Genomic DNA, 56,534 nt, shown 5'->3' with positions numbered 1-56,534 from the left:
TGGTGGACCTGGATCATATTGGTGTTGCCAGCGATTCCCGGCGGGGTGCCGGCGATGACGACGACGAGGTCGCCCTCCTTGTACTGCTCCATGCCCATGAGAGCGTGATCGATGGCCTCCATCATGTCATCGGTGGACTTCACCTCGGGGCTGAGGAAGGTCTGCGCACCCCAGGTCAGCGCCAGCTGCGAGCGCACGGCCACGTTCGGGGTGAAGGCCAGCAGCGGCAGCGGCGAGTGCAGGCGAGCCACACGCTTGGCGGTGTCACCGGAGGTGGTGAACGCCACGATGGCCTTGGCGTTGAGGCGCTCGGCGATGTCACGCGCGGAGTAGGACACCACGCCGCGCTTGGTGCGCGGCACGTGGGACAGCGGCGGCACGGCGCCGCCCTGCTCGGCGTTCTTCACGATGCGCGACATGGTGCGCACCACGTTGTGCGGGTCGATGCCCACAGAGGTCTCACCGGAGAGCATGACGGCGTCAGCACCGTCGAGCACGGCGTTGGCCACGTCGGAGGCCTCGGCACGGGTCGGGCGCAGGTTAGAAATCATCGAGTCGAGCATCTGGGTGGCCACGATCACCGGCTTGGCGTTCTCGCGGGCGATCTGGATGGCGCGCTTCTGGAACAGCGGCACCTGCTCCAGCGGAACCTCCACGCCGAGGTCGCCACGGGCAATCATGATGGCGTCGAAGGCCAGGACGATGGACTCGAGGGCGTCGACTGCCTCTGGCTTCTCCAGCTTGGCGATGACCGGAACACGGCGGCCTTCCTCGTCCATGATGGCGTGCACGAGCTCGACGTCCGCCGGCGAGCGCACGAAGGACAGTGCGATGAGGTCAACGCCCAGGCGCAGGGCGAAGCGGAGATCGGCGATGTCCTTTTCAGACAGCGCCGGCACGGAGATGTCCATGCCCGGCAGGGAAACACCCTTGTTGTTGGACACCGGGCCACCCTCGGTGACCTCGCAGACGACGTCGTTGCCGTCTACTTCCTTGCACACAACGGCCACCTTGCCGTCATCAATGAGCAGGCGGTCACCCGGCTTGGCGTCCTGGGCCAGGTTCTTGTAGGTGGTGGACACGCGGTCGTGGGTGCCCTCGACATCGTCGACAGTGATGCGGACGATCTCGCCTTCTTCCCACATTTCCTCGGTGTTGATGAAGCGGCCCAGGCGGATCTTCGGGCCTTGGAGGTCAGCCAAAACGCCGACGGCGCGGCCGGTCTCATCGGTGGCCTCGCGCACCCAGCGGTAGTTCGCTTCGTGGTCCGCGTGCTCACCGTGGGACATGTTTAAACGGGCAACGTCCATGCCCTCTTGAACAAGACGCAGGATGCCATCCTTGCTAGCGACGGCGGGACCCAGCGTACATACGATCTTGGTTCTTCTATCCAACATATAAACGCCTCTTCACCTCGGGAACTTCTAACGAGTACAAACGTACCCCGGTTACTGGAGCGCGGCCACTGTGCTGTGGGGCAGCCCACGCTGGCGCGATGTAGCGCGGTGGGAGGAAGGGGCGTCGCAAAGCAAAGCAATACGGTCATAAACGGGAATGACCGGGCACATCGCGGAAAAAGAAAAGACACGAGGCGAATGCACAGCGTGTGCGCCTCGTGTCAAAAAATCTTCTGTGATCCTGCTGACTACTGGGCCGACTACGAGCCTAACTACGACGTCGACGGCCGGGTCTCGGGTTTCTCAGCGCCGTCGCGGGAGGCGTTAAACTCCGGATCCACTTCTTCCGGGGTCTCCTGACCCTTGGGCAGGCGGAAGAACACGATGAGCGCGCCGATGAAGCACACCACGGAAACAATCACGTTGATGCGCACGCCGAAGACCAGCGTGGCTTCGTCGGCGCGCATGTTCTCCACGAAGAAGCGGCCCAGGGTGTAACCCGCCACGTAGAGGGCGAAGACGCGGCCGTGCCCCAGCTTCCATGCCTTCTGCGCCCACAGCAGGAACAGGCACACGAGCACGTTCCAGATGAGCTCGTAGAGGAAAGTGGGGTGCACCGAGGTGATGACCTCGCCCGTCGAGTGCCCGGAGACCGGAGCGTACTCTCCAAGCTCATTGACGCGGTAATAGATGTCCAGTGCCCACGGCACGGTGGTCTCGCGCCCGTAGAGCTCCTGGTTGAACCAGTTGCCCAGGCGCCCGATGCCCTGGGCCAGGACGAGGCCGGGGGCCACGGCGTCAGCAAAAGGCGCCATGGGGATCTTCTTGACCTTGAACATCACCCACACGGCAAAGACACCGAGAGCCACCGCACCCCAGATCCCCAAGCCGCCATTGGTGATTTTCAGCGCGTCCACCGGGTTGCAGTCCGCGCAGAAGTACTTCTGGTGATCCGTAATCACGTGGTAGAGGCGCCCGCCGATGATACCGGCGGGAATGATGACAATCGCGGCGTCCCAGACCACGTCGGGGTTTCCGCCGCGTGCGGTGTAGCGGCGCATCGTCATCCACAGGGCAACGAGGATGCCGGTGATGATGCACAATGCGTAGGCGCGCAGCGGGATGGGGCCGAGATGCCACACCCCCTGCGGCGGGGACGGGATGTTCGCGAGGTTATAAGTCAGCACGTCCAACAGTGTGCCTTATGACACCCGCGGCGCGCACATGACCCTCCCTAGGAGCCGGGCGCGAGGAAGGAAACGGTAGGAGAAAACTTAATGTTGAGCACGACTAAGAAAAACTTAGGCCTTGCGCGCAGGGCAGGCGGGATGCTGGCCGGCGGCCACGAGCGAGCGGGTCATCGCCAGCGGATCCTGCGCGGCCATGATGGACTCACCCACCACGATGGCGTCCGCGCCGTGGGACGCATAAGTAAGCACGTCGCGCGGGCTGGTCACGCCGCCCACGGCGATGCGGATCATGGACTCCGGCAGCCCCGGGGCTATATCGGAAAAAGCCTCGCGGTACATCGAATCTGAGGCCACCGACCACGCGTTGATGGCCACCACCGAGCCCTCAGCCTTGATGACGCGATCCGCCTCCGCGCAGTTGCGCACCTCCAAAATGGCGGTCATGCCGAGGGATTCAATCCGGTCCAGCAGCGCTTCCAAACGGGCCTGCTCCAACAGGGCCACCTGCAGTGGGACGGCGTCCGCGCCGTAGCAGCGCGCCTCGTGGATCTGATAGGGATCGACGATGATGTCGCGGCAGACCATCGGGATGTCGATGGCCGAGCGGGCCGCACACATATCCTCCAGGGAGCCCAAGAAACGGCGACGGTCCGTCTGGCAGGCCATGAGCTGCACCCCCGCCCCGCTCAGCCGATGCGCCAGCCCGGCGACGGACTGGGGGCTTTCCAGATCCGCAATCCTGCCGGTGTATGGAACAGCGCGCTTGATCTCCGGAATGATGCAACAGCCCTGTCCAAGCAGTGCCGCGCGGGCGTCGCGCGGGGCCTCCATGTCGCGGGAGCGGGCCTTGACCTCCTGGAAGGACACGCGCGCTTCGCGGGCGGCGACGTCTTCCAGCACGCCTGCAAGCAAGCGGTCAACGGTGATTGAGGTAGGCAACAGTACCTCCCTTCGGCCAAGCACTAAGCGCGATTAAGATCACATTTAGGCTATCGCTTTTGCCCCACCAACAACAATTTTCGTGCTAGTGGCAACCCCCGAGGAGGTGTGCCCGCCCCGCGCTCTACCTAGCTACCGCGGTTCTTGGGCTGGCCTTCTTCCTGCTCGGCGGCGCGCTTTGCGGCTGGAAGCTCGGTGGGATCAATATCGGCATCGAGGGCGTCCCACAGCACGCGGCCGGAGTCGTGGGAGGTCTTCAGCTCCTCCTCTAGCTTCTCTTGGCGCGCAGCCGGGGTCTCGTACTTGGATGAGCGGGCCTTCTCCGCTCCTGGGTTGCTGGCCACCATCACGGCACCAAAAAGCCCCAGCGCACAAGCCAGGATGGCCAACAGCGGCCCGGCCTTCTCCACCTCGACGCTCACCACGGTGGCCCACTCGGCGATGCGCGCACTGCCCACCGCGGTATCGCTGCTGCCGCCCTGCAGGAGGTTCTGCGCGCGCAGCGGATCCGCGCCGTAGGTCAGCAGGGAAACCGGGCGCCACGCGGCCGCCGCCGCGGCCAGCGCCGTCACGATGGCCACCACGCGGCGCGCAGTGCGGCGCAGGCCCAGCATGGCTACGCAGCCCACCAGGAGCACCAAGGAAAGCGCCACGAGCTCCAGGGACCACAGTGAGCCGTCAATATCGACCACGCTGGCTCCAGACTTATCGTCCTCCACCGCAGCCTTAGCCCAGGTCAAGCGCGAAGACAGCCAGAGCCCCACCGCTGCGATAAACACCAACAGCGCGCCCAGGCCTCTCGCCCCACGGCGTTTAGCCATCGAATTCATCTCCCAACAAATCAGTCGCGTCAAAGCAGGTACGGTCCCCCGTGTGGCAGGCACCGCCGCGCTGGCGCACGGTGAGCAGGATGGTGTCACCATCGCAGTCCAGGCGCGCGCCCAACACCTCCTGGGTGTTGCCGGAGGTCGCGCCCTTGATCCAGTACTCCTGGCGCGAGCGCGAGTAATAGGTGCCCTTGCGAGTGGCCAGAGTATAGGCCAGCGCGTGGTCATCCATCCAGGCCAGCATGAGGACCTCGCCCTGCTCGGATTGCACCACGGCGGGCACTAGGCCCTGCTCGTTGCGCTTGAGCAGCCGAGCGATGGACTCAGCAAGTTGTGTGTTCTCTACGCTCTCGGTGCTCACTGGCGCACCTCGTAACCGGCCTCGGCCAGGGCCTTCTTCACCTCGGGTATCTCCACCTCGCCGAAGTGGAAGATCGAGGCCGCCAACACGGCATCGGCGCCGGCCGCAACCGCGGGAGGAAAACCGGCGGCCTTGCCCGCGCCGCCGGAGGCAATGACCGGGATGGACACCGCCGCGCGTACGGCCGTGAGCATCTCCACATCGAAGCCCTCCTTCACGCCGTCACAGTCCATGGAGTTGAGCAGGATCTCCCCCACGCCAAGCTCTTGGCCGCGGCGCGCCCACTCAATGGCATCGATTTCAGCGGACTTGGTGCCGCCGTGGGTGGTGATCTCAAAACCGCTCGGGCAGTTTGCCGCGGCCTCGCTGCCGGGGGCCACGCGGCGGGCGTCGACAGACAGCACAATGCACTGGGAGCCAAAAACCTCAGCAAGCTCGCGCAGCAACTCCGGGCGGGCAATCGCCGCGGAATTCACCGAGACCTTGTCAGCACCCGCGCGCAGCAGCTCGCGGACATCCTCCACGGAGCGCACTCCCCCGCCCACGGTCAGCGGGATGAAGACTTGATCGGCGGTGCGGCGCACCACATCGAGCATGGTGCCGCGGCCATCCTTGGACGCGGTGACGTCAAGGAAGGTCAGCTCGTCGGCGCCGAGGGCGTCGTAACGCGCGGCCAGCTCGACGGGATCGCCTGCATCGCGCAGGTTGGCAAAGTTCACGCCTTTGACCACGCGTCCGTTGTCAACGTCCAGGCACGGGATCACGCGCACTGCCAGTGTCATGGGGAATTCCTCCTAGGATTCACTGTGAGCCGAGCCTGCCGAGGCAGGCCCGGTGTTGGTGTGGGCAATGGCATCGAGAATTGTCGCGTGCACCTGCGGCGTGCCGCCGACGAAGCCGCACGAGGTCACTGTCCACTCGTTGCCCTCGGGGTCACTGACCCGGCCACCCGCTGCCTTGATGAGCATGGCGCCGGCCGCGTTATCCCACGGGTGCGGCGAAAAGTTCACTGCGCCGTCGAAGACTCCCTGGGCCACGAAGGCGTTATCCAGCCCCACAGAGCCGGTCATACGCGGGCGCAGCCCGGTCTCCCGCAGCTCGTGGAAGAGCGCGGAGGGAAGGTGCGAGGAGCACCCGATGTGCCCGCGGCCCTCGTCGAAACCAATGGCATCGTCCCCACCGCCAAAGCCGGTGGCCGGGCCACCCACAGAGCGCAGCGGCACGCCCTCCGCCACTGCCAAGCGACGGCCCAAGAGCGGGAAATCGGACACGGCCACCACCGGCTTGGCCTCGTGCACGAGGGCGACGAGGATGCCGCAGCAGGGGTTGCCCGCGGAGTAGTTCGCGGTGCCGTCGATGGGATCCACCACCCAGACGGTCTCCTCCAGGCTGCCGCCGGATTCCTCGCCGTAGACGGGGATGCCAGTCATCTGCGTCAGCGTCGCGCGCAGTTGGTGCTCAATGTGCAGGTCGACTTCAGTGGCGAAATCCCCCTCGCCCTTGAAACGCGCTGGGGAGGCGCCAAGGCCTTGGCTAAAGAGGGCTTCTGCCTGGTCGACGGCTGCTTCCGCGAGCGCCAGAAACTCGCGCGGCTGCATCATGACTTAAAGCTCCTCAATCGGGTCGATGGTCTCTTCCGCCGGCAGCGGGGTGACCTCCGCTACCGCCGCGAATGCTTCTTCGAGGGTGAAGCGCTCCTCGTAGAGGGCCTTGCCGATGATCGCGGAGTCAATGCCCTCGTTCTCATAGAGAGCAAGCTGGCGCAGATCATCGAGGGTGGAGATGCCACCGGAGGCGGTGATTGTGGCGTCGGTGGCCGCGGCGACCTCACGCAGCAGCTCGATGTTGGGGCCCTCCAGCGTGCCGTCCTTGGACACATCGGTGACCACGAAGCGGGTGCAGCCGGCAGCGTCTAGGCGCTCAAGGACCTCCCACAGGTCGCCGCCGTCGGAGACCCAGCCGTTGCCGCGGGCGCGCCACTCGCCGTCGATCTCCTTGACAGCCAGGTCCACCGCGATCTTCTCGCCGTGCTCCGCCAGCGCCTTCGCAATCCACTCGGGCTTGGTCAGCGCCGCGGTGCCGATGTTGACTCGCTGCGCACCGGTGGCCAGGGCGCGGGCCAGCGACTCATCATCGCGAATACCACCGGTGAGCTCAACATTGAGGTCAAGATCCGCGGTGATCTCCGCCATCAGCTCGTGGTTCGAGCCGCGGCCAAAGGCGGCGTCTAGGTCCACGAAGTGCAGCCACTGTGCGCCCTGGGCCTGCCAGCGCAGGGCGGATTCGCGCGGCGTGCCATAGGTCTTTTCGGTACCGGCCTCACCTTGGTCGAGGCGAACCGCGGCGCCGTCCACGACGTCGACGGCGGGCAAGAGGGTAAAGCTCATGCTGGTTATCCTACCTATCGTTGAAAGAGAGCTAGAGGGGGCTTAGTCATTCCCTAGAGGGTACTGATCCAATTTTTGAGTAGGCGCGCGCCCACATCGCCGGACTTTTCCGGGTGGAACTGGGTGGCCCACAGTGCGCCGTTATCCACTGCGGCCACGAACTCGTCGCCGCCGTGCTCGGACCAGGCCACCTTCGGCGGCTCGGTGATCTCCGTTTCCAGCTCCCAGCGGCGCACACCGTAGGAGTGCACAAAGTAGAAGCGATCCTCCGGGCCGATGCCCTCAAACATGGGGCTTTTCTCCGGGAGGCGCAGGGTGTTCCAACCCATGTGCGGGAGGACGTCCGCCTGCAGCTTCTCGACGCGCCCCGGCCACTCCCCGCAGCCAGTGCTCTCCACGCCGTGCTCGTTGCCGGATTCGAAGAGAATCTGCATGCCCACGCAAATGCCCAGCACCGGGCGCTCGCCGGCCAGGCGTTGGCCGATGATGCGCGGGCCCTGGGCCTTGCGCAGGCCCTCCATGCAGGCGGCAAAGGCACCCACGCCGGGCACGAGCAGGCCATCGGCCTCCACCGCCACGTGTGGATCAGCAGTGACGGTGACCTCCGCGCCGGCACGTTCCAGGGCGCGCTGGGCGGAGCGGAGGTTGCCGGCACCGTAGTCCAGCACCACTACATTCTTTGTTGTCATGGGCTATACCTTACGCAAGCGGCGCAGACGCGTACGAATATCGTTGGTTTCGCTCACGCGGGTGCGCCCGAGCACGTGATCCAGGGTGGTCATGGCCAAGCCCACCACGATGATGGCGGTGCCGACGGCGAAGGCGCCACTGTAGCCGGAGGAGGCCACAACCATGCCCAGCAGCGTCGAGCCCAGGCCGGTCCCGCCGTCGTAGAAGATGTTCCAGATGGCCGAGCCCTCGGAGAGGCGCTCGCGCGGCAGGCGGTCAAACATGGACAGCAGTGCCTCGTTTTGCACCACGCCGAAGGCCGCGCCATACATCACAGTGCCCAGCACCAGCCACCACACGGACCACTCCTGGGCCAGCGCGAGGGCGATGAGGCCCACGCCGAAGGCGCAGAAGATCTGCGAGGGGATCATCAGCGTGCCGGGCCGGCCGATGCGGTCAGCCACCACGCCCGCGCCGAAGCGGGTCACCATGGCCGTACCGCCGATGATGGAGAGCATGAGACCGCCGAGCACCGCGCCTCGCACCGGGTCGAGCTCGCGCACCGCCGGGGAGAGGAAGTTCGAGGCCAGGCCGTAGGTGATGGAGAAGCTGGTCAGCGCCAGCGCCGGGACCACGAAGAGCTTCCACATGGGAACGCGCGGGCCCTGCGAGGTCTCCTCCGTGCCCACCGGCGCCGCCTTGAGCGAGGGCACACGCAGGCACATCACGAAGCCGAGGATACCCAGCGCCGCGGCAGAAATATAGGTGGTGTTGTAGCCCGCAGCGCCGGCCAGCCACAGGCCAAAGGGCAGGAAGGCCATCTGCGCGGCACCGACGAAGAGACCGATGTAGCCGGTGGCCTTGCCCAGCAGGCGGGTCGGGGTGATTTCAGCCACCAGGGCACTCTCAGCCACCGTCAAGGCACCGAAGCCCACGCCGCGCAGGGCGGAGAAGGTGAGGGCGACCACGGCGTCGTCGCCAAGCATGTGCCCCAGCGCCGGAACACCCAGCATGAGGGCGGAGCCGGCCATGACCGGACGGTAGCCCACCTTGCGCAGGAGATTTGGGGTGAGGATCTGGGTGATCACAGTGGCTACCATGAACACGCCGGTGGTAGCACCAGCCACAGTGGGTGAGCCGCCCGCATCCAGCACCGCGAGCGGCACAACGGGCAGCAGGATTGACCACGCACCGAAGGACGCGGCTACCGCCACCATCGTTTCTGTAAAACCAGGTACCTTCCAGACGCTGTTCTTGTTAGCCATTGTTGCTTAAAGCCTCCCTTCCCACAGTCCAAAAATCCACGCGACTCCGGCGGCGATGCCAATCACCGCCAACACTCCCGCCACGATGGTGAAAAATCGCGAACCCTCGCGGTGCGCGGCAATGGCGCCGCCGACGCAGAGCCCAGAAAACAAAAAGATAACCAGCACCAGTATCTGGGCCGACATTACAGGCTTCCCTTAGTCGAGGGGATGCCCGTCACCCGCGGATCCGACTCCACCGCCTGGCGCAGGGCGCGGGCCACCGCCTTGAACTCGGCCTCCGTAATGTGGTGCGGATCCCGGCCGTAGCGCACGTTGATGTGCAACGTGGCCGCAGCGTGCACCGCCAGGGTTTCAAAGAAGTGGCGGTTGATCACAGTGGCGTAGTGGCCGCCAATGACCTGCCACTGCATGTTCTCCGGCTCGCCGTTCATGACAAAGTAGGCGCGCCCGGAGAGATCCACCACGGCCTCCACCAGGGTCTCATCCATGGGCAGCAGCTGGGAGCCAAAGCGGCGGATGCCGCTCTTATCCCCCACTGCCTCCCGCAGCGCGGTGCCCAGCACGATGGCGGTGTCCTCGACGGTGTGGTGGGCGTCGATGTGGGTATCTCCCTGCGCATCGATGCTGAGGTCGAAGCTGCCGTGGGTGCACAGGGCGGTGAGCATGTGGTCAAAGAACGGCAGCCCGGTGGAAATGCTGGCCTGCCCGGTTCCGTCGAGGTTGATCTCCACGGAGATCTGTGACTCCTTGGTCACTCGTTGCGCGCGTCCGATGCGCTGGCTCATAGTCTCGCTCCTTCACGTTGCGCCGAGTGCGGCAAGCACGCGCAGCTCATCCGCCGCGCGCTCAGCCGAAGGGTTCATCCCGCACGGCATTCCCCGCCTCTATGGCCCGGGGCCTCCACACACTACTCCGCGTCTACTACTCTGCTTCTGTTACTTGATTTCTGCTTCTACTGCTTGGTTTCTACTGTATCCGCTAGCTCTTCGGCAGCGGCGAGCAAGGCATCATTTTCTGCAGGTAAGCCAATCGTGGCGCGCAGCAGGCCGGGCACGCCATTGTCACGGATGAGAACCTCGCGCTCAAGGAACTTCTCCCACACCGCGTGCTGGTCCGCAAAGCGGCCGAAGCTGACAAAGTTGGACTCGCTGGGCACCACGTAGTAGCCCAGCTCCCGCAGGCGTTCCACCACACGGTCACGCTCGGCGGAGAGCTTGGCCACCGTGCCCAGGGTCTCTTCGCTATGGCGCAGCGCCACCAGGGCCGCGGCCTGCGAGAGCGTGGAGAGGTGATACGGCAAGCGCACGAGCATGACGGCTTCCACGAAGGCAGGATCCGCCACGAAGTAGCCCAGACGGCCGCCGGCAAAGTCGAAGGCCTTGGACATGGTGCGTGAGACCACCAGCTTCGTGGGGTAGGCAGACAAGAGGGTCGTTGCCGAGGCCGAGGGAGAAAACTCCATGTAGGCCTCGTCCACAATCACGATGCCCGGTGCGGCCTTGATGATCTCCTCAATGATCTCGAGCGGGGTGACGTCACCGGTGGGGTTATTGGGGGTGGTGACAAAGATGACGTCGGGCTGGTGCGTGGCGATGGCCTCCAGTGCCGCGTCCTTATCGATGCGGAAATCCTCGCCGCGCGGGCACTCGATGAACTCCGTGAAGGTGCCCGCGCACAGGATGGGGTGCATGGAGTAGCTCGGGCTAAAGCCCAGCGCGCTGCGCCCCGGGCCGCCGAAAGCCTGCAGCAGCTGCTGCAGCACCTCGTTGGAGCCGTTGGCCGCCCACACGTTCTCCGCGCTGACCTCCACGCTGGTCTGGCGGGAAACATAGGCGGCGAGCTCCGTGCGCAGCTCCATGGCGTCGCGTTCCGGGTAGCGGTTGAGGGTGGCCGCCTGCTTCTCGACGGCGCGCACCAAGTCCTCCACCAGCGCCGGCGAGGGCGGATAGGGGTTTTCGTTGGTGTTGAGCTGGTTGGCCACGTGCAGCTGCGGCGCGCCGTAGGCGGACTTGCCGCGCAGTTCTTCGCGCAGCGGAAGATCGTTGAGCTGAGCCATGATTAGTCCTCCTGTGCTGGGATGTTGAAACGCGCGGCAATGGCCTCGCCGTGGGCGGGCAAGTTTTCCGCGGTGGCAAAGGCGATGACGCCCTCGGCCACCTCGCGCAGGGCCGTGCGGTTGTAGTCAATGATGTTGACCGGGCGCAGGAAGGTGTGCGTGGACAGACCAGCGCTAAAGCGCGCGGTGCCCGAGGTGGGCAGCACGTGGTTGGAGCCCGCGGTGTAGTCACCCAACGGCACCGGGGAGTAATCGCCCACAAAGATGGCGCCGGCGTGCTTGATGCGCTCGGCCACCTCCCGCGCGTTGGCGGTGTGGATCTCCAAGTGCTCGGCGGCATAGGCATCGGCCACGGCCACGGCGGCGTCGAGGTCATCCACCAGCACCACGCCGGACTGCTCGCCGCGCAGGGCCTCGGCCGCGCGCTCGGCGTTGGCGGTGGCGGTGTAGCGCGCCTCGACCTCCTTCTTCACGGCCTCGGCCAGCTCGGGGGAATCAGTGATGAGCACCGAGGCCGCCATGGGATCGTGCTCCGCCTGAGAGATAAGGTCATAGACCACAAAGACCGGGTTGGCGGTGGAATCGGCCACGATGGCGATCTCGGTGGGACCCGCCTCGGCGTCGGTGCCGGCCACGCCGCGCACCAGACGCTTAGCGGCGGTGACAAAGATGTTGCCGGGGCCGGTGATCATATCCACCGGTTCCAGGGCCTCTTCCCCGGTGGCCGGGGTGTCGTCGCCGTAAGCCAGCAGCGCAATGGCCTGCCCGCCGCCGACGGCCCAGACCTCGTCGACGCCCAGGATGTGGCAGGTGGCCAGCACCGTAGGGTGCGGCAGGCCATCGAACTCCGCTTGCGGCGGGGAGGCCACCACCATGGTGGAGGCTCCAGCCTCCTGGGCGGGCACCACGTTCATGATGACGGACGAGGGGTACACCGCCTTGCCGCCGGGCACATAGAGGCCCACGCGCTCGATGGGACGGAATACCTCCGTCACCGTGGCGCCTGGGGCCAGCTCCGTGGTGTGGGGCTGCGGCAGCTGCTCGGCATGCACGGTGCGCACGCGACGGATGGATTCCTCGATGGCGGCGCGCACCTTCGGGTCCAGCTCGGCAACTGCGCGCTCGATAGCCTCGGCCGGCACGCGCACGGTCTGCGGGCGCACGCGGTCGAACTGCTCGCCAAAGTCTAGTGCTACGGCAGCGCCTCCCTCACGCACCGCATGGACCATCGGTGCTACCTTGTCGGTAACGGAGGCAACGTCCGTCCCGCCGCGGGGCAACACTCGGCGCAGTTGGGACACGCTAAGCCGCGAACCGCGCAGATCGATGGTCTGAAGCATGAGGATTCTCTCCTATCCTTAAAAGAGCAAAAAGCCTATAGTCCAACCAATATACTATAGCCAATTTGGCCACAATCCAGCGGGTAAGGCCATAGAATGAGGCACTAACGCCGGTCCCTGTTCGGCGAGTTGCACGAACACGGGCACGCAGCGGAGTCACATCACTGTTGGCCCCACACCCCGGGCCAGGAAGGCGCAACGCAATGGAGGCACAGGACGCGAGCAGCCGCTCTCACTCTACTGTGCTGAGCAGAGTGGCGGCGCTGGCCCAGGAGGCAGGGATGGATTACGCGCGCTTCGGCCCGCACGATCTGCTCTTTCCCCATCCCCCGCTGGGTGAAACCCGCGTGAGCATGGATCCCAAGGGCGAGCCAGTCCTCCGCTTCTACACCACCCACCATGGGCTGCTCGGTTTTGGGGAGATCCCTGATCTCAGCGAGTTTGTCAACGACTGGAACCATGATTGCCTCTCGCCGCGACTGGTGCTCAACTACGCCAGCCCCGAGGAGGTCGAGGTCTGGGGCCACACCTTCCTCGTGGTGCACCACACCCCCACCGCCGCGCAGCTCGAGGCCTCCGTGCTGCCCGCACTGTCTAACGCGCAAGCCTTCCTCGAGGCGCTAGTGGATTACTTCCCGCTGCTCACCCAGGTCAAGCGGGGCTCAGCGCTGCTCGCCGCGGAGGAGGAATCCGCCGAGGATACCGCCAGCACCGTCCTGCCCGTGGATGTGCCCCGCCTGGAAAAGCTCCTGCCCGCCTTGGGCATCATCCGTTTCCAGAGCGATTCCGACGAAGTCGTCTACGCCTGGATCAACGACGTCCTCTTCGCCTTCGTCATCGAGTCCGGCCCTAGCTTGCTCATCAAGGGCCACTGGGACCCCGATTTCCCCGGCAGCGAGTTCTCCAAGATCTTCCTCATCTGCAATGACTGGAACCGCAAGAACCACTCGGCCTCCGCGTTTTGCCATTCCAACATGGACGGGCTGCAGGTGCGCCTGGACTATCCGGTCATTACCGCCGCCGGGCTTTCCGACGCCCAACTGGTCACCGCCCTGGGCCGCTCCATCAAGCACATCCTCCACGGCATCGATGACATCGCCACCGAGGCCGTGGGCTCCTCCCCCGTGCAGTGGCCCTAATCCGACTCATTCCCGACCCCAGCGTCGAACCTAGCGCTGTGATGGGTGAGGGAAAGCAGCTGGTTCCCCCGCAGCTGAATTCTGATGTCTTCTTAATGATTGATGTCGCTGCTATGCCGTTTCTCTTTGCCCTCGTGTGGTCCTGCCACTGACACGATAAGGAGAATGACAGACGCCACGGCCAGAGTTCCCGCGGCCCAGAGGAAACTCGTTAGGCTGATGACATTGAGGGCAAGTAGCACCGCGAAGGCGGCGATGATTGCGACAGGGATCAGGGCTCTTGTTACCGGGACATTCATCTCATTTACCTCCACAACGCCCCCAGCTCAAAGAGCCGGAGGTCAAGTCATAATTATTCCTTTCTGTTGCCCGCCGTTGAGAGTATGCGCCCCTCCCTAGGACGCAAGGAAAAGCAGCGAGGAGTAGACGTTCGTCTACTCCGATAGGAAAATCCCGGTGAATACACGGAAAATGTGCTACCCCGGTCAAACACTGACACCTACGCACATTTTTTACGGAACACGCCAGCCCTAGCGCACATGCGCTGCGACCGGCTCGAGCCGCTCAAGAATCTCGTAGCTCCCCGCCTTGGCCAGCGCTTCATTCATCGCAGGAATGGAGGGGTCTACGTCCTCTTTGTGCTTGACCACAAGGCGTGCATGCTCGTCGTCAGTGATTTCGAAGGTCGCCTGGCCGAGCCCATGGGCAGCGAAAATATCGTAAAGAGCTTGCAAGCTCTTGCGCACGTCGCGGTCATTCTTGACCCCGCTGACACGGTAGTAAGTGGAAACGATGATCGACATAGGGCAAATTGTACGATCTTCTCCGTGGTAATTGTTCAACGGGGTCATTTTTCCCGCTCAGGAACTTAGGGGCGGCTAATAACCACCCCTAAATGCGGTTCCTGAGCAGATCTTAGATACGTCCGTTGAAAGCCTGCAGCGCAGAGTCCTCACGGGTGCCGCCGCGGCCGTCGCCGTAGTCGGCATAATCGTGAATCCAGGCAATCCTCGAGACCCACTTCACCGCCTTGTAGCCGTGGTTGGATTCCACGCGTGCACGCACCGGCGCGCCCAGGTGAATCTCGAGCGGCTCACCATTGCGGGAGATGGCCAGGATGGACTGATCCTCCGCGGCGGTCTCCGCGTCGAAGCAGGCGTAGAACGGCTCGCGCGGACGGTTGTCATACATCTTCTGCGCCAGGCCGTAGGACTCCACCATGACGTAGCGAGCGCCCTCCGGCTTGGGCCCCAGCAGCCCCATAACGTCCGTCATGCTGGGCCCCTCCCAGCGCGAAGTCGCCGACCAGCCCTGCATGCACGTATGAGTGGCTACGTAGGATTTCTGCGGCAGCGCCCGCAGCTCGTCGAGGGTGACCACCCGCTCGGTGCCGTTGACGTCATCAGCCACGGTGATGGTGTAATCCGCCCAGTCATTGTCGCGGAACTGCGTCCACTCCGGGGATTCCTCTGCAGTCGGCGGCAGGCCGTTGGTCCAGTGAAATTCGGAAATATCCTTGTCCGTAAATACCTCTTGAGTCTTAGGCACCGGGCGCATCCAGTTGAGGAAGATCTTGCGGCCAATCTCCGTGAAGCCTGCAGTAAGTCTTTGCGCGCGGGCGCGATCTGCTAGCGACCAGTAGGACACCGCAATCCACAAGATAATCACTACGCCGATGGTGATCACCATGGTGGTAAACGCCTGTGCGTAGCGCTCAGGCGTGACGTCACCGAAGACCATGTGCACCATGTTGTATTCGCGGTGCACAAAGAAAACCAGGAAGACGTGGATGATGATGAAGATGCACATGAGCACCATGCCAATGAAGTGCAGCGAGCGCGCGCCCTGGTGCCCGCCCCAGAACTTCACATAGCGTGGGAAGCGCACGCGCACGGCCGGCGCCATGGCCACGCCGGTGAGCATCATGAACGGCGCCAGGATGAAGATCACGCCAAAGTAGGCGAGCTGCTGCAGCGCATCATAGGGGTCGAAGTGCTCCAGCGCGGGAGTCTTGAAACTGAGGTAGGTCAGCAGGCTGTCCCAGGCTTCCGGGATGATGTCCCAGGAGGTGGGCACAATACGCCGCCACAGGCCAGTGCCAAAGAGCAGCCCCACGTAGACCACACCGTTGAGCACCCACAGCATGACAGCCACGCCGTGCCAGTGGCGCCCCAGGCCAACGTTCTCACGGCCGGGCAGGGTGAGCAGCGGCGAGGCAGAAAGCTCATCCATGAGGGAGGTGTAGACACCCTCCTCCTTGGGCAACTCGCGCTTGGTGAACTTCAGCCACTCCTTGCCGGGTGCGCAGTCATTGCGCCACCACAAGCGTGGCAATGACGAGAGGATTTCCCATCCGGAGCGCAAGAGCAGCCCCATGAGAATGAAATTGATTAGGTGCGTGGCTCGCAGCCACATTGGGTAGTCGGGATTATCGCCAAGTGCCAGGACGATATCCATCGCGGCCTCCTAGAGTTTTGAGGGAGTAAAGGGAGAGAGAAAAATCAGAAAACGCCTACATCACAGCCGGCATAAACCAAGGCCCTACCCGCTATGATGCACACCACACTACAACGCTGCGAAAATTTCGCATCACTTTTTAATACTGATTTTCCCGTATTAATTAGCCGCGCACAAGGCCTACGCTGCACATACCCCCAAACGGGCGCGGGCCCTATGCCCTTACTCCCCCGCTTCGCGCACCCTATCCGGCCGCTCACCTGAGTCCACGCCTGCCGCCGCCTCGACGTCGTCTTCAGCCTCCGCCTCGGCCTCCTCACCCGTGCCGAAGGCAGAATCCACGTCAACGAAGGCCGCGGACCAATACGCAAACATGGCCATGAAGGGCGCCACTAGCCACGCGATCTGCGGAGTGAACTTCGGGGCGAATTCCACAACCTCCCCGAGTTCTTCTGGCACGGAGGTTGCCGTTACCCCGCCCACCACATAGAAGGCAGCTGCACCTGCCAGGCACACCACACCGGCCCACAGCAGGGTGAGCAGCCCGCGGTAGCGCACGTTGCGCTGATACATTACGGCGCCGAACACCATGCCGATGAGCCCCGTGATCACCGCGAAAGTAATGAAGGCGGTGAACTCCACATTGTCGAGGCTTTCAAACTGGTAGGCGCCGGCCTCGTTGACACGCGTGCCGCTCAGTGTTGGCCGAAATACTCCCCACAAGGCCCCCGCCAGGGAGTAGACAATGAGCGAAACGGCAAGCGACCCCGCGCCGAAGCCGATGGCGCGAGGTACACGAAACTGTGTCTTAATCACCAGTGAAAGTTACATCACCGCATCCAACGAGCCAACACGGCGGACGATCCGACCATCCAACACAGCGGATGCGGTGAATTGTTCCTTAGAAATTGCAGAAATTACTCGAGAAGAATCCCGACTGCTTACTCGTTACCGCAGAAGGTCCAGTTACCGTTCTCACGCTTGAAGCGCATGGTGGAGCTGTCCAGCCCCTGGTTGGTGTTGACGTTGACGGTGGCGGAGGCATCATCGCCGTTGACCACGACGTCGTTGATGGACTCAACGCCAATGGCGTTCCAGTCAAAGCCCTGAAGCTGGGAGGTGTCCTGGCCGCTGGCCTCCAGCATGCTCTTTAGATCGTTCATCGGAACATCCGGGATCTGGTTGTAGTCCATGTTGGCCATCTCAGCGCCCTGGGAGTTCATCACAGCGGCGCAGGTGTGCTCCGGCATGTAGCGGAAGAACTGGCGCATGGTCTTGGTCTCGTAGAGGCCGCGGACCAGCTGGTTGATGCCGTCGATGTCTGCCTGGCTAGCGGGCTGACCCTGGACCGGGGTGGCCGGGTTGGCGTTCTCCAGCGGGTTGTTGCCGCCCTCGAAGGGGTTCTCGAGCTGCTCCGGAACGGCCTGCGGCTCCTCGCCTTCCTTCTTTTCCTTATCTTCCGGCTTCTCCTCTGCCGGCTTTTCCTCGCTGGAAGTCTTGTTGTCCTTAGCGGAGGTGGCCGACTGAGTGGTGGTGGTTGCCTTCGAGCTGGCACCGCCCTTTGCTTCCTCTTCGTCGGAACCACATGCCGCCAAAGCCAACGGGGCTACCATTGTCAGGGCAACGAGGGACTTCTTAGCAGGGGTTAGAAAGGACAAGGGACACTCTCCTGAACTGTAGTTCAACAACGCAACTTTTTTAATTCTTGGCGATTGTACCAAGGCGCCACTCCCGAATTCATGACGGTCACCTCAAAGAAACCTGTGAACCCTCATTCGCCGCTTCTTAACTGCCTCACAGCTAAAGTAGGACACCGTGCAACTATCCCGCGACGCCATCATCTCAGCTGCCCTGCATCTCCTTGACTCTTATGGCCTGCCCGATGTCACCATGCGCCGTGTGGCCTCCTCCCTCAACGTGGCCCCGGGCGCGCTGTATTGGCACGTGGCCAACAAGCAGGAGCTCATCGCCGCGATGGCCGAGGCAGTCCTCGCACCCGTGGGCGGAACCACCCCAGAGGAGCTGGCTCTCAGCTTGCGCGGTGAACTCCTACGCTGGCGCGACGGCGCGGAGGTAGCCATCGCAGGCCTGGCTCACCCCGATCTCAACATCGGCACCACCCTGGATACCGCATGCGAGGAGGCATTTGCCGCCGCCGTGCCCGGTGCACCCCAGGCCAGCGTGCGCACCGCCAGCCGCACCCTCATTCACTCCATCTTGGGCGCTACCTACCTTGCGCAATCACGCGCGCAGCTGCTCGAGGGCAATCGCGAGAGCTCCCTTGCCGCGGACTCACCTATGGACGGTGCCACGGAGTCTCCCCAGGACGGTGCCGCGGAGCTGCACCGCACCATCGACCTTCTCATCGCGGGGCTCACCGCTCAGGCATCTCGGTGAGCCCGGGCCGCTTTGACTAAGCTGGCCCTCATGACTGAATCCCACCCCTCGTACCCGCAGCCCCTCCACGTATGGCCCGGTTCCCCCACCCCGCTAGGCTCCACCTTCGACGGCTCAGGAACCAACTTCGCCATCTTCTCGGAGGTGGCAGAAAAGGTAGAGCTCTGCCTCATCAACCGCGAGGGGCAGGAGGAACGCGTAGAACTGCAGGAGGTCTCCGCCCACGTGTGGCACGCCTACCTGCCCAACGTCGGCCCCGGTCAGCGCTACGGCTACCGCATCCACGGCCCCTACGAGCCCACGCGCGGTCTGCGCTGCGACCCCTCCAAGCTCTTGGTTGACCCCTATGCCAAGGCATTCGACGGCGACTTCGACGGGGATTCCTCCCTCTACTCCTACGACATCCACGCCGAGGAGCCCGGTTCCGGGCGCAACGAGGAGGACTCCCTGGGGCACACGATGCTCTCCGTGGTCATCAACCCCTTCTTTGACTGGCGCGGGGATCGCCGCCCGCACACCCCGGATAATGAGACGGTCATCTACGAAACCCACGTCAAGGGCATGACGATGACCCACCCGGGCGTGCCCGAGGAGCTGCGCGGCACCTACGCCGGCATGGCGCACCCGGCCATCATCAACTACTTCAAGGATCTGGGCGTGACCGCCGTCGAGCTCATGCCGGTACACCAGTTCCTGCAGGATGATCGCCTGAGCAAGCTGGGGCTGCGCAACTACTGGGGCTACAACACCTTCGGGTTTTTCGCCCCGCACTCCGACTACGCCGCCAATTCCAACCCCGGCGAGCAGGTCGCCGAGTTCAAGACGATGGTGCGCGCCTTCCACGAAGCCGGCATCGAGGTCATCCTCGACGTGGTCTACAACCACACCGCTGAGGGCAACCACCTGGGCCCCACCATCGCCTTCCGCGGCATCGACAACCAGGCTTACTACCGCCTGGTGGATTCCAACCCAGCGCTGTACATGGACTACACGGGCACGGGCAATTCCCTCAACGTGCGCCACCCGCACTCCCTGCAGCTCATCATGGATTCATTGCGCTACTGGGTCACGGAGATGCGCGTGGACGGCTTCCGCTTCGACCTGGCCTCGACCCTGGCGCGCGAGCTTGACGACGTCGATAAGCTCGCCACCTTCTTCGACCTCGTCCAGCAAGATCCGGTGGTTAGCCAGGTCAAGCTCATCGCCGAGCCTTGGGACGTGGGCCACAACGGCTACCAGGTGGGCAACTTCCCGCCGATCTGGAGCGAGTGGAACGGCAAGTACCGCGACACCGTGCGCGATTTCTGGCGCGGCGAGCCCGCCACCCTGGGTGAGTTTGCCTCCCGTCTGACCGGCTCCTCCGATCTCTACGGCAACAACGGCCGCCGCCCCACCGCCTCCATCAACTTTGTCACCGCGCACGATGGTTTTACCCTGCGTGACCTGGTGAGCTACAACGACAAGCACAACGAGGACAACGGCGAGGACAACCGCGACGGCGAGTCCCACAACCGCTCCTGGAACCACGGTGTGGAGGGCCCCACGGAGGACGAGGAGATCAAGAAGCTGCGCCGCCGCCAGGTGCGTAATTTCCTCACCACGCTGCTACTCTCCCAGGGCACCCCGATGATCAGCCACGGCGACGAGCTGGGGCGCACCCAGGGAGGCAACAACAATGCCTACTGCCAGGACAACGAGATTGCCTGGATGGATTGGTCCCTGCTGGAGGAGGAAAAGTCCGCCGCAATGTTGGGATTTACCCAGCGCGTGATCAACATCCGCCAGCGCCACCCCGTCTTCCGCCGCCAGCGTTTTCTGGCCGGCGGCCCGCTGGGCTCCGACGTGCAGGACCGCGACATCGCCTGGCTTGTGCCCTCCGGAAGGCTGATGACGCAGGATGACTGGGATCATGATTTTGGCAAGGCCCTCATGGTCTACCTCAACGGCAACGCCATCACGGAGACCACCTGCCGCGGCGAGCGGATTACGGATGACTCCTTCATCATGATCTTTAACGCCCACCACGAGGCCATCGAGTTCACCCTGCCCACCCGGGACCTCGGCGCGAAGTGGAAGCTCATCGTGGACACCGCCGATTCCGGCGGCTACCCAGCCGAGGACACCCACCTCGATGCCGAGGACGCTCTGCTGGTGGAGCCGCGTTCCACGCTGATTCTGCGCCAGGAGGAGCCGCCCATTTTCAACTCCTAGATCCCAGAGCGCTTGCGGCAGAGCTCTCTGAGCAGCCTGCTCCACCAGAGTCCCCCACCAACCATTAGAAAGGCACCCCGTGTCATTTGTTGTCCACGGCGCCACCGTCGAGGTCACCGCCAGCTCCCTGACGATCAACCGCAGCAGGCTGGCCACCAGCCTGGGCGCGAGCGCCCACGAGACCATCCCGCTAAGCTCCATCGACGCCTCCTCGGTTCAGGTCCAGGAGCCCACGGCGACGGCCTTCGGAGCCGTGCGCCTGCGGCATTCCCACGGTTCGGCGAACGCCGAGCCCCTGGTCATCCGCTGCGCCCCGCACCAGGACGCCACCCGGCTGGCCGGTGCCATTAGGGCCGCGCTGCGCGGCGAGGCGCCTGAGGCACAGCCCATCGCCGGACTGAACTTCACCGCGGTGGATGTGGAAACCGCCAATGACAACTGGGGCTCGGTGTGCCAGATCGGCGCGGTGCGCTTCCGCGATGGCGAGGAGGCCGAATCCCGCACCTGGCTGTGCACCCCGCCGCCCGGGCTGGAGCACTTCGAGGACGTCAACATCTCCATCCATGGCATCACCGCTGAGGACGTGGCCGGTGCCCAGCCCTTTGCGGAGGCCGCCGCCGAGCTCTTCGACTTCCTCGGCGAGGACGTCCTCGTCGCACACAACGCGCAGTTCGATTCCACCGCACTGCGCACTGGCCTGCTGCGCGCCAAGGCTCCGATTCCCACCGTGGAGCTGGCGTGTTCGTTGGCCCTGGCCCGCGATGCCTCCGCGGCACGCGTTATCACCGTTGATAACCACAAGCTGCCCACGGTGGCCGCCTACGTGGGCGCGGAGCGCTTCCGCCACCACGATGCCACAGAGGATGCCCGCGCCGCTGGCGTCATCGTGTGCAGGCTGGCCCAGCTTTTCGGCCACAGCGGTTCCATCGAGGAACTCTTCCGCGCCCGCAAATTCACCCTCGGCATCATGAATGCGGAGTCCATCATCCCGGTGCTGCGCGAGCACACCGCGCCGACCTCCGCGGAGGATCTCGGTGCCGGAACGGACTTCCGCAGCAAGACCCGCCGCGCTGGGTCTGCCGCCGGCGCCAAGAACACCGGTGCCGGCTCAGGCACGGGTGCTTCGCAGGCAAGCAACGCTGCCTCCGATGGTGGTGGCAAGCAGCGCACGCCGGCACCGTGGCAGTCAGTGGCCACGCCGGATACCATCCCGGATCCCAACCCCGATGCCGACCCAGAGGGCGCCCTCTTTGGCCAGAATGTCACGCTTACCGGCGAGTTTGCTCCCTTTGACAAAGGGCTGCTGTGGAGGGGCATCGCTGAGCGCGGCGGCCAGGTGGGCAAGAACGTGACCAAGAAGACCACAATTTTGGTCATTGGCGAGTGGGCCACCACCACCTCCAAAGAGAAGCGCGCCAAACAGCTCAATGAGAAGGGCCAGGGCATTGAGATGTGGCCGGCGGAAAAACTCTTGGAGGAGCTGCAGCTCTCCGAGGAGCCGCCCTTCTAGCCGCCTGTGGCAGCCTGCGGGCAACCGGCCACAGGCCGTCACAGGCGACTGCCCCCACCGAGCGTAGATTTTTCTTCCCAGGGACGGGAACCGCGAGAGCAAAGTCTCAGTCCAATAAAGGCACACACATCAACATCAGTTGCCACATTCACCGGGCGCCTCGCTGTACTGCCTAGCCTCACCGGGCACCCGGGTTGGACATGGAGGTGCCCTCACCATGACGCTCACGCTTTCTGCCCCGGCCCCAGCCCGAGCCCCAGGCAGCGCTGCGCTGGCGGATCCGAACCCGCCTGCGGAGCCGGCATCCCGCCGCGTTGAGCTCAACGCCGAGCAGCTTCTTCCCTCGCTGTGCCCCAGCAAGGAGCTCACGGGGATCACGCTGTGCAGCGATGGCTTCGGTGACTCACCTGCCGCGATTCAGCTCTCCCGCACGTTGTCCACCACGCTGGTGCGCACGGACGGCACCGCCCACCAGAGGGTCAGCCAGCACGCGCTCGACGTCATCGGGCTCACCCCGCGCCAAGCCTGGGACCGGGCAGCGCTCAACTTACAGGAGCGGGCCCTGACTCCAGAAGGCGTGCGCTTTGATGTGCGCCCCGCCACAGTGGCCTTGCCCGGCGCGCGGGGCGGGCTGGAGGTACGCGCCCACCGCTGCACCGCCAGTGCCTGGCTGGCCCATCCGCAGACCTTCCGCCTGCTCAACAACCACCTGCGCCGCCTCACCCAGGCCCGCACCATCACCTACCTGGTGCCGGACCGCCACACGCTTTTCGCCCTACCAGATGCCAGCGCAGACCAGGCCCTCACGCTGGCCCGGCACGCACTTAACACCAAGCCTGCGCATCGCCCCGTGATGAGCGAACAACCGCTAGTATTGGCTAACGGATTCCCTCTTGAAGTGTGAGAGGGCTATGAGGGCCGTGAGAGCACGGCGCCGCCGGGTGAAAGCGGAAGGCGCTGCGTGTCCGGCTGTAGTGTGCGCGACGCACCAAGGCGCGAACGGAGGTGGCCGGAGTGCCAGAATCAACTATTTCTCATCTAAGCAACCAGTACCACGAGTGGGTACGCAAGCACCCCACCGCAGCAGATGACTTCCGCGACGCCATCGAAGATCTGCTCAATGACGCCGGTGTGATCTTTGACCGCGTCTCTACCCGCATCAAGCGCTGGCCTTCCCTGAAAGCCAAGGCCAAGAAGCGCCGCGCGGATGGGCAGCCGCTCTACCCCAACCCGTGGGAGGACATCCACGACGTCCTCGGCGTGCGCGTCACCCTCTTCCACTCCACGGCCATCCCGCAAGCGCTGGAGGTCCTGGGCCAGTCCTTCACCGTCATCAAGTCAGTGGACAAGGCCGCGGAGACCCGCATCTCCGGCGGCTTTGGCTACGGCTCGCACCACTTGGTGCTGCGGGTGGGCACTGCGATTGAGGAGCTGGCCGCCTACGAGGGCTGGACTTTCGAGGTGCAGATCCGCACCGTGCTGCAGCACGCGTGGGCGGAATTTGAGCACGATATCCGCTACAAGCAGGGCCCGCATGCGCCCTCGGCCCAGGTGGATCGCCTCTTTACCCTGGCCGCGTGTCTCATCGAGCTGGCAGATCAGCAATTCGATGAGATCGCCGCGCTCAAGGATCCTTCCACGGATCCGGACGATGAAGTGGAGCTCACCCCGGAGACCCTGCCGGGTGTGCTGGCCGTACTTATGGGCGGAAAGTACCCGCGCTCACGCTCCGAGCACTACCGCTTCCTCCAGGAGATCCTCGAGCTCAATGGCATCACCACGATGAGCCAGCTCAAGGCGCTGCTGGAACCTGGGGATATCGCGCTGGTTCACGACGCCATGCGCTACCGCTTCCAGCCGGGCCAGGTGCGGCTTATCGACGACCTCCTGCTCAACGCCTTTGGCAAGGCGCACATCGAGGCCACCGCCGACGCCGGCGACCGCCATGACCGCAAGCGCCGACTCAAGGCGCGCTACAAGGCACTGCAGAACCTCCGGGCCTCCAGGGCCGAGGGCAAGGGTGCCAGCAATCCGAGTGCTAACAAGTCGGGTACTTCCACCCCGAGTACTCACAAGAAGCGCAGTTAGCGGAATCCGCCGCGGAACTTGTCCATGTCTCGGCGTTCTTTCTTGGTCGGGCGCCCCGCGCCCCTGGGGCGGGTGGGCACCGAGGGCAGGAATTCCTTCGGCAGCGGCGGCGGCGCATGGTCGATGTAGCAGGTGCGCGCAACCGGGGCGCCCACCCGCTTGGACACGGTGGCGAGCACCTCGAGATCATGCTCGTGGTGGTTGCGCCACACACGGACGCGATCACCGGGAACCACCTGCTGGGAGGGCTTAGTGGCGCTGCCGTTGAGCTTGACGTGGCCGGCCTTGACGGCGTCGGCAGCCGCGGAACGGGTCTTAAACATGCGCACCGACCACACCCAGGCGTCAATGCGGACGGGTTTGCCGTCTGGCTGCATAGTCACGGGCCGGGCGCCTAGTACTGATTGTTGTTCTCGTTGATGATCTTCTGGATGCGCGACCAGTTGTAGACACCGCCTACCACGGCAACGATAAGGCCCAGGGACATCCACACCCAGAATCCGGTGAGCGCCCAGCCGAGGATCACGCCGCCGACCACGGAGACCACCGCGTTGCGGGAGTGCTTGCGCACTGCTTGCTTCTTCTGCTCAATGGGGTTGTTGGGGCGTCGCTGCATAGTCATGGGTGTGAGTCTACCTTGTGGCCCTAGGCGTCCATATCCACCCACGCGGTGCCGGCTTCAGCCGGTTCCACACTGCCCTGGGTCAGCGCGGCCAGGGTGGCTGCCAGCTGCTCTGCCTCCCCCGGCTCGATGGCCAGGGTGTAGGTGACCTCCGCGCCGTAGGCGGTATCGACGATCTCCAACCCGCGGTTGCGCAGCTCGGCTTCCAGCCGGCCGGCCTCGGCATGGGAGAAGGCCACCGTGTAGAGCTCGCGCAGCGCGCGGGTGCTGTGTTCCACCTTCCCGAGGGTCTCGCTCACCGCGCCGCCGTAGGCGTGCACCAATCCCCCAGCACCCAGCTTGATGCCGCCGAAGTAGCGCACCACCACCGCGCAGATATCGAGCATGCCGGAACCCTTGAGCACGTCGAGCATCGGTTTGCCCGCGGTGCCGGAGGGCTCGCCGTCATCGGAGGAGCGCTCCACCGGGTTGGAGCCGTCCACGTGGAAGATGTAGGCCGAACAGTGGTGGCGGGCATCCGGGAAGCGGGTGCGGGCGGCGTCGATAAACGCGCGCGCCTCCTGCTCGTCACACACCCGTGCCACCAGGGTGATGAAGCGGGAGCGCTTGATCTCAATCTCGTGTTCGTAGGTCACGCCGCCGCGCGGGCGGTGATAGCTCGTGAGCATTCCTGCTACTCACCCTGCCTTAGGCCACGAGGTAATCGTATTCCGGCGTGCCCGGGTGCAGCTGCTGGCACTTGATCTTGGAATCCTCCATGCGCTGCAGCAGGCCGGGGAGATCGGCGGCGTCGCTCAGCTGCAGGCCCACCAACGCCGTGCCGGTCTCGCGGTTATTGCGCTTGAGGTATTCGAAGAGCGTGATGTCATCGTTGGGCCCGAGGATTTCCTGCAGAAAGTGGCGCAGCTGGCCGGGCTCCTGCGGGAAGTTGACCAGGAAGTAGTGCTTGAGCCCGCGGTGGACCAGGGAGCGCTCCATGATCTCCGCGTAGCGCAGGACGTCATTGTTGCCGCCGGAGATGATGCACACCACGGTGGAGCCGGGCGCGGCGTCCACGGCGGACAGGCCTGTTACGGAGAGCGCGCCGGCGGGCTCGGCGATGATGCCCTCGTTCTGGTAGAGAGCCAGCTGCTCGGTGCACACCGCACCCTCATCCACGCTGATGGCCCGGATCCGCTCGCGGTTGGCCTGCAGGATCTTCAAGGGCACGCTGCCGATGCGCCCCACGGCGGCCCCATCGACGAAGGGGTTGATGGAGTCCAGGGTGACCGGCTCCCCGGCCTCCAGGGCCGCGCACAGCGAGGCTGCGCCGGCCGGCTCGACGCCCAGGATTGTGGTCTTCGGCGCCATGTCCGCCAGGTAGGAGGTCACGCCGGAGATAAGGCCGCCGCCGCCCACGGGCACCACCACGGTGTCCAGGGAGCGGCCGATGGCGGAGAGCTGGGCCAGGATTTCGGCGGCCACGGTTCCCTGGCCGATGACGGTATCGCGGGCGTCGAAAGGCTCGATGAACTCCGCGCCGCGCTCAGCGGCATCCGCGTGGGCCGCGGCGGCGGCCTCGTCGAAGTTGGCGCCGGTGACCACCAGTTCCACGAACTCGCCGCCGTGGACCAGGATGCGGTCGCGCTTCTGCTTCGGGGTGGGCTCCGGCAGGAAGATCTTGCCCCGGATGCCCATGGTGCGGCAGGCATAGGCCACTCCCTGGGCGTGATTGCCGGCCGAGGCCGTCACGATGCCGCGGGCCCGGCGCTCCTCGCTCAGGTTGGAAATGGCAAAGAGCGCACCGCGAATCTTGTAGGAGCGCACGTCCTGCTGATCCTCGCGCTTGAGGTAGACCTCGTAGCCGGTCTGCTGGGACAGGCGCGGGCAGTAGGTCAGCGGGGTGGGGGCAATCTCCGAGCTAATCCGCGATTGGGCCATCTGGATGTCGGAGGCGTGCACGGGTTCGAAGGGCTCTTCGGCAGTAGTCATAGTGGGACATTCTAGCGCGCACCCCTCCCGCCAGGAGGCATTACCTGCCAATCGACCGATTAACCGGAAGTTAACCAAGAGCTTGCCCGCCGGACACAGGCTGTTCGCGCGCCCTACATCCACACCCAGCAAGGTTGATCCGGTCTGTCTCTACAACCCTGATGAAGGAGTTTCCCTCTCATGTCTCGCTTCCTGCCCGCGCGCGCCATCGCCCTGTGCGCCGCCACCGCGACCTGCCTGAGCCTCGCCGTTCCCGCTGCTCAGGGTACCATCGTGGACAAGCCTGTCACCCACCAGGCGGCGGACGCCGGCCTTTCCCTGACGCCGATTGGCACCTACGAGTCCGGTGTGTACGCGGAGTCCGCCGCGGAGATCGTCGCCTTCCACGCGGCCTCCCAGCGCATTCTCACCGTCAACGCCAAGTCTGGGCAGATCGACGTTCTCGACGCCTCCGATCCGGCCAAGCCGACCAAGATCGGTTCGGTCTCCGCCGGCGCCGACAAGGAGATCAACTCTGTGGCCGTGCGCCCCGACGGCCTGGCCATCGCCGCCGTCCAGCAGGCCGATAAGACCCAGCCGGGCGAAGCACTCTTCTTCGACGCCACCGCCGAGGATCTCGCCACCGCCGAGCTGGGCCGCGTGGGCGTGGGCGCGCTGCCGGATAACGTCCACATCACTGCCGATGGCACGCACGCCTTGCTGGCCAACGAGGGCGAGCCCTCCAACGAGCTCAATGCCACCGGCGACGATTACGCCGCGGACCCCGAAGGCTCCGTCTCCGTCATCGCCCTGCCGGAGAAGGTCGCCGCCGCCACCGACGCCGACGTGCGCACCGCCGACTTCCGTGCCTTTGACGGCACCGAGCCGCCTGCCGGCGTGCGCGTCTTTGGCCCCAAGGCCCACGAGTCCACGCCTTCTGTGGACTTCGAGCCGGAGTACATCACCTCCCAGGACGGCAAGGCCTACGTCACCATCCAGGAGGCCAACGCGATTGGCGTCATCGACATCGCCAGCGCCACCGTGGAGAAGATCATCCCGGCCTTCATTGCTGATCACTCGAAGACCCCGCTGGATCCCTCCAACAAGGATGGCAAGGCTGAGCTGCGCACCATCCCGGTCAAGGGCCTGTCCATGCCTGATTCCATCGGCGCCTTCACCGCTGGCGGTAAGACTTACTTTGCCACCGCCAACGAGGGCGATGCCCGCGAGTGGGGCGTGAAGGAAAAGGACGGCGGCACCGGCGTCTACGCCGAGGAGAAGGAGCTCAAGGAGATCATCAAGGACGACGAGCTCTGCGAGGGTGCGCTGGGCGATGTTGCCCCAGAGGAGCTGGCCAAGAAGGAAGTGGCCGGCAACCTCAAGCTGAGCACCGCCTCCGGCTGGAACGGGGAGAAGGGCTGCTACGACGAGCTCTACTCCTTCGGCTCCCGCTCCTTTAGCATTTACGACGCCGAGGGCAACGTCGTCTTCGACTCCGGCTCCGACTTCGAGGAGATCACCGCACAGCTCAACGAGCAGGGCGTGCTCAACCACAACGCCGACAACGAGGAGGCCACCTTCGACGATCGCTCCGATAACAAGGGCCCGGAGCCGGAGGCGCTGGCCATCGGCACGGTGGGCGAGCGCACCTACGCCTTCATCGGTGCTGAGCGCGTGGGCGGCATTTTTGTCTACGACGTCACCGACCCGGCCAAGGCCACCTTCACCACCTACGTCAACAACCGCGACTTCAGCACCGATGAGTTTGCTGCGGCCGGTGACCTCGGCCCGGAGGGATTTGCCTTCGTGGACAAGAAGGACTCCCCCAACGGCAAGCCTCTGCTGGTGGTGGGCAACGAGGTCTCCGGCACCACCACTGTCTACGCCGTGGAGGATCTCCTCGGCGGCGGTAACGGTAATGGTGACGGTAACGGCGGCAACGGCAACGACGGCAACAGCGATAGCGAGGGCAGCGCGGACGGCTCCGGCAAGCCGAGCGAGGGTTCCTCCGTCGGTGCCGCCGTGGGTGCCGCTGCTGGCATCATCGCGTTGCTGGCCGCCGCGGTGGGTGCGGTGCTCAACCCCGCTATCCGCAACCAGATCCTGGCTTTCCTGCCTGCGCCGCTGCGCGCTGAGGTGGAAAAGTTCTTCTAACTCCCTCCCCCACACGGCGGGGTGGCTGCTACATTGAATGAAGTTTCTGCCCCGTCGTATGAGGATTCAGGTCGCCGCGGCATTTAGGTCACCGCGACACTGAGCCTTGTACGTTTCTAACCACGCTTCCTTGAGGAGAACGCTGATATGCGACTTTCCACGTCCTTGCTTGCCGCCTGCGCACTGAGTACCTCGCTGCTTGCCCCCGTTGCGGGTGCCCAGGAGGCCGCCCCGACTGACAGCACCCCCGCTGCCGCCACCGCCGCTGAGAGCACTGCCGACGCCGCAACTAACACCGACGGCGCTGATGGCGCTGATGGCGCCGAAGGCAACGAGGGCGAAGGCAGCTCCTCCGACAAGGAGGGTTCCAACCAAGACGGTAGCGCTGGCAACAAGGAAGGCTCCGTGGAGAAGAAGCCCGGTGGCGGCAGCTCCATGAACGTGGGCAAGATCGACACCTCCGATCTCAGCGAAGAGTGCAAGGCCGAGGTCAAGCAGGCTGAGAAGGACCACGAGGAAGCAGTTGCCAACGGCACCGCCGGTTCCTCTTTCATGGGCCCGCAGGAGCTCATCTTCGGTATCCTCGACGGCTACGGCTCCTCCGGCATGCCGAAGGTGCCCGACTGCGTCGACGCCGATAAGAAGGCCGCGCTGGAGAAGAAGTGGGACGAGATGCCCGACTGGCTGCAGTCCGCCCGCCCCAACGAGACCGTCGATGAGGTCTTCGCCTGGATCGGCGGCTTCCTGGGCCTACTCGCCGCAGGCCTGCAGGCCACCATCATCATGGCCAAGATTGATCCGTCCATCCTCGACGGCCTGCGCTACCAGCTCAAGAAGGCGGGCTTTACCTGGTAAAAGCTCCAGCCCGCCCGGAAAGGGCTCTTCTTAAAAGAGCTCCTTCGTAGCAATCTCAGCGCCCTCCACGAGAGACTGCAGCTTGGCCCACGCAATCTGGTGGTGCACACGCCCACCCAGGCCGCAGTCCGTGGAGGCGATGACGTTTTCGGGGCCAACCAGCTCCGCGAATGTAATGATGCGATCTGCCACGAGGCGCGGGTGCTCCACGGCGTTGGTGGAGTGGGATACCACGCCCGGGTAGATCACGGTGCCCTCTGGGAGCGTGTGGTCCTGCCACACGCGCCACTCGTGCGCGTGGCGCGGCGAGGCGCCCTCGAAGGAGAAGCCGCCGACCTCCGCGCGCAGGATCTCCTCGATGATGTCGGCGAAGGGCACGTCGGTGACGTGCGGGCCATGCCAGGAACCCCAACAGATGTGCAGGCGGGTTTGTTCCTTGGGCAGGCCGGCGATGGACTCGTTGAGCACATCGATGCGCTCACGCACGAAGCCGCGGAAATCCTCCACCGAGGGCTCCGGGTTGATCTGATCCCAGGCCTCAGCCAGATCTGGGGCGTCAAACTGCACCGTCAGCCCGGCGTCGGTGATGGCCTGGTACTCGCTGCGCAGGGCCGTGCCCACATCGCGCAGCAGCTCGTGCTCGTCCTCGTAGAAGCGGTTGGTCAGGCGGGCCGCCGAGCCCGGGGACAGCGCCGCAATGAAGCCCTGGGTGCCGGCGGGGAGGGCGTCGGCAAGCAGGCGCACATCCTGCTCCACCTGGTCCTGGCCGATGTAGGTCACCGGGCCGGTGAACTCAGGGTTGGCCACCTTGGCGCGGCCGGCGAAGATGCCGGAATCCGGATCGTTGTAGGCCTCAGAAAAGAGGTGGCGGTCACGGCGGTCGATGAAAGAGGTCAGGCGCGGCTTGCCTGGCTCCGAGCGGACGATCTCGCTGGCCTCCCAGCGGTCCGTATCCGTCATGGTCAGCCCGCCAAGCCGGGTAAAGGAGTAGTTCCACCAGGCGCCGTAGTCCACGGCGCCCGAGGTGATGTGGCCGTACTCGCCCTCGTTGATGATGTCGAGGCCCAGATCGAGCTGGCGCTTGACCACATCCTGTACCGAGCTGTGCAGAATCTCGCGGAAGGCCTCCTCCGAGATGGTTCCCGCGGAGCGCTCGAGGTTTGCCTCCAGCAGCTCCTTGGTACGCGGCAGCGAGCCGACGTGCGTGGTGCGAATCTTGGTGACCATTGCTCCTCCATGGGTGATTTCTAGACTATGCGGTCTACCCTAACCCACGGAGAAGAACTTGTCTGGTCTTTGCCGATTAGGTCTTCTGCCCTAACTGTCTTAGCCCAGGATGCCCGCGCCCATCGTCGCCTTGAGGTCTCCCATGAGGTTGCCGGAGCGCTCCACCCGCAGGTGCTCGCCGAGCACCATCATGGTGGACTGATCGCCGTCGACCAGCGTGAGGTAGACGTCGGACTCGCCCTTGTTGTTGAGCAGCACCTGCTTGAGTTTGGCAATGTTATCCATCGTGCACTGGTCGGTGCGCATGGTCAGGCGCAGCGGCAGTCCAGCGCCGTTGCCTGGGCCGAGCTCCGGGACGCGGATATCGGAGCAGAACAGCGACATGCGCTCGTCGCGGATCTTCACCTGCACCTTGGCCAGGATGATGTTGTCCTCCGCAATCTGCGGGGCCACCAGCGAGTAGACCTGGTTGAACACCAGGATGTCTACCTGCGCACCATTGTGATCCTCGATGGTGACAATCGCCCACGGGGAGCCGTCGCGCTTGGAAAAACGCCGGTCCACACCCGAGATGATGCCGCCGATGACCAGCTCCTGGCCGTTGTGCACCTCGCCGGAGAGGATCTTTGGCAGCGGGGTATCCGTCTGGGCTTCCAGGGCCTCCTCGAAACCGTCGAGCGGGTGGCCGGAGACGTAGAGGCCCAGCATCTCGCGCTCGAGGGCGAGTTCGTGCTTGCGGTCCCAGTTGGCATCAGGGATGTCGATGGCAAAGGCGCTGGCTGCCTCGCTGGCCCCTTCCCCACCGAAGCCCGCGAAGAGATCGAACTGCCCCTTGTCCGCGGCCTTTTTGGTGGTCTGCACCGAGTCCACGGCGTCCTCGTGGATGAGCATGAGGCCCTTGCGCGGGTGTTCCATGGAGTCGAAGGCGCCGGCCTTGATGAGGGACTCCGTCACGCGCTTGCTGCAGGCGGCAAGCTCGATCTTGTCTAGGTAGTCGGAGAAGGAGGTAAACGCGCCCTTCTCCTTGCGGGTTTTGACAATGGACTCCACCACTTCAGAGCCCACGTTGCGGATGGCGCCCATGCCAAAGCGGATGTCGTCACCGACTGCCTGGAAATTCTCCAGGGACTCGTTGACGTCCGGGGAGAGCACCCGGATGCCCAGGTGGCGGCAGTCGGAGAGGTAGATGGCGGACTTGTCCTTCTTATCGCCCACCGAGGTCAGCAGCGCGGCCATGTACTCCGGGGCGTAGTAGGCCTTGAGATAGGCCGTCCAGAAGGAGACCAAGCCGTAGCCCGCAGCGTGGGACTTGTTAAACGCGTAGGAGGCGAAAGGCTCGATGGTGCCCCACAGCGCGTCCATCGCGTCCTTGGAGTAGCCGTTCTCCTGCATGCCGCTCCAGAACTTGTCATACTGCTGGGCAAGCACTTCCGGCTTCTTCTTACCCATAGCCTTGCGGAAGCCGTCTGCCTCGCCGGCGGTGTAGTTGGCCACCTTCTGCGAGATACGCATGATCTGCTCCTGGTACACGATGAGGCCGTAGGTCTCATCGAGAATCTCCTTGAGTGGCTCCTCCAGCTCCGGGTGGATCGGGGTGATCTCCTTGCGGCCGTTCTTGCGGTCCGCGTAGTCCCAGTGAGCGTTCACGCCCATCGGGCCTGGGCGGTAGAGGGCCAGGGAGGCCACGATGTCCTTGAAGCCGGTGGGCTTCATGCGCTTGAGCAGCTCCTGCATGCCGCCGGAGTCCAGCTGGAACACACCCAGGGTATCGCCGCGCGACAGCAAATCATAGACCTTGGACACCTTCGGATCATCGGCGTGGATCTCCTCCAGGTGCACGTCCTCACCACGGTTCTTCTTGATGTTTTCGATGGCGTCACCGATCACCGTGAGGTTGCGCAGGCCCAAGAAGTCCATCTTCAGCAGGCCGATGGCCTCGCAGGCCGGGTAGTCCCAGCCGGTGATATAGGCGCCGTCGGCAGGGCGCTTCCACATCGGGATGTGGTCCATGAGGCGCACCGAGGCCATAATCACCGCGCAGGCGTGCACGCCGGCCTGACGCACCACGCCCTCGAGGCCGCGGGCGGTCTCGTAGATTTTCTTGACGTCCGGGTCCGTCTCAATCATCTGGCGGACCTCGGCGGCCTCTGAGTAGCGCTCGTGCTCCGGGTCCATGATGCCCTTGAGCGGGATGTCCTTAGCCATGATCGCCGGCGGCAGCGCGCCGTTGATGCGGTCGGCCATCTGGAAGCCCGGCTGGCCAAAGTGCACCTTTGCGGAGTCCTTGATGGCCTGCTTGGTCTTCACGGTGCCGAAGGTGATCACCTGCGCCACCTTGTCCTCGCCCCAGCGGTCGGCGGCATACTGGATCATCTCGCCGCGGCGGCGGTCATCGAAGTCGATATCGATATCCGGTGCGGACGGGCGCTCCGGGTTGAGGAATCGCTCGAAGAGCAGATCGTGCTCGATGGGGTCGATGTTGGTAATGGTCAGCGCGTAGGCCACGAGCGCGCCTGCAGCCGAGCCACGGCCCGGTCCCACGCGGATGCCGATGGAGCGCGCGTGCTTGATGAGCTCCGCCACGATGAGGAAGTAGGAGGGGTAGCCCTTCATGTCGATGACGCTGATCTCGTACTCGGCGCGCTCGATGTAGTTCTCCGGTACTTCCCCACCTGGGAAGCGGGCCTTGAGGCCTTCCATCACCTCGTGGGTCAGCCAGGAGGTCGGGGTGTGGCCTTCGGGGACGTCGGCAATCGGCATGCGGTCGTGGGTGTGTTCCTCCCAGATCTCGCCGTAGTCCTGCACGCGCTCGGCAATCCACAGGGTGTTATCGCAGCCGTCCGGAACCATGTCATCCCAGATCTCGCGCATCTGCTCAGCGGACTTGATGTAGTAGCCGGTGCCGTCGAACTTGAAGCGGTCCGGGTCCATGAAGGTCTTGCCGGTCTGCACGCAGAGCATGGCCTCGTGGGCGGGCGCCTGGGATTCGAGCACGTAGTGGCAGTCATTGGTCACCAGCGGCGGCAGGTCCAGCTTGCGGCCGATCTCCAACAGACCGTCGCGCGTGCGCTTCTCGATGTCCAGCCCGTGGTCCATCAGCTCCAGGAAGAAGTTGTCCTTGCCATAGATGTCCTGCCACATCGCCGCGGCCTCGAGGGCTTCGTCGAACTGCCCCAGGCGCAGGCGCGTCTGCACGTCACCGGAGGGGCAGCCGGTGGTGGCGATGATGCCGTCGGCGTGCTCGGCGATGAGCTCGGCGTCCATGCGCGGCCACTTGCCCAGCTGACCCTCGTAGGAGGCCAGCGAGGAGAGCTTGAAAAGGTTGTGCAGGCCGGTGGCGTTTTCCGCGATCATCGTCTGGTGCAGGTAGGCGCCGGAGGCGGAGACATCATCGCGCTTCTGATCCGGGGTGCCCCACAGCACGCGCTTCTTGTTGAAGCGGGATTCCGGGGCCATGTAGGCCTCGATGCCGATGATGGGCTTGATGCCGGCGCTGGTCATCTTCTTGTAGAAGGCGTTGGAGCCATACATGTTGCCGTGGTCCGTCATACCCACGGCAGGCATGCCCTGGCGGACGACCTCATCCGCCAACATGTCCACCTTGGCCATGCCGTCGAGCATGGAGAATTCGGTGTGATTATGCAGGTGAACAAAGGAGGATTTTTTCGCCATGCCGATAGTGTATCGGGCGCGTCAAAACCGGCAGATTCCGTTGCTGTGCGCGGATTTTCCGCACTCATCATTCATAGGCTCAGCCCGAGTAGTACATTAATTTTCCTATGCTATACACAATTGCCGCGTACCTGATGTGGGGCTTCTTCCCCGCCTTCTTCCCCATGCTGCTGCCCGCCAGCCCCTTTGAGATCCTGGCGCACCGCGTGGTGTGGACGGCGGTCATCGTCACCGGGCTGTTGCTGCTCACCGGCGGGTGGCGCGAGCTCAAGGCGATGAGCCTGCGCACTTGGGGCTGGATGCTGGCCTGCGGCGTGGCCATCACCATCAACTGGGGCACCTACGTCATCGCCGTGAACACCGGGCACGTGGCGGATGCCGCCCTGGGCTACTTCATCAACCCGCTGGTCTCGGTGGCCTTGGGCATCATCTTCCTCAAGGAGACGCTCACCAGGGCGCAGTCCATCTCGGTGGGCATCGCGGTGCTCGCCGTGCTGTGGCTGACTTTCATGACCGGCCAAGCACCCTACTACTCCCTCGCGCTGGCACTGAGTTTTGGCATCTATGGCCTGATGAAGAAACGCATCACGGTCTCCTCCATGGGCTCGGTGGCCGCGGAGACCCTGGTGATGCTGCCCATCGCGCTCATCTACCTCTTCTACCTCAGCTCCCAGGGTGAGTCGACCTTCCTCAGCGAGGGCCCCAGCCACACCGTGCTGCTCATCATCTCCGGCCTGGTCACCGCGCTACCGCTGTTGTGCTTCGCGCAGGGCGCCAAGCACCTGCCGCTAGCCACCGTGGGCATGCTGCAATACATGACGCCGGTCATGCAGATGCTCTGGGCCGTCTTTGTCACCCACGAGCACATGTCCACGGAGCGTTGGATCGGATTCGGCATCATCTGGGTGGCCGTCATCATCTACCTGGCGGACCTGGTGCGCATGGGCCGCGCCGCGCGCCGCGCCAAGCGCCTGCGGCAAGTCAAGGCGCACAAGAGCTAAGTGGCGTCTAGCGGCCCCGGCGGCGTTGCCTCAGCTCCCGGCGTGCCTCGCGCGCTTGGCGACGCCTCTTCTTCTCCCCCTCCGCATCCAACGCCCAGCGCGGCATGACCACCACCATGCCCGCGCAATACACCGCGACGACGATCGCGATTCCAATGCTCAGCGCCTCTCCCCCGCTCAGCGCCAACCCCAGCGCGCCCACCACGCTGAGTACCAGCCCCACCCACACCAGGACGTAGGCAAAACGGTAGTTGGGCATCCAGGTGCTGGTATCGGCCCAGAGTCTCATGGTGTCCTCCTTGACGTCTCTCTACTACGTTCTACTGCTCCGCGCTGCTTTCTACTGTTCTGCACTCAGCGGGCGCACCCCGAAGGAGCCCCAGGCGGCGTCGGCAGGCGCAGCCTCCACGGCCGCCACCGCCGGATTCGCGGCGATCTCACGCAGCTTATCGCCCCCGGCCCACACCACGGCGGCGTCCACGGTGTCGGGGGCCGCCTCGTAGGCGGCGTGCACGCGCTCTAGCTCCGCGGTGATCACGTCCACGCGGTCGCGCCCGAGGCTCGGCTCAGCCACCGCGATGGGTGCGGCCATGCCGATGATGATGGCATCCATGCGCGGGGCCGGCTCGAGTGCTGCGGCCACGCCGGCCGGGCTCATCGGGCGAGCGAAGCTCACCAGCGCGTAGGCGGGGTCCTCTGCCTGCGCCACTGTGTCCGCTGCGCGCTCGAGGTACTGTGCGCGGGGCTCGTCGCTATCGGGTCCGAGCTGATCCCCCTGCACCGCGGTGCTGCGCTGCGTGCCAAAGATCCCAAAGACCAGCACCACCAGCAGCGCGAGCACCAACAGGAGAACGAGAGCGGCTAGGCGCCGACGACGATAGTAAGTCGCCGCCTTCGGCGCCCTAGTGCCCCTGGGACCGCCGGGCTGAGCTGCCGGGCTCATCCGCGCAGCACCTGCTGCCGAGCTCATCCGCGCAGCACCTCAAGGGCGTGGTTGAGGTCCTCCGGGTAGGGTGCTTCCACCTCGAACCACTTGCCGGTGCCGGGGTGGTGAAAGCCCAGCTTCACCGCGTGCAGCCACTGGCGCACCAGCCCGAGGCGCTTGGCCAAGTTCGGGTCACAGCCATACATCGGATCGCCCACGCAGGGGTGCCCGGTGGCGGACATGTGCACGCGGATCTGGTGGGTGCGCCCGGTCTCCAGGTGGACCTCCAGCAGGCTGGCCTCCCGGAAAGCCTCCAGCAGGGTGTAATGGGTGACGGCCGGTTTGCCGTCGTCAAGCACGGCAAACTTCCAGCCCGCGGAGGGGTGACGGCCAATGGGTGCGTCGATGGTGCCCTCGATGGGATCCGGCAGGCCCTGAACCACAGCGTGGTAGGTCTTCTTGATGGTGCGCTCCTTGAACCCCGCCTTGAGCAGCGAGTACGCGCGCTCGCTGGCGGCAACTACCATGACACCGGAGGTGCCCACGTCGAGGCGGTGGACAATGCCCTTGCGCTCCGTGGGGCCGGATTCCGCCAAGGAAAAGCCCGCGGCGCGCAAACCCCCGATGACGGTGGGGCCCTCCCAGCCCAGGGTGGGGTGCGCGGCCACGCCCACCGGCTTGTGCACGCAGATGATGTCCTCGTCGGCGTAGAGCACGTCCATGCCCTCGACGAGCTCCTCGCGAGGAATCAATGCCTCCTCCGGGGCGGGCATCATAACGTCGATCCACCCGCCCGCACTGAGGCGATCGGACTTGTTCACGGCCACGCCGTCGACTTCCACGTCGCCGGCCGCGCAGAGATCCGCCACCTTGGCGCGGGAAATGCCCAGCAGTTTGGCCAGGGCGGCGTCGGCACGCATGCCCTCCAAGCCCTCGGGGACGGGTAGCCTACGACTCTCGCGCATGGGACTCCTTCCGCTCCGCGGCAAACATCGCGATGATAAAGACCACCACTCCGCAGGTGATGGAGGCATCGGCGATGTTAAAGACCGCAAAATTGCCGATGGAAATGTAATCCACCACGTGACCAAACCAGAACCCGGGCTCGCGGAACAGCCGGTCGATGAGGTTGCCCAGTGCGCCGCCGGCGATCATCGCCAGCCCGATGGCCTGCCAGCGGTCATGGATGCGCGGGGCGGCAATGGCCACGCCCACCACGAAGGCCAGCTGGATGGTGGTAAACAGCCACGTCGAGCCCTCCCCGCCCATGGAGAAGGCCGCACCGGGGTTGAACAGGAGGTAGAAGCGGAACCAGTTGCCTATCACGGGCAGGGGCTCGCCCTCGGTGAGGATGGACAGCATCAGCTGTTTGACTGCTTGATCGACGGCGGCCACGCCCAGCACGACCGCCGCCATTGTCCCGATAAAGCTCCTAGTTCTCACCCGGTCTATTCTAAACAGCCCCGTCCGGTATTTTGGAATGCGTGTTTCGTGTTAAGACTTTCGCCGCCGTTGCCCTCCTCGTGCCCGCCCTCGCACTGGGCGGGTGCTCCTATGAGAAGCCTGCCGAGCCCGTCGAGCAGCCAGTGGGCCTGACTCTCGACGCCCCACGCGTCACGCTGGAGGACGCCGGCTCCGGCGAGCGCCGCGTGCTCACTTTCCAGGACATCGACGCGGAACAAAAGCTGGACTACTCCGTCACGCAGGGCTTTAGCCAGGATCTGCTCAAGGATTCCGCGGCCAAGGACTTCAAGGCTGGCGACGTCGACTCCGCCACCACCACCCTGCCGCTGGACGCCAGCGTGGAAAAAGCCACGGAGGATGTCGAGGGCCAGCTGCCGGCCACCCGCAACGGTTTTGTCACCGCGGGCCTGCCCACCTACAGCGGCTCCGCCCAGGTGGATTCCGCCGAGGGCTTCCAGTTTGGCTGGCGGGCCACCGACAACGGGCAGATGAACTCGCTGCGCTTGGCCGCACCGCAGGCGGCCACGGATGAGGCGCGCGGCGTGGTGGAGCAGGCGATCATGAAGCTGACCTCCCTGCCTATCGTCTTCCCCAAGGAGGAAGTGGGCCAGGGGGCCACGTGGACCGTGGAGTCCCGCGTGGCTGGCGAGTCCACCCTGCTGCAGACCACCACCTACACCCTGGAGAAGCTGGAGGGCGACGTCCTCACCCTGGGCGTCAAGGTGGCCCAGCGCCCCTCCCTCGGCGCACTGTCTTTTGAGGGCCAGGCTCAGGGCACCGAGCTGGAGGATAAAGAACTCGAGGTCATGGGCACTGTCACCGATTCCACCGGCACGCTCACCGTGGATCTGAGCAAGCCGCTGCCTACCGGCGGCGAGGTCTCCTTCGACACCAAAATCATCTACGGAACCGAGGGCTCGGACCTGCGCGTGGTGCAGTCCACGTCCACGGAGATGAGCTTCAAACCGGCGGGCTAGCCACTTCAGCCCGGCGGGCTAGCAACACAGCGCCCGCGGCCGGCGCCGTGTACATCCCCTTCGCAAAAGTCTGAACCTGAAAAGCTGAACCTCCTGTTCGTGATCATCACCGCCTCACAACGAGCGGAACGCGAACAGGAGGTTCAGCTTTTCAGGTTCAGCTGTTTAGGGTCTCTGGCCCATGGCTCCGGGCGAAGAAGCAAGCGCCACGCCCCTCAAGACAAACGTCTATCCCTGAAAGTACAGACCTTGAGGTCGCGCTTCGCCGAAAGAGTCGCGGCGATGATCGCGAGCAGGAGGTCTAGAATTCCAGGGCTAGACTTTTGGGAGTGCAGCGTTACTGCGCCGGAGCCCCCTCAGCCGGCGCGCCCTCAGCCGGAGCCTCCTCAGCAGGAGCACCCTCGGCGGGCGCCTCGCCCTCGTTCTGCGCGGCGGTCTCCGCACCAGCGGCGGTATCAGCACACATGGCCGGCACCTCCTCCGGCGGAACGATGTTGGTGATCAGCATGCAGGCCCAGGTCTTGGACAGCTTCCAGTTGCCGTCCTCGCGGACGAACTCCACTTGGTCGGCGGTCTGTACCTGCCCGTCCGGGGTGGTGATGTGCACGGTGGCCAGGGCGGAATCCGGAACCAGGCCCGGGATCACGGGGTCCACAACCTCAAAGACGGCGCCGGATTCGGCCTGGGACTGGGTCATGACGTCGAAAAGCTCAGTGGCGGTCTCGCTGCCCTGAACGGTCTGGACCTTCTCCTCCGTCGGAACGTTCGGGTCAGTGGCCTTGGCCAGGATGGCGTTGAGGTCCGCGGCCATCGGGATTTCGCCGGCGGCCTCGGAGGCCGGCGCCTTGCTGGAGGCAGCGGTGGTCGGCTCAGACTGCTTCTCGTCATCGGACGACGAGCACGCTGCCAGCGCGGTGGCCGTCGACACAGCCATGATCACGGCGCTCAGCTTGGTGAATTTCACGTCAAACTCCTCAGATTGGGGTCACATGTAACGTTCTCACTTTAACCCCACGTCACAGCAATCACGGATTCCCGCGCCCGGAAAGTGGCGATGCGCTGCAAGAAAGTCCGCGGGCCGCCCTCCCGCAGGCGCCAGCTAAGGTGGTTGCCATGTCTATTGCGCTCATCGCTACCGGCGGCACGATTGCCTGCACCACCCAAGAAGACGGCTCCCTCATCCCCACCGTCAGCGGCCACCACCTTGCCGATGACCTGCGAAAGTCCACCCTCGAGCGGGTCCCGGACTTCGAGGTCATCGAGTTCCGCGCGCTGGATTCCAGCTCCATAACGCTGCGGGATCTCGACGATCTCCTGGCCACCGTCCACGCGCAGCTCGCCCGCCCCGACATCGAGGGCATCATCATCACCCACGGCACCGACTCCATGGAGGAGACCGCCATGGCGCTAGAGCTCTTTCACCCTGGGACCAAGCCGGTGGTGCTCACCGGCGCGCAACGCAGCTTCGATCACCCCAACCCCGACGGCCAACGCAACCTCCGCGACGCCCTAGCGCTCACCCTGTCCGGTCACACCGGCGTCTACATCCAGTTCGGCGGCATGACCATCCCGGCGCGCGGGGCGCGGAAGAACCACACCGCCCACCTCAACGGTTTCGAGTCCATGCGCGTTGCCCCGCCGGTGCTCGGCCCGCTGCCCCTGGCCGCGCTGGCCGAGCACCCCGTGGCCATCATCTCCGCCTATCCCGGCGCGGAAGCCACGCTTGTCGACGCCTCCCTCCCCCACTTTTCCGGCCTCGTCATCGAGGCCATGGGCTCGGGCAACGTGGGCGAGGAGATGGGCACGGCCGTGGCCCGGGCGCTGGATCGCGGCGTCGCCGTGGTTATCTCCACCCGGGTGCCCTACGGCAGCACCACGCTGGCCTACGGCGGCGCCGGCGGCGGGGCCACCCTGGGGGATAAGGGCGCGGTGCATGCCCACGGTCTGCGCCCCGGCCAGGCGCGCATCATGCTCGCCGCGGCGCTGGCCACCGGCACCCCGGTGGCAGATATGTTCGCCACCACGGGCGGCTAGTCTTCGGCCGGCTCGCGCTGGGCAAACCAGTCCTGCCAAGCCAGGCTGTCTAGCGGATCGGCGGGCACGAGCTGGGGGTCATCGGCGGCAAAGGACTTGGTCTTTCCGGGACCGGTGGCACGGGTTTCAAAGCGCACGCTCACTACACCGTGGCCCGCCCCCTGCACCCAGCCGTGGCCGTAGTCCGGGTGGTAGACATCCTGGGTGGCCCGCCAAATGGTCCCCGAGTTCTCCGCATCCTCGCCCCAGGGCGTTCCCGCAGCGGACCCGGCGGCGGACTCCACGGTGGATTCCACCCGCGGTTCTTCCACTCCGTCAGAAACACCGGTCTCGTAGTCGTCGTCGGCCTTGCTCGGCGGGCGGATCACCACCCTGTCCAGCTCGGGAAAGAGCACGTCCTGGCGGGCGGTTTCCAGCCCGGACAAGCTCACGCCCACCAGGCGGATGGGCCCCAGCTCCTCCGGGTAGCGCGCCACGTTGAAAGCCGTGGCCTTGAGAGTGTCGAGGTCGTCGGTGGCATAGGGCAAGGTGGCCGAGCGCGACTCGATGTGGAAATCCGCCATGCGCAGCTTGACCGTCACGGTGCGCGCGCCGCGGCCGTCTTTGAGCAAGCGCCGGTGTGCGCCCTCGGCCGCGCGGGTAATGGCGGCGTCCACCTCCGCCACGGTGAGCAGGTCCTTCGGGTAGGTGTGCTCGGTGGAGATCTGCTTGGCAATCGCCCGCGGCGCCACCGGCCGCTCGTCGATGCCCTGCGCCAGCATCCACAGCTGCACGCCGACGACCCCGCCCAGCGAGATCTCCACTTCCTTGCGGCTCATCGCGGCCAGCTGGCCGATAGTCTCCACTCCAATCGCAGCGAGCTTCTGCTGCGTGACCGGTCCGGCCCCCCACAGCTTGCCCACCGGCAACGGGTGGAGCATCTCCAGCTGCCTGTCCTTGGGGATGACAAAGGTGCCGTCCGGCTTGGCCTCCCCCGATCCGATCTTGGCAAACTGCTTGCCCGCGCCCGCGCCGATGGAGCTGGGCAGCCCGGTTTCCTCCCGGATGGTCTCGCGCAGGCTATCTGCCCAGGCTTTGACCTGCTCCGGCGTTGCCCCCACCAGTGCTTCCGGCTCCATGAAGGCCTCGTCGATGGAGAGCTGCTCGATGACGTCGACGTGGCGGGCGATGATCTCAAAGACTCTTTTCGACGCCGCCGAATACACCGCCCGGCGCGGAGAGATCACTACCGCGCGCGGGCCCACGAGCTGGCGGGCCCTAAACGTCGGCATGGCCGAGTGCGCCCCATAGGCGCGGGCCTCATAGGACGCACCGGCGACCACACCGCGCCCACCAACGCCTGCCACCAGCACCGGGCGCCCCCGCAGCGTGGGGCGGGTGAGTTGCTCCACGGAGGCGTAGAACGCGTCCATGTCGATGTGGAGAACCCAGCGCTGCATGCCCACCACTGTAGAACATGCGTCCTATGGCTGGCGCATCGCCACCGCCGCGACCTAGTTCTTGGTCACCGTCGCGCGCACGCCCTTGACCACGTCGTGCACCGAGCCCTCCAGCTCGCCGGTGGTCACGGTGAACTCGGTGGCCAGGACCTCGGCGGCGATGTGCTCGCGGTGGCGCTCGGCCCACTCCTGCTTCTCGGTGGGAACGGCCAGCACCACGGTGATGCGGTCGGAGACCTCGAAGTTCTCCGCCTTGCGGGCGTCCTGCAGGCCACGGATGACGTCGGCAGCCCAGCCCTCGGCCTCCAGCTCCTCGGTCACGGTGGTATCCAACACCACAAGGCCGTCGACGCCATCGACGCGTGCAGTGGACTCCGGGTTGGCTGCCTGCAGGCGCTCGGTGTACTCCTCCGAGCTCAGGACGATGTCCCCGTCCACCACGACTTCATCGCCGCGGCGCTCGTAGTTGCCGGCCTTGAGGTTCTTGATGGCGCGCTGCACGTCCTTGCCCAGTCGCGGGCCGGCGACCTTCGCGTTGCAGACCACCTGGAAGGTACCCACGCTGTCGACGTCGTCAGTCAGCTCCACGTCCTTCACGTTGACCTCGTCGCGGATGATGTCCGCAAAGTCAGCGAGCTGGGCGGAGTCCGTCATGGCCACGGTGAGCTTTGGCAGCGGCAGGCGGTTGCGCAGCTTGTTGGACTTGCGCACCGAGGACGCAGCCGAGGCCACCGCGCGGGTGGCATCCATGGCGGCAACGAGTGCCGGATCCGCCGGGTAATCCTCCGCCTTGGGGTAGGCGGCCAGGTGCACGGAGCGCTCACCGGTCAGGCCGCGGTAGATGACCTCAGCCACGTGCGGCAGCAACGGTGCTACCACGCGGGAGACGGTCTCCAGCACGGTGTAGAGGGTGTTGAAGGCCTCGGCGTGGGTCTCCTCCCCCTCCCAGAAGCGGTCGCGGGAGCGGCGCACGTACCAGTTGGTCAGCACGTCGGCGAAGTGGCGGACCTCCTCGGTCGCCGCGGCGATGTCGGTGTTGGCCAGAGCGGCGTCGGTGCGCTCCACCAGATCGTGGGTCTTGGCCAGGATGTAGCGGTCTAGCACGTTGGTGGAGCTGGTATCGAAGCGCGCCTCCTGGGAGGAATACAGCTGCAAGAAGGTGTAGGCGTTCCACAGTGGCAGGATGGCCTGGCGTACGCCCTCGCGGATGCCCTTTTCGGAGACGATGAGGTTGCCGCCGCGCAGGATCGGCGAGGACATGAGGAACCACCGCATGGCATCGGAGCCGTCGCGGTCGAAGACCTCGTTGACGTTGGGGTAGTTGCCCTTGGACTTGGACATCTTCAATCCGTCGTCGCCTAGGACGATGCCGTGCGCCACCACCTTCTTGAACGCCGGGCGGTCAAAGAGCGCGGTGGACAGCACGTGCAGCAGGTAGAACCAGCCGCGGGTCTGGCCGGAGTACTCCACGATGAAGTCCGCCGGCGAGTGGGTCTCAAACCACTCCTTGTTCTCAAACGGGTAGTGCACCTGTGCGAAGGGCATGGAGCCGGACTCGAACCAGCAGTCCAGGACGTCGGGCACGCGGCGCATGGTGGACTTGCCGGTGGGATCGTCCGGGTTCGGGCGGGTCAGCTCGTCGATGTACGGGCGGTGCAGGCTGGTCGGGCGCACGCCGAAGTCGCGCTCGAGCTCATCGAGCGAGCCGTAGACATCCACGCGCGGGTAGCGCGGGTCATCGGAAACCCACGCCGGGATCGGCGCACCCCAGTAGCGGGTACGCGAGATGTTCCAGTCGCGCGCGCCCTCGAGCCACTTGCCAAACTGGCCGTCGCGGATGTGCTCCGGCAGCCACTCGATCTCGTTGTGGTTGATCTCCACCATGCGGTCGCGGAACTCGGTGACCTTGACAAACCAGCCCGGCAGCGCCATGTAGATCAGCGGCTCGCCAGAGCGCCAGGAGTGCGGGTAAGAGTGCTCGATGGTCACGTGGCGCACCACGCGGCCGGCGGCCTTAAGGTCGCGGATGATGTCCTTGTTGGCGTCAAAGACCAGCTGGCCCTCGTAGGGCGGAACCTGGGTGGTGAACTTGCCGTCGGCATCGACCGGGATGGCCAGCTCGATGTCGTAGTTCTGGCAGGTGAGCATATCGTCCTCACCAAAGGCCGGGGCCTGGTGGACCACGCCGGTACCGTCATCGGTGGTGACGTAATCAGCCACGACCACCTGATATGCGTTCTTGAGATCTGGGAAGAAGCCGAAGATGGGCTCGTAGGTAAAGCCCTCCAGCTCCGCGCCGCGGAAGGTCGTGAGGATCTCGGCCTCGCCCAGCTCCTTGCTCAGGGTGGGCACCAGGGCCTCGCCCATGATGAAGAGTCGGCCGGCGAAGTCGCCCTCGGTGGCGCGGAAGAGGACGTAGTTGACCTCGGGGTGAACGGCCAGGGCGGCGTTGGAGGGCAGGGTCCAGGGGGTGGTGGTCCAGGCGAGGAAGGAGGCCTCGCCAAGCTCCGCGTTGGCTGCCAGCGTGGACTCGGCCTTCGAGCCCGGCAGCGCGCCAGTGACCGGGAAGGTCACGGTCAGGGTCGGGTCCTGGCGCATCTTGTAGGAGTCATCGAGGCGGGTCTCCTGGTTGGACAGCGAGGTGTGCTCGGCCCAGGAATACGGCAACACGCGGAACCCCTGGTAGATGAGCCCCTTATCGTAGAGCTCCTTGAAGGCCCACATGACAGACTCCATGTAGTTGATGTCAAGAGTCTTGTAGCCGTTCTCAAAGTCCACCCAGCGAGCCTGGCGGTTGACGTAGTCTTCCCACTCCTGCGTGTAGCGCAGGACGGATTCCTCACAGCACTCGTTGAACTTGGCCAGGCCCATCTCCTGGATCTGAGCCTTATCGGTGATGCCCAGCTGCTTTTCTGCTTCCAGCTCGGCGGGCAGGCCGTGGCAGTCCCAACCGAAGACGCGCGGGACGTGGTAGCCGGCCATGGTGCGGTAACGCGGAACGATGTCCTTGACGTAGCCGGTCAGCAGGTGGCCGTAGTGCGGCAGGCCGTTGGCAAAAGGAGGGCCATCATAAAAGACGTACTCCGGGCAGCCCTCGGTCTGCTTCAGGCTGGCCTGGAAGGTGCCGTCTTCCTTCCAGTAATCCTGGACAATCTGCTCCATGTCCGGGAAGCGGGAGGAGCCACCGGTCATATCGACCTTGGGGTAGACGCCCCCGACGTTCTCAGTACCTTTTGTGCTCATAAAAATCTTCCTTCACTCGGTGGGGTGCAGGGACGCGCCATGGGCACGCGGTACCACCCTGCTTGGCGCCTTGACGACGCCCACTTCGTTGCTGTAGTGAAGGAGATTTCGGTCCCACCCGCTCGGTTCTACTGACCAGCTAGGCTGGCGTTCTTCCGAGATGCTCCCCGGTGATTGCCGGCTCAGTGCATACGGTGGAAGATTATACCCCGCGCACTGCGGGTGAGTCTAGCGTTCCGGATCCGGCAGGACGAGCTGCTCCCCTAGCTCCTCGGCGAGGCCCTCCTCACCGCTGCGCTTACGCCGCTTGCTGAAGGTATCCAGCACAAAAAGCACCAAGCCCACACCCGTGGCCACGAACAGGGCGATCAGCGCCACCGTCGAGCCGCTCATGATGTAGTACACAAACGCGACGAAGGCAACAAACGCGAGCAACAGCGCCGCAACGAGCATCTTGGCCTCCTTCAGGAGCCTTGTGCCGGCCCGCTCCGGACCGGTTCCACTACACTCCCCACACCTTACCTCCCCAAACCTTACACAGAGTGTGCCAGCGGCGATAGTGTGCGCTCGGCGCGCGCGCGCTTAGGACCCGCACACATAGGGCCCTCACGCTTAGGACCCGCCCTCTGCGCAGAGATAGTAGCCTTCAGGCGCAAAATCGAACATTCCCGTTTTCAGCACGCGTTCATTAAACCAGTTAAATGGAAAGCTTGAAGTGAAGCGCCACTAAAACCCTGACCTTACCTAGCGTAAAGATGTCCGGTTTTAGACGACGGAATTGAAGATGATTCATACACAAACGTTTAATTGAAAGAATCTTGCCCCCAATCAAATCCGAAAACAGGGGTGTTGAAAATACGGTTAGCCCCTGTTCCCACCCGGTGATAGAACCCATCACAGGCGAGAACTCTCATCTATGAGACATCGGAAATCCCGCAATTCTCATTCCATCAGCGATGGAGTATTCCACATGCTGTAGGGTGTGGCTCATCTGAGAAGCGAGATGCCAGGGTGGTGTGTATCATAGCGCTGCTCCGCCTATCGATACAGAAGGGTTCTATCATGAGTCGAGTCGCACTTCTGACAATTGCATCTCTACTCACTGCAGGTATTGCCCCCGCAGCTTCTGCCGAAACGGTTGAACAAGCAGAGAAAACTCCTGTTTGGTCCGAAGAGCAATTTGATAGGTCTCTTAAGGAGATCACTCCTGAAGAGAAGAAGCAGCTTGAACTAATTAGTAACGTCGGTGAACATATTCATTACGACGATCAGGGCAACCTCAAGTCCGATCTCAACGACGAACAGCTCCGTAGTGATTATGGTTTCGAAGACAAAGATGTCAGTTTTTCCACTCAGTGCTTGCTGAGGATGAAAGCATTGTTCAGCACAAGGAAAACGAGCCAAAAATTGTTACTACATACGATCACAAGCTCGGCCACATATCAAATGACGATCTGAAGGTTGGGGCGGCTGCAACTCTTACCGCAGCAGCAATGGAAGGGCCAGCTGCTCTTGAGGCGGCATTCTTTGCTTGGGGTGCTATATCAGGCGGGCCGATCGGAGCTGCTATTTCTGGCGCTGCCGGCCTTCTTGGAGCAGCTTACTTTGTCGATCTTGCTGCTAAGATCACAGAGGCAGTCGCGCAGGGCAAAGGTATTACCCGGTACTCTAAGTGGGGGTTTCCGCCAATTACCGCAAAGATTGAGGATGACTAATGCAGATGGATAAAGATCCAAAGTTTATTCGCTTTCCAGAATCTCTGTGGGCTTTTGTCACTATATTCCCCTCGGACATTATTGAGGAACATGGAGTTGAACACTTTTTCAATTCTGAATATTTGTGGATCTATTCAATATTGGGAGTAATCCTTTTTGGTATTTCCATGATCATGGGTGAAAAAGCGGTATCTCCTTGGATGCATCGTGTGCGCTCCATTTTCCTCTTTGCTGCAACGATAGCTATTACAGCTTTCTTCCCTAGCTTGGTTGGGCGAATAGTCGTGGTGTTCCTAGCCATCTGCTACTTTTTCTGGCCCAATTACCATTTAGTCTTTCGTCGAGCAGCGGCATGATCGGTGTTTTAAGTGGAGCTAGCAGTCCATTAATCACTTGATAAAAAGTGATAGGATCTTGCGAAACTGTCCTCCAAAATTTGGCCACAGTACTCATGCGGGTACTGTGGCCAAATTGGTGTATCTATCAAAAAGGGTAAATAAGAGTTAAGTAGCTCTTAACTATGGAGTTGCGACGCCTTGAGAGTGCCAGGGAGATTTGGATTCAGAATCCCGCCACAAGGAGTTGTTGAAATCAAGGCAGGCCCAGGAAAAGCTCGGAGGACTTCAGGATGAGTTCACGCTACGCACGACAGGAAGCCTTGTAAAGAACTGACACACAGAAGCTCCTGGTTAACGCCACCGTCGCAGTCATCGGCGCCGGTGGCCTCGGCTCACCTGCCCTGCTTTACCTAGCCAGGGCGGGAGTGGGCCACATCCTGCTTTCCGATGACGCCACCGTTTCCCCTCCAACCTGCACCGCCAGGTCATCCACAGCACGGCGACCGTAGGCCAGCCCAAAACCGAATCCGCCGCCGAAACCTTAAACGCCCTCGACCCCGAGTGCACCGTAAAGCAGTTCTCGCGCCCGACAGCCGATAACGCCCTCGACCAGCTGCGCGGCGCTGACCTTATCATCGACGGCACCGAAAACTTCTACTCCCGCCGCCTAGCCGCCTGGGCCGTCCATGAGCTGGGCATTCCGCACGTGTAGGCCTCGCTTCTGGGATACGACGCACAGCTCACCGTCTTCCATTCCGGCCACGGCCCGGTCTACGAGGACCTCTTTTCCACCGATCCGCAGGTACCTTCCTGCTCGCAGGCTGGTGTGATGTGACCAGTCGTCGGCGTCGCTGGCTCCGCCCTAGCCGTCGAAGCGCTCAAGCTCCTCACGGGCATCGGCGCCCCACTCATCGGCACGCTGGGCTACTACAATTCCCTCGCCGGGACCTGGGAGTACATCCCCGTGCGCGCAGGCGGCGCCACCCCGGCGCGCGCTGACAACCCCACCGACGTCCGCGACTTCCCAGAGAGCACCACGCTCATCGAGGTCCGCATCTCCCCCGAACGCGCCGCCTCCCTCATCCCCGGATCGCAGCACCATTCGCTCGATGACATCCTCGCCGGCCACCCTCTAAACTCTGAGGACCTCGCCGTCCTCTACTGCGCCAGCGGCCTGCGCGATTCCCAAGCAGTCGAGGCCCTGCGCACCCGCGGCTTCAGCAACATCTACTCCCTGCGCGGCGGCATCGACGCCTGGCAAGAGCACATCTGGCTCCAGCAACCCAGGCAGCCTCCCCACCGACTCCCAGCTTCAAAATCACGCCCCACACGCACCCAATCCGAGGGTCTATTTGAAGCTGGGAGCACCCTACCCTGTGCGCGGCGAGCCGAAGCAGGCCGAGGCCGGCCTCAGCTCGCGGGGCCACCGCGCGCACGGACCCAACCGGGTTAACGACACTCTATTGAAAACGGGAAGGTTCGATTTAGCGCGTGAAGGCATATGTGTCCGCGTCCGGAGCGCCCGCGAAGACTGCGACACTTGTGACGCGCAAAGAAAAATAGCGCCCCCGAAGGGACGCTATCGCTTCTCAGCCTGAGTAGACGGAGGCTCTCTTACTTGACACCCTCGCCATTCGGGGCAGCGGTGCCGCGGGTGGCCAGCTCCTCCAGCTGGGACTCCAGCAGGGTCTTCAGGCGGGTGCGGTACTCGCGCTCGAAGGTGCGCAGCTCGGAGATGCGTGCCTCCAGAGCGGTCTGCTGCTGCTTGACCGTGTTCATAACCTCGGTGTGCTTCTTCTCAGCATCGGCCTGCAGGGCAGCGGCCTTCTCCTCAGCCTGGCGGATCTGAGCCTCAGCGCGGGAGGTGGCGTCAGCCTCGGTCTGCTTGGCCTTAGCTTCGGCGTCAGACACCAGCTTCTTGGAGCGGTTGTCGGCGTCGAGCAGCTGGGCGTCGTAGCGCTTTTGGGCGTCGGCAAGCTGGGCCTTGGAGCGGCTGTCGGCCTCGGAAAGCTGCTTCTCAGCAGCGCTGCGAGCCTCAGCCAGCATGGCGTCAGACTCCGCGCGGGCCTCGGAGGTGAGGCGATCAGCCATCTCCTGCGCCATGCCCAGAACGCGGGCGGCCTGCATGTGGGTATCCGGGGTGGCGGCACCCTCAGCGCCCTTGGCGGCAGCTGCGCCGGTGGTGGCAGCCGCGGCGGCCTTGGCACCGCCGGACTTCTTGGCCTCATCCAGCTCCTTGCGGGTGGACTCGAGATCGCGCTTGGCGGCCTCCAGCTCGCGCTTGGCGGCGGCAGCCTCCTCGCGGGCGGCCTTGAGTTCGGCGTCGTTAGCCTGCGCGCCAGCAGCCGGAGCCTTGGACGCCTGCGCAGCCTGAGCGGCCTTAGCCTGCTCTGCCTTGGCCTGCTCCTGGGCGCGGCGGGTCTCCTCCTTGGCCTTGGCTACCTCATTCTTGGAGTCAGCCAGCTTGGACTCGTACTCCGCGCGCAGCTTGCTCTCCACTTCCTTGCGGATGGCGGCCTCATCAGCGCCCTTGGCGCCGGCAGCGGCACCGGATGCCTGGCCCTGTTGCAGCTCATCTACCTGAGCCTGCAGGTCATCGTTTTCATCCTGAAGCTGGGCAAGGGTGTCCTCAACGAGGTCGAGGAACTGATCGACCTCATCTTCGTTGTAGCCACGCTTGCCAATCGGCGGCTTGCTGAAAGCGACGTTGTGTACATCAGCTGGTGACAGTGGCATTGACTTTCTCTTCCCCTTCAGATCGGACAGCCCTTAGAAGGTCTAGGAGCTGGAGACGAGACCTAAGGCCGCGCCCACAAGGAACATATGCGGTTAATAATACGGATTGCTCTTAATCATTGTAACCAAAAGCCCACATTATCTAACGGAGCTTTAAGCCTCAACGTTAACAATAGGGTTTAGTACACCCGCAAGCCGTTGTCTAGGCCATTGGGCCAAAGAAAATCCAGGCAACAAGCCGGGAAAGAAAGGCGATCAGCAGGAAGAGCACGATGATGGACACATCGAGTGCCACCCCGCCCATCCGCAGCGGCGGAATCACCTTGCGCAGCGCCTTGACCGGCGGATCCGTGAGCACAAAGAGCACCTCAGCCACCATCATGAACCAGCGCGGCGGGTTGAACTCGCGGGAGAAGGACTGAATCATCTCAATGATGATGCGCGCCACCAGAATCCACGAGTAGAGGCTCAGGAGGACCAACAAAATCGAACCTAGGGTATTCACAGCACACGAGCCTATCGGAATTACCCCCGCCGGTGGGAGTCGGCCCCACACACAAACGCCGCCTCCCCCACCAACACTTGGGGGAAGCGGCGTTCGGAAAAAGTTAAGCCGGGGCCTTAGCGCAGGTGCGCAGCGCGCTCAAGCTCCAGGGTGGAGATGTCAGCGCCCTTGGGCACGATGGCAAAGACCTTGCGGTTGGTGTCCATGCCCTTGGTCAGGTTCATCATGCGGCCTTCCAGCGCGAAGCACAGGCCGGCGGCGAAGTCCACGAAGCGCTTGGCGGCGGGGCGCTCGGCGTCGGTGAGCTCGAAGACCACGGCGTCGCCGTCGCGGAACGGGGCGCCCACCTTGGCTGCATCGTTGAAGGAGACTACGGACAAAGCCACGATGGTCGGCGCGAAGTTTGCTTCCTCAGCCGGCTGCTCGTAGGCGTTGCCGTAGGAAGGCGCGGTGTAACCGCGATCGTCTGCGTAGTACGGATCATCGGCGTCGATGTCCATCGGGCCCAGCCCGAAGAACTCTTTCGTCCTATCGATTAAAGACATTGTGGGTCTCCCTCTGACCTAGAATGTGAACGTTTTTAACTCCTGAAACAGACGTGAAACAGAAGTGAATAACACTGGTGTGATGCGCTTTTGCGTTGCCCACTAACCTAGTGGCCGCGGCCCCATAATCCCGGTTCCGACACGCACAATATCGCTGCCGTGCGCAATGGCCTCGGCCATGTCCCCGCTCATTCCTGCGGATAGCAGCATGGGGTGCCCACAGCGCGTAGCAACCTCCTCCGCCAGCGCCCTGACCTGTCCAAAGACCTCGCCGGGGTCGGCGTCGAGAGGCGGGACAACCATCAGGCCGCGCAGCTGCAGATTCTCCAGTTCTTCCACCAGATCCGCGAGCTCGAAGACTCCGTCAACGGGGCAGCCGCCGCGCGCGGTATCGCCGTCCGCGGAGACTTGGATGAACACCGGAAGACCGTCCTCGCGCTGGCCGCGCTCCTTGGCCAGTGCCACTCCCCTGTCGAGGCCGCGCGCGAGCTTTTCCGAGTCCAAGGAGTGCACGCTGTGCGCCCAGCGCGCCACGTGATTGGCCTTCTTGGATTGGATCTGGCCAATCATGTGAAAGCGCATCTGCGGCAGCGCCTCAGCCTTCTCGCGGGCCTCCTGTTCGCGGTTTTCGGCGACGTCGGTGATTCCCAGCTGGCCCAGCAGAGCGATGTCACTGGCCGGGTGGAACTTGGTCACCGGCAGTAGCTGCGGCTCCTTGCGGCCGGCCTCCTGGGACAGGCGGGAAATCTCGGCGCGGGTGCGCTCCAGGCCAGCGCGCAGCTCCTCCAGGCGCTGCGCATCGGCGTCGTGAGCAGGCGTGTGCGGGGTGGTCGTGTCAGTCATGTCTCATCCTCCAAGCAGCTAGTCTTCCAACCAAATGACGCCGGCCTGGCGCCCGGTGGCGCCCTCGCGGCGATAAGAAAAGAAGTCGGTGTCCTCGATGGTGCAGCGCGGATCGGACTCGATGGCGGTGACCCCCATACTCATCAGCTGGCGCACCAGGCCGGCACGCACGTCCACTCCCCAGGTGCCCTGTGCGGTGCGGGTCTTGGATCCGGGCAGGTGCTTCTCGACGTCCTCCGCCATCGCCTCGGGGACCTCATAGTTGCGCCCGGAAGCCGCCGGGCCCATGAGCACCTGGATACTGGCGGGGCTAGCGCCAAGCGAGACCATGGTCTCTACGGTGTTGCGCACGATCCCGTTGCGCGCGCCGAGGCGTCCGGCGTGCACCGCGGCGATGACCCCAGCGGCGATATCCACCAGCAGCACCGGGGTGCAATCAGCCACCAGCACGCCCAGGCCCAGGCGTTTTTCGGTGGTCACCAGGGCGTCGGTGGCCTCCACGGGCTCGTCGACCCCGCGGCGCTCCGGGCCCACCACGGTCACGGTGTTGGTGTGGAGCTGTTCCATCCACACGATGTCCTCCAAGCCCACGGCCTTCTTCAACCGCGCGCGGTTGGCGGCCACGGCGGCGGGGTCATCGCCCACGTGGTCGCCCAAGTTGAAAGAGTCATAAGGGGACGACGAAGCCCCGCCGGCACGGCTGGTGAAAACCATGCGGACGGGGCGGCGTCCTGTTTCCTCGTTTAGTGGCATGCACTCAAGCCTAGATGATGATCTAGTTCATGAACGCATCCCTTAGCGCATGAAGGAGGGAACGTCCAGATCATCGTCATCGTCGCCGTCATCGTAGCGGCGCGGCTCGGTGGAGCGGGACAGGCGGTAGTCATCGCGGTCCTCGCGTCGCTCCTCGCGGAAGCGATCCGAGGTGGTGAACAGGCCGCTGGAGGCCGGCTGCTCGCGCTCGTAGGAGTGGCGCGGGGTGTAAGGCTCACGCTCCTCCTGGCGCGGCTGGTAGACCTCGCGCTCCTCCGGACGCGGGGCGAAGCTCTCGCGCTCCTCGCGCGGCTCCACCTCACGGTTGTCAAAGAGGGAGCCCGGGCGGGAAGCCTGCTGCTGCTGAGCCGGTTGCGTCATGTTGGCCTGCGCGTCGAAGCCGGTGGCGATGATGGTGACGCGGACTTCATCACCCAGGTTGTCGTCGATGATGGTGCCGAAGATGATGTTGGCGTCCTCGTCGGCGCGCTCCTCCACCATGGAAGCCGCGGCATTGACCTCGTGCAGGCCAAGATCGGAGCCACCCGCGATGGAAAGCAGAACGCCCTTGGCGCCCTCCATGGTGGACTCCAGCAGCGGGGAGTTTATTGCCTGCTCGGCTGCCTGCAGCGCGCGGTTATCGCCGCGGGCGGAGCCGATACCCATGAGGGCGGAGCCGGCGTCAGCCATGACGGAGCGAACGTCGGCAAAGTCGACGTTGATCATGCCCGGGATGGTGATGAGGTTGGTAATGCCCTGAACACCGTTGTGCAGAACCTCATCGGCGGCGCGGAAGGCCTCGACGATGGACAGCTCCTCCCCGCCGAGCTGCATGAGGCGGTCATTTGGGATGACGATGAGGGTATCGCAGACCTCGCGCAGCTCCTCGATGCCGGCCATGGCTTGGCGGGTGCGGCGAGCGCCCTCGAACTTGAAGGGGCGGGTGACAACGCCGACGGTCAGCGCGCCCATCTTTTTAGCGATGGACGCCACGACCGGAGCCGCACCGGTGCCGGTGCCGCCGCCCTCGCCGGCGGTGACGAAGACCATGTCGGAGCCCTGCAGGGCGTCTTCGATTTCGGTCTTGTGATCCTCGGCGGAGGTCTTGCCCACCTCCGGGTTAGCGCCTGCGCCCAGGCCTCGGGTGGCTTCGCGTCCGATGTCGAGCTTGGTGTCTGCGTCGGAGAAGATCAGCGCCTGCGAGTCCGTGTTGATGGCGACGAACTGGACACCCTTGAGGCCTTCTTCAATCATGCGGTTAACCGCATTGACGCCGCCGCCGCCGACGCCGACGACCTTGATGTCCGCGAGGTTGTTGCTAGTAGAGATCATGTGAGGGTCTCTCACCTTTCGATTTAAGGTTTGTACTAAACGAGAAGGCGCCTCCGTGCGAGGCGGTTGCTTCCATCATTAACGACATTGCCGTGATTTCCGCGTTCATTTGCCCGCGTGTCGATACCCTCAACCACTGGTTTAGAGTTCCTGACATGCGGGTTTTCAAGTCACAGGCGCCCCATGCGCCGCAGTAGTCTACGCTGCTCTGGCTAGCGCGAGGTCACCAGCTCCGGGTTGGAAATGTTCCACTGCGAGCCCTCCAACTTGAGCACGTCCTCGAAGGCGATCGCCTTGTTGTGGTTGTCCTCGGAAGCGCCCCAGTACACGCGGCGATCGTCCTTGGTCACCAGCGTCATGGAGTAGCGCCCGTCGACCTCCAGGGTGCGCACCTGGGCGCGCAGCGGCTGCGGCAGCGCGGCGAGGATCTCCACGGCGGGCTGCAAGACCTCCGCGTCCTCGTCGATCTTTCCGCTAAGCTCCACGGCGTCCTCGGGCGGGGTGTCCATGGCGAACTTCTCACCGGTGTCGTCGACAAGCTGCGTGGCCTCGCCCTCCTTGATGAAGGCCACCGCGGTGTGCTCCGTGAGCTCCACGCGCACCGTGGAGGGGAAAGCGCGGGAGACCGTGGCTGACTCCACCCAGGGCAGGCTCACAATGTTGCTCGCGGCCTCGCGGGCATCCAGGCGCACCAGGTTGCTGCCCTGGGCCACGTGGGAGGCCTCCTCGATCTCCTGCGGTGTGCTGTGCTCGTTGCCGGTGATCTCGAAGGACTTCACGGTGAGCACCGGAAACACCCACACCGCCGCGCCCGCGAGGAGCACGAGTGCTAGAACGCCTCCGACGACGGCCGCTATCACCTTCTTCGACATTAAAGCGCCTTCAGGCCGTCGAGGATCTCAGCGGCAAGCATCGTCACCGAACCCGCACCGATGGTGAGGACGACATCGCCCGGCTGCACCAGGGAAATAACGTCCTGCGCACCCTCGGAGAAGTTCGGCTCGAAGATGACCTTCATGTCCTCGGGCATCTTGTCGGTGATGATGCGGGAGGTAATGCCTTCTACCGTCTTCTCGCGCGCGCCGTAGATGTCGAGGACCACGGCGGCGTCGGCAAGCGAAAGCGCCTCGGCGAATTCCTTGTCGAACTCCATGGTGCGCGAATACAGATGCGGCTGGAAGCAGGCGATCACGCGCGCTCCCTCGCCCTCGGCCTCCACCTTGCTGCGCGCGGCGTTAAGCACCGCGGTGACCTCGGTGGGATGGTGGGCGTAATCGTCAAAGACACGCACTGGGCGGGAATCCTCGCCGGCGATGCGCACGCTGCCGCGGTATTCGAAGCGGCGGCGCACTCCCCCGAAGTCCTGCAGGCCCTCGGCCAGCTCGCGGGGCTCGCCGCCTACCAGAGCGCCGGCCACCAGCGCGGCCACGGAATTGAGCACCATGTGGTGACCAGGAATCTGCAGCTCGTACCCGAGCTCCTGAGGCTCGGCGCCCGGCAGGGTGAGGCGCACGCGCACCTGGGTGCCGGCCACGGTGACGGACTCTGCAAGAATCTCGCCGGCCAGCGGGATGCCCGGGTGCTTCTGCGCCGCGGCGGCCGTGCCATAGCCCAGCACGGTGGTGCCGCGGGCCAGGGCGCGTTCGCCGGTCGCGGCGGCCTGCTCATCCTCCAGACAGACCACCAGGCAGCCGCCCTCGACGATGCGCTCGGCAAAGTCGTCGAAGACCTGGAAGTACTTCTCCGGGCTGCCGAAGTAATCCAGGTGGTCCGGCTCAATGTTGGTGATGACGGCAACCTCGGGGCTGTAGCGCAGTAGTGAGGCGTCGGACTCATCGGCCTCGGCCACGAAGGCATCGCCAGTGCCCGCGTGCGCGTTGGTGCCCGCGCGGTTGAGCTGGCCGCCGATGGCGAAGGAGGGATCCAGGCCTGCCTGCTGCAGGGCGCTGACCGTCATGGAAGTCGTCG

Annotated in this window: 54 protein-coding genes and 1 pseudogene (2 of these 55 only partly in view); 15 read left to right on the top strand and 40 right to left on the bottom strand. The window is 64.3% G+C overall.

What is annotated here, in order from left to right; genetic code table 11:
- From pyk to hisD, 14 genes are all read right to left on the bottom strand, one after another.
- On the bottom strand, positions 1-1,394 hold the 5' portion of the coding sequence (pyk, locus tag Q4E25_RS02200; protein ID WP_303153613.1) for a pyruvate kinase. 25 nt of this gene lie to the left of the window's left edge; 1,394 of the gene's 1,419 nt are visible here — the first part of the coding sequence; it begins with the start codon at positions 1,392-1,394; its stop codon lies beyond the left edge, outside the window.
- A gap of 275 nt (positions 1,395-1,669) precedes the next feature.
- Positions 1,670-2,590: a prolipoprotein diacylglyceryl transferase gene (gene lgt, locus Q4E25_RS02195; RefSeq protein ID WP_368502597.1), complete on the bottom strand. Its 921-nt coding sequence runs from the start codon at positions 2,588-2,590 to the stop codon at positions 1,670-1,672.
- Between the two features lie 108 nt (positions 2,591-2,698).
- Complete coding sequence (locus tag Q4E25_RS02190; RefSeq protein WP_303153553.1) at positions 2,699-3,526, bottom strand: indole-3-glycerol-phosphate synthase; 828 nt, start codon at positions 3,524-3,526, stop codon at positions 2,699-2,701.
- A 128-nt stretch (positions 3,527-3,654) separates the two neighbouring features.
- Complete coding sequence (locus Q4E25_RS02185) at positions 3,655-4,347, bottom strand: TIGR02234 family membrane protein (protein ID WP_303153550.1); 693 nt, start codon at positions 4,345-4,347, stop codon at positions 3,655-3,657.
- Entirely contained in the window at positions 4,340-4,714 is a 375-nt protein-coding gene (gene hisI / locus Q4E25_RS02180) for a phosphoribosyl-AMP cyclohydrolase (RefSeq protein ID WP_303153548.1), read from the bottom strand. Before hisI ends, Q4E25_RS02185 begins: the two co-directional genes overlap by 8 nt.
- Positions 4,711-5,496, bottom strand: coding sequence for an imidazole glycerol phosphate synthase subunit HisF (gene hisF / locus Q4E25_RS02175; protein WP_303153544.1), 786 nt, complete (start codon positions 5,494-5,496; stop codon positions 4,711-4,713). Before hisF ends, hisI begins: the two co-directional genes overlap by 4 nt.
- A gap of 12 nt (positions 5,497-5,508) precedes the next feature.
- Entirely contained in the window at positions 5,509-6,315 is an 807-nt protein-coding gene (locus tag Q4E25_RS02170; RefSeq protein WP_303153541.1) for an inositol monophosphatase family protein, read from the bottom strand.
- Between the two features lie 3 nt (positions 6,316-6,318).
- Positions 6,319-7,101, bottom strand: a complete 783-nt coding sequence (gene priA / locus Q4E25_RS02165) for a bifunctional 1-(5-phosphoribosyl)-5-((5-phosphoribosylamino)methylideneamino)imidazole-4-carboxamide isomerase/phosphoribosylanthranilate isomerase PriA (protein ID WP_303153538.1) — start codon at positions 7,099-7,101, stop codon at positions 6,319-6,321.
- A 53-nt stretch (positions 7,102-7,154) separates the two neighbouring features.
- Complete coding sequence (gene hisH / locus Q4E25_RS02160; protein ID WP_303153535.1) at positions 7,155-7,790, bottom strand: imidazole glycerol phosphate synthase subunit HisH; 636 nt, start codon at positions 7,788-7,790, stop codon at positions 7,155-7,157.
- A gap of 3 nt (positions 7,791-7,793) precedes the next feature.
- The gene (locus Q4E25_RS02155; RefSeq protein WP_303153532.1) at positions 7,794-9,035 is read right to left on the bottom strand and encodes an MFS transporter; all 1,242 of its coding nucleotides are present in this window, start codon (positions 9,033-9,035) and stop codon (positions 7,794-7,796) included.
- Positions 9,036-9,041: 6 nt separating this feature from the next.
- Positions 9,042-9,221 (bottom strand): hypothetical protein, encoded by a 180-nt coding sequence (locus tag Q4E25_RS02150; protein ID WP_303153530.1) that lies wholly within the window; start codon positions 9,219-9,221, stop codon positions 9,042-9,044.
- On the bottom strand, positions 9,221-9,823 hold the full coding sequence (gene hisB, locus Q4E25_RS02145) for an imidazoleglycerol-phosphate dehydratase HisB (RefSeq protein ID WP_303153528.1): 603 nt from the start codon (positions 9,821-9,823) through the stop codon (positions 9,221-9,223). The genes Q4E25_RS02150 and hisB overlap by 1 nt, the downstream gene beginning before the upstream one ends.
- A 167-nt stretch (positions 9,824-9,990) precedes the next feature.
- A complete protein-coding gene (locus tag Q4E25_RS02140) occupies positions 9,991-11,094 on the bottom strand; it encodes a histidinol-phosphate transaminase (RefSeq protein WP_303153526.1) in 1,104 nt (367 codons plus the stop codon).
- 2 nt (positions 11,095-11,096) lie between these two features.
- Entirely contained in the window at positions 11,097-12,434 is a 1,338-nt protein-coding gene (gene hisD, locus Q4E25_RS02135; RefSeq protein ID WP_303153523.1) for a histidinol dehydrogenase, read from the bottom strand.
- Positions 12,435-12,637: 203 nt separating this feature from the next.
- On the opposite strand from hisD, the gene Q4E25_RS02130 reads away from it, so the two are divergent.
- The gene (locus tag Q4E25_RS02130) at positions 12,638-13,573 is read left to right on the top strand and encodes a YbjN domain-containing protein (RefSeq protein WP_368502596.1); all 936 of its coding nucleotides are present in this window, start codon (positions 12,638-12,640) and stop codon (positions 13,571-13,573) included.
- A 530-nt stretch (positions 13,574-14,103) separates the two neighbouring features.
- Here Q4E25_RS02130 and Q4E25_RS02125 read toward each other — a convergent pair.
- From Q4E25_RS02125 to Q4E25_RS02110, 4 genes are all read right to left on the bottom strand, one after another.
- Positions 14,104-14,376, bottom strand: a complete 273-nt coding sequence (locus Q4E25_RS02125) for a hypothetical protein (RefSeq protein WP_303153518.1) — start codon at positions 14,374-14,376, stop codon at positions 14,104-14,106.
- A 112-nt stretch (positions 14,377-14,488) separates the two neighbouring features.
- Positions 14,489-16,030 carry a molybdopterin-dependent oxidoreductase gene (locus Q4E25_RS02120; protein ID WP_303153514.1) on the bottom strand — a complete coding sequence of 514 codons (1,542 nt, stop codon included), beginning with the start codon at positions 16,028-16,030 and terminating at the stop codon, positions 14,489-14,491.
- 222 nt (positions 16,031-16,252) lie between these two features.
- A complete protein-coding gene (locus Q4E25_RS02115; protein WP_303153511.1) occupies positions 16,253-16,846 on the bottom strand; it encodes a hypothetical protein in 594 nt (197 codons plus the stop codon).
- Between the two features lie 125 nt (positions 16,847-16,971).
- The gene (locus Q4E25_RS02110) at positions 16,972-17,688 is read right to left on the bottom strand and encodes a hypothetical protein (RefSeq protein ID WP_303153509.1); all 717 of its coding nucleotides are present in this window, start codon (positions 17,686-17,688) and stop codon (positions 16,972-16,974) included.
- Between the two features lie 157 nt (positions 17,689-17,845).
- Between Q4E25_RS02110 and Q4E25_RS02105 the strand changes: the two genes are divergently transcribed.
- The 5 genes from Q4E25_RS02105 (at position 17,846) to Q4E25_RS02085 (ending at position 24,236) form a co-directional block, all read left to right on the top strand.
- The gene (locus Q4E25_RS02105) at positions 17,846-18,427 is read left to right on the top strand and encodes a TetR family transcriptional regulator (RefSeq protein WP_303153507.1); all 582 of its coding nucleotides are present in this window, start codon (positions 17,846-17,848) and stop codon (positions 18,425-18,427) included.
- Between the two features lie 30 nt (positions 18,428-18,457).
- Positions 18,458-20,638, top strand: coding sequence for a glycogen debranching protein GlgX (gene glgX / locus Q4E25_RS02100; RefSeq protein ID WP_303153505.1), 2,181 nt, complete (start codon positions 18,458-18,460; stop codon positions 20,636-20,638).
- A 79-nt stretch (positions 20,639-20,717) separates the two neighbouring features.
- On the top strand, positions 20,718-22,148 hold the full coding sequence (locus Q4E25_RS02095; RefSeq protein ID WP_303153504.1) for an exonuclease domain-containing protein: 1,431 nt from the start codon (positions 20,718-20,720) through the stop codon (positions 22,146-22,148).
- A 217-nt stretch (positions 22,149-22,365) separates the two neighbouring features.
- A complete protein-coding gene (locus Q4E25_RS02090; RefSeq protein WP_303153502.1) occupies positions 22,366-23,052 on the top strand; it encodes a hypothetical protein in 687 nt (228 codons plus the stop codon).
- 110 nt (positions 23,053-23,162) lie between these two features.
- Positions 23,163-24,236, top strand: coding sequence for a GTP pyrophosphokinase family protein (locus Q4E25_RS02085; protein ID WP_303153500.1), 1,074 nt, complete (start codon positions 23,163-23,165; stop codon positions 24,234-24,236).
- On the opposite strand, the gene Q4E25_RS02080 is transcribed toward Q4E25_RS02085, so the two are convergent.
- From Q4E25_RS02080 to ilvA, 4 genes are read right to left on the bottom strand one after another with little or no spacing between them, the layout of a single operon-like run.
- Complete coding sequence (locus Q4E25_RS02080) at positions 24,233-24,613, bottom strand: RNA-binding S4 domain-containing protein (RefSeq protein WP_303153611.1); 381 nt, start codon at positions 24,611-24,613, stop codon at positions 24,233-24,235. The two genes, Q4E25_RS02085 and Q4E25_RS02080, sit on opposite strands and share 4 nt — an antisense overlap.
- Before the next feature lie 17 nt (positions 24,614-24,630).
- Positions 24,631-24,858 (bottom strand): hypothetical protein, encoded by a 228-nt coding sequence (locus tag Q4E25_RS02075; protein ID WP_303153497.1) that lies wholly within the window; start codon positions 24,856-24,858, stop codon positions 24,631-24,633.
- Between the two features lie 23 nt (positions 24,859-24,881).
- Positions 24,882-25,526 carry a YigZ family protein gene (locus tag Q4E25_RS02070; protein WP_303153495.1) on the bottom strand — a complete coding sequence of 215 codons (645 nt, stop codon included), beginning with the start codon at positions 25,524-25,526 and terminating at the stop codon, positions 24,882-24,884.
- A gap of 19 nt (positions 25,527-25,545) precedes the next feature.
- Positions 25,546-26,829: a threonine ammonia-lyase IlvA gene (gene ilvA / locus Q4E25_RS02065; RefSeq protein WP_303153492.1), complete on the bottom strand. Its 1,284-nt coding sequence runs from the start codon at positions 26,827-26,829 to the stop codon at positions 25,546-25,548.
- 180 nt (positions 26,830-27,009) lie between these two features.
- Between ilvA and Q4E25_RS02060 the strand changes: the two genes are divergently transcribed.
- Entirely contained in the window at positions 27,010-28,962 is a 1,953-nt protein-coding gene (locus Q4E25_RS02060; RefSeq protein WP_303153489.1) for a choice-of-anchor I family protein, read from the top strand.
- A 147-nt stretch (positions 28,963-29,109) separates the two neighbouring features.
- Positions 29,110-29,817, top strand: a complete 708-nt coding sequence (locus tag Q4E25_RS02055; protein ID WP_303153487.1) for a hypothetical protein — start codon at positions 29,110-29,112, stop codon at positions 29,815-29,817.
- Positions 29,818-29,847: 30 nt separating this feature from the next.
- Here Q4E25_RS02055 and Q4E25_RS02050 read toward each other — a convergent pair whose 3' ends face one another.
- Positions 29,848-31,044: a cobalamin-independent methionine synthase II family protein gene (locus Q4E25_RS02050; RefSeq protein ID WP_303153486.1), complete on the bottom strand. Its 1,197-nt coding sequence runs from the start codon at positions 31,042-31,044 to the stop codon at positions 29,848-29,850.
- A 99-nt stretch (positions 31,045-31,143) separates the two neighbouring features.
- Positions 31,144-34,716 carry a DNA polymerase III subunit alpha gene (gene dnaE / locus Q4E25_RS02045; protein WP_303153484.1) on the bottom strand — a complete coding sequence of 1,191 codons (3,573 nt, stop codon included), beginning with the start codon at positions 34,714-34,716 and terminating at the stop codon, positions 31,144-31,146.
- 107 nt (positions 34,717-34,823) lie between these two features.
- Here dnaE and rarD point away from each other — a divergent pair, with 107 nt between their 5' ends.
- On the top strand, positions 34,824-35,717 hold the full coding sequence (rarD, locus tag Q4E25_RS02040; RefSeq protein WP_303153482.1) for an EamA family transporter RarD: 894 nt from the start codon (positions 34,824-34,826) through the stop codon (positions 35,715-35,717).
- A 7-nt stretch (positions 35,718-35,724) separates the two neighbouring features.
- Here the strand turns inward: rarD and Q4E25_RS02035 are convergent, their stop codons facing one another.
- From Q4E25_RS02035 to lspA, 4 genes are read right to left on the bottom strand one after another with little or no spacing between them, the layout of a single operon-like run.
- On the bottom strand, positions 35,725-36,006 hold the full coding sequence (locus tag Q4E25_RS02035; RefSeq protein ID WP_303153480.1) for a permease: 282 nt from the start codon (positions 36,004-36,006) through the stop codon (positions 35,725-35,727).
- A 51-nt stretch (positions 36,007-36,057) separates the two neighbouring features.
- Positions 36,058-36,687: a hypothetical protein gene (locus tag Q4E25_RS02030; protein ID WP_303153479.1), complete on the bottom strand. Its 630-nt coding sequence runs from the start codon at positions 36,685-36,687 to the stop codon at positions 36,058-36,060.
- Positions 36,684-37,607, bottom strand: a complete 924-nt coding sequence (locus tag Q4E25_RS02025) for an RluA family pseudouridine synthase (RefSeq protein ID WP_303153477.1) — start codon at positions 37,605-37,607, stop codon at positions 36,684-36,686. The genes Q4E25_RS02030 and Q4E25_RS02025 overlap by 4 nt, the downstream gene beginning before the upstream one ends.
- Entirely contained in the window at positions 37,591-38,058 is a 468-nt protein-coding gene (gene lspA, locus Q4E25_RS02020; RefSeq protein ID WP_303153476.1) for a signal peptidase II, read from the bottom strand. The genes Q4E25_RS02025 and lspA overlap by 17 nt, the downstream gene beginning before the upstream one ends.
- Before the next feature lie 68 nt (positions 38,059-38,126).
- On the opposite strand from lspA, the gene Q4E25_RS02015 reads away from it, so the two are divergent.
- Positions 38,127-39,083, top strand: coding sequence for a DUF6263 family protein (locus tag Q4E25_RS02015; protein WP_303153475.1), 957 nt, complete (start codon positions 38,127-38,129; stop codon positions 39,081-39,083).
- Between the two features lie 337 nt (positions 39,084-39,420).
- Here the strand turns inward: Q4E25_RS02015 and Q4E25_RS02010 are convergent, their stop codons facing one another.
- Positions 39,421-40,047 carry a hypothetical protein gene (locus Q4E25_RS02010; protein WP_303153473.1) on the bottom strand — a complete coding sequence of 209 codons (627 nt, stop codon included), beginning with the start codon at positions 40,045-40,047 and terminating at the stop codon, positions 39,421-39,423.
- A 149-nt stretch (positions 40,048-40,196) separates the two neighbouring features.
- Here Q4E25_RS02010 and Q4E25_RS02005 point away from each other — a divergent pair, with 149 nt between their 5' ends.
- Entirely contained in the window at positions 40,197-41,117 is a 921-nt protein-coding gene (locus Q4E25_RS02005; protein WP_303153471.1) for an asparaginase, read from the top strand.
- Here the strand turns inward: Q4E25_RS02005 and Q4E25_RS02000 are convergent.
- From Q4E25_RS02000 to Q4E25_RS01990, 3 genes are all read right to left on the bottom strand, one after another.
- Positions 41,114-42,556 carry a DNA polymerase IV gene (locus Q4E25_RS02000; RefSeq protein ID WP_303153470.1) on the bottom strand — a complete coding sequence of 481 codons (1,443 nt, stop codon included), beginning with the start codon at positions 42,554-42,556 and terminating at the stop codon, positions 41,114-41,116. The two genes, Q4E25_RS02005 and Q4E25_RS02000, sit on opposite strands and share 4 nt — an antisense overlap.
- Positions 42,557-42,610: 54 nt before the next feature.
- Positions 42,611-45,799: an isoleucine--tRNA ligase gene (gene ileS, locus Q4E25_RS01995; RefSeq protein WP_303153469.1), complete on the bottom strand. Its 3,189-nt coding sequence runs from the start codon at positions 45,797-45,799 to the stop codon at positions 42,611-42,613.
- A gap of 228 nt (positions 45,800-46,027) precedes the next feature.
- Positions 46,028-46,252 carry a hypothetical protein gene (locus Q4E25_RS01990; protein WP_303153467.1) on the bottom strand — a complete coding sequence of 75 codons (225 nt, stop codon included), beginning with the start codon at positions 46,250-46,252 and terminating at the stop codon, positions 46,028-46,030.
- A gap of 609 nt (positions 46,253-46,861) precedes the next feature.
- On the opposite strand from Q4E25_RS01990, the gene Q4E25_RS01985 reads away from it, so the two are divergent.
- The 4 genes and pseudogenes from Q4E25_RS01985 (at position 46,862) to Q4E25_RS11410 (ending at position 49,305) form a co-directional block, all read left to right on the top strand.
- The gene (locus Q4E25_RS01985) at positions 46,862-47,257 is read left to right on the top strand and encodes a hypothetical protein (RefSeq protein ID WP_303153465.1); all 396 of its coding nucleotides are present in this window, start codon (positions 46,862-46,864) and stop codon (positions 47,255-47,257) included.
- 256 nt (positions 47,258-47,513) lie between these two features.
- Positions 47,514-47,870 carry a hypothetical protein gene (locus tag Q4E25_RS01980; RefSeq protein ID WP_303153462.1) on the top strand — a complete coding sequence of 119 codons (357 nt, stop codon included), beginning with the start codon at positions 47,514-47,516 and terminating at the stop codon, positions 47,868-47,870.
- 326 nt (positions 47,871-48,196) lie between these two features.
- Positions 48,197-48,564: pseudogene (locus Q4E25_RS11415) on the top strand (ThiF family adenylyltransferase); the annotation flags it as partial.
- Between the two features lie 252 nt (positions 48,565-48,816).
- Positions 48,817-49,305, top strand: coding sequence for a rhodanese-like domain-containing protein (locus Q4E25_RS11410; protein WP_368502595.1), 489 nt, complete (start codon positions 48,817-48,819; stop codon positions 49,303-49,305).
- Positions 49,306-49,466: 161 nt separating this feature from the next.
- Here the strand turns inward: Q4E25_RS11410 and Q4E25_RS01970 are convergent, their stop codons facing one another.
- The 8 genes from Q4E25_RS01970 to murC all read right to left on the bottom strand — a co-directional run.
- Positions 49,467-50,588 (bottom strand): DivIVA domain-containing protein, encoded by a 1,122-nt coding sequence (locus Q4E25_RS01970; RefSeq protein ID WP_303153460.1) that lies wholly within the window; start codon positions 50,586-50,588, stop codon positions 49,467-49,469.
- 202 nt (positions 50,589-50,790) lie between these two features.
- Positions 50,791-51,093 (bottom strand): YggT family protein, encoded by a 303-nt coding sequence (locus tag Q4E25_RS01965; RefSeq protein WP_303153458.1) that lies wholly within the window; start codon positions 51,091-51,093, stop codon positions 50,791-50,793.
- Positions 51,094-51,209: 116 nt separating this feature from the next.
- Entirely contained in the window at positions 51,210-51,638 is a 429-nt protein-coding gene (locus tag Q4E25_RS01960) for a cell division protein SepF (RefSeq protein WP_303153455.1), read from the bottom strand.
- A 102-nt stretch (positions 51,639-51,740) separates the two neighbouring features.
- The gene (locus Q4E25_RS01955; RefSeq protein WP_303153452.1) at positions 51,741-52,481 is read right to left on the bottom strand and encodes a YggS family pyridoxal phosphate-dependent enzyme; all 741 of its coding nucleotides are present in this window, start codon (positions 52,479-52,481) and stop codon (positions 51,741-51,743) included.
- 18 nt (positions 52,482-52,499) lie between these two features.
- The gene (pgeF, locus tag Q4E25_RS01950; RefSeq protein ID WP_303153450.1) at positions 52,500-53,234 is read right to left on the bottom strand and encodes a peptidoglycan editing factor PgeF; all 735 of its coding nucleotides are present in this window, start codon (positions 53,232-53,234) and stop codon (positions 52,500-52,502) included.
- Between the two features lie 42 nt (positions 53,235-53,276).
- Complete coding sequence (gene ftsZ, locus Q4E25_RS01945; protein ID WP_303153448.1) at positions 53,277-54,566, bottom strand: cell division protein FtsZ; 1,290 nt, start codon at positions 54,564-54,566, stop codon at positions 53,277-53,279.
- Positions 54,567-54,778: 212 nt separating this feature from the next.
- Entirely contained in the window at positions 54,779-55,438 is a 660-nt protein-coding gene (locus Q4E25_RS01940; protein WP_303153445.1) for a cell division protein FtsQ/DivIB, read from the bottom strand.
- On the bottom strand, positions 55,438-56,534 hold the 3' portion of the coding sequence (gene murC / locus Q4E25_RS01935) for a UDP-N-acetylmuramate--L-alanine ligase (RefSeq protein ID WP_303153443.1). 373 nt of this gene lie beyond the right edge of the window; the window shows 1,097 of its 1,470 coding nt (coding positions 374-1,470); its start codon lies beyond the right edge, outside the window; the stop codon is at positions 55,438-55,440. Before murC ends, Q4E25_RS01940 begins: the two co-directional genes overlap by 1 nt.

The organism is Corynebacterium sp. (assembly GCF_030532325.1).
In the GTDB taxonomy this organism is placed as follows: domain Bacteria; phylum Actinomycetota; class Actinomycetes; order Mycobacteriales; family Mycobacteriaceae; genus Corynebacterium.
Note: the sequence above shows the minus strand (reverse complement) of the source record. Positions and strands in the feature narration are given on the sequence as shown.

What these genes read in the sequence shown, in the direction of transcription:
- Q4E25_RS02055 (WP_303153487.1), top strand. Translation starts at nt 29,110, where the DNA reads ATGCGACTTTCCACGTCCTTGCTTGCCGCCTGCGCACTGAGTACCTCG.
- Q4E25_RS01990 (WP_303153467.1), bottom strand. Translation starts at nt 46,252, where the DNA reads ATGCTCGTTGCGGCGCTGTTGCTCGCGTTTGTTGCCTTCGTCGCGTTT.
- ileS (WP_303153469.1), bottom strand. Translation starts at nt 45,799, where the DNA reads ATGAGCACAAAAGGTACTGAGAACGTCGGGGGCGTCTACCCCAAGGTC.
- Q4E25_RS02080 (WP_303153611.1), bottom strand. Translation starts at nt 24,613, where the DNA reads ATGCAGCCAGACGGCAAACCCGTCCGCATTGACGCCTGGGTGTGGTCG.
- Q4E25_RS01970 (WP_303153460.1), bottom strand. Translation starts at nt 50,588, where the DNA reads ATGCCACTGTCACCAGCTGATGTACACAACGTCGCTTTCAGCAAGCCG.
- ftsZ (WP_303153448.1), bottom strand. Translation starts at nt 54,566, where the DNA reads ATGATCTCTACTAGCAACAACCTCGCGGACATCAAGGTCGTCGGCGTC.
- Q4E25_RS02140 (WP_303153526.1), bottom strand. Translation starts at nt 11,094, where the DNA reads ATGGCTCAGCTCAACGATCTTCCGCTGCGCGAAGAACTGCGCGGCAAG.
- Q4E25_RS02155 (WP_303153532.1), bottom strand. Translation starts at nt 9,035, where the DNA reads ATGGCTAACAAGAACAGCGTCTGGAAGGTACCTGGTTTTACAGAAACG.
- Q4E25_RS01940 (WP_303153445.1), bottom strand. Translation starts at nt 55,438, where the DNA reads ATGTCGAAGAAGGTGATAGCGGCCGTCGTCGGAGGCGTTCTAGCACTC.
- Q4E25_RS02130 (WP_368502596.1), top strand. Translation starts at nt 12,638, where the DNA reads ATGGAGGCACAGGACGCGAGCAGCCGCTCTCACTCTACTGTGCTGAGC.
- priA (WP_303153538.1), bottom strand. Translation starts at nt 7,101, where the DNA reads ATGAGCTTTACCCTCTTGCCCGCCGTCGACGTCGTGGACGGCGCCGCG.
- Q4E25_RS02025 (WP_303153477.1), bottom strand. Translation starts at nt 37,607, where the DNA reads ATGCGCGAGAGTCGTAGGCTACCCGTCCCCGAGGGCTTGGAGGGCATG.
- Q4E25_RS02030 (WP_303153479.1), bottom strand. Translation starts at nt 36,687, where the DNA reads ATGAGCTCGGCAGCAGGTGCTGCGCGGATGAGCCCGGCAGCTCAGCCC.
- hisD (WP_303153523.1), bottom strand. Translation starts at nt 12,434, where the DNA reads ATGCTTCAGACCATCGATCTGCGCGGTTCGCGGCTTAGCGTGTCCCAA.
- Q4E25_RS02120 (WP_303153514.1), bottom strand. Translation starts at nt 16,030, where the DNA reads ATGGATATCGTCCTGGCACTTGGCGATAATCCCGACTACCCAATGTGG.
- Q4E25_RS02125 (WP_303153518.1), bottom strand. Translation starts at nt 14,376, where the DNA reads ATGTCGATCATCGTTTCCACTTACTACCGTGTCAGCGGGGTCAAGAAT.
- Q4E25_RS02060 (WP_303153489.1), top strand. Translation starts at nt 27,010, where the DNA reads ATGTCTCGCTTCCTGCCCGCGCGCGCCATCGCCCTGTGCGCCGCCACC.
- hisH (WP_303153535.1), bottom strand. Translation starts at nt 7,790, where the DNA reads ATGACAACAAAGAATGTAGTGGTGCTGGACTACGGTGCCGGCAACCTC.
- Q4E25_RS01985 (WP_303153465.1), top strand. Translation starts at nt 46,862, where the DNA reads ATGAGTCGAGTCGCACTTCTGACAATTGCATCTCTACTCACTGCAGGT.
- Q4E25_RS02150 (WP_303153530.1), bottom strand. Translation starts at nt 9,221, where the DNA reads ATGTCGGCCCAGATACTGGTGCTGGTTATCTTTTTGTTTTCTGGGCTC.
- Q4E25_RS02005 (WP_303153471.1), top strand. Translation starts at nt 40,197, where the DNA reads ATGTCTATTGCGCTCATCGCTACCGGCGGCACGATTGCCTGCACCACC.
- Q4E25_RS02170 (WP_303153541.1), bottom strand. Translation starts at nt 6,315, where the DNA reads ATGATGCAGCCGCGCGAGTTTCTGGCGCTCGCGGAAGCAGCCGTCGAC.
- Q4E25_RS01960 (WP_303153455.1), bottom strand. Translation starts at nt 51,638, where the DNA reads ATGTCTTTAATCGATAGGACGAAAGAGTTCTTCGGGCTGGGCCCGATG.
- hisF (WP_303153544.1), bottom strand. Translation starts at nt 5,496, where the DNA reads ATGACACTGGCAGTGCGCGTGATCCCGTGCCTGGACGTTGACAACGGA.
- Q4E25_RS01955 (WP_303153452.1), bottom strand. Translation starts at nt 52,481, where the DNA reads ATGACTGACACGACCACCCCGCACACGCCTGCTCACGACGCCGATGCG.
- Q4E25_RS02000 (WP_303153470.1), bottom strand. Translation starts at nt 42,556, where the DNA reads ATGCAGCGCTGGGTTCTCCACATCGACATGGACGCGTTCTACGCCTCC.
- Q4E25_RS02035 (WP_303153480.1), bottom strand. Translation starts at nt 36,006, where the DNA reads ATGAGACTCTGGGCCGATACCAGCACCTGGATGCCCAACTACCGTTTT.
- rarD (WP_303153482.1), top strand. Translation starts at nt 34,824, where the DNA reads ATGCTATACACAATTGCCGCGTACCTGATGTGGGGCTTCTTCCCCGCC.
- dnaE (WP_303153484.1), bottom strand. Translation starts at nt 34,716, where the DNA reads ATGGCGAAAAAATCCTCCTTTGTTCACCTGCATAATCACACCGAATTC.
- Q4E25_RS02050 (WP_303153486.1), bottom strand. Translation starts at nt 31,044, where the DNA reads ATGGTCACCAAGATTCGCACCACGCACGTCGGCTCGCTGCCGCGTACC.
- Q4E25_RS02090 (WP_303153502.1), top strand. Translation starts at nt 22,366, where the DNA reads ATGACGCTCACGCTTTCTGCCCCGGCCCCAGCCCGAGCCCCAGGCAGC.
- ilvA (WP_303153492.1), bottom strand. Translation starts at nt 26,829, where the DNA reads ATGACTACTGCCGAAGAGCCCTTCGAACCCGTGCACGCCTCCGACATC.
- Q4E25_RS02075 (WP_303153497.1), bottom strand. Translation starts at nt 24,858, where the DNA reads ATGACTATGCAGCGACGCCCCAACAACCCCATTGAGCAGAAGAAGCAA.
- hisB (WP_303153528.1), bottom strand. Translation starts at nt 9,823, where the DNA reads ATGAGCCAGCGCATCGGACGCGCGCAACGAGTGACCAAGGAGTCACAG.
- pgeF (WP_303153450.1), bottom strand. Translation starts at nt 53,234, where the DNA reads ATGCCACTAAACGAGGAAACAGGACGCCGCCCCGTCCGCATGGTTTTC.
- glgX (WP_303153505.1), top strand. Translation starts at nt 18,458, where the DNA reads ATGACTGAATCCCACCCCTCGTACCCGCAGCCCCTCCACGTATGGCCC.
- Q4E25_RS01980 (WP_303153462.1), top strand. Translation starts at nt 47,514, where the DNA reads ATGCAGATGGATAAAGATCCAAAGTTTATTCGCTTTCCAGAATCTCTG.
- Q4E25_RS02070 (WP_303153495.1), bottom strand. Translation starts at nt 25,526, where the DNA reads ATGCTCACGAGCTATCACCGCCCGCGCGGCGGCGTGACCTACGAACAC.
- lspA (WP_303153476.1), bottom strand. Translation starts at nt 38,058, where the DNA reads ATGGCGGCGGTCGTGCTGGGCGTGGCCGCCGTCGATCAAGCAGTCAAA.
- Q4E25_RS02185 (WP_303153550.1), bottom strand. Translation starts at nt 4,347, where the DNA reads ATGGCTAAACGCCGTGGGGCGAGAGGCCTGGGCGCGCTGTTGGTGTTT.